The organism is Lacinutrix venerupis (assembly GCF_003663945.1).
Classification (GTDB): domain Bacteria; phylum Bacteroidota; class Bacteroidia; order Flavobacteriales; family Flavobacteriaceae; genus Lacinutrix; species Lacinutrix venerupis.
In genome coordinates, this window is the sequence record NZ_RCCH01000007.1 from 57,672 (window position 1) to 115,342 (window position 57,671).

General features: G+C 31.5%; 61 protein-coding genes (2 of these 61 cut by a window edge). 14 read left to right on the forward strand and 47 right to left on the reverse strand.

Annotation, left to right across the window (positions count from 1 at the left end):
* The 3 genes from CLV86_RS11315 to CLV86_RS11325 all read left to right on the forward strand — a co-directional run.
* On the forward strand, positions 1-184 hold the 3' portion of the coding sequence (locus CLV86_RS11315) for a FecR family protein (protein WP_121052479.1). The gene continues 716 nt to the left of window position 1, outside the view; only the last 184 of its 900 coding nucleotides appear in the window; the start codon falls outside the window, past its left edge; it ends in the stop codon at positions 182-184.
* Entirely contained in the window at positions 177-2,486 is a 2,310-nt protein-coding gene (locus tag CLV86_RS11320; protein ID WP_121052481.1) for a TonB-dependent receptor plug domain-containing protein, read from the forward strand. The genes CLV86_RS11315 and CLV86_RS11320 overlap by 8 nt, the downstream gene beginning before the upstream one ends.
* 187 nt (positions 2,487-2,673) lie before the next feature.
* The gene (locus CLV86_RS11325) at positions 2,674-3,237 is read left to right on the forward strand and encodes a helix-turn-helix domain-containing protein (protein WP_121052483.1); all 564 of its coding nucleotides are present in this window, start codon (positions 2,674-2,676) and stop codon (positions 3,235-3,237) included.
* 105 nt (positions 3,238-3,342) lie between these two features.
* Here CLV86_RS11325 and CLV86_RS11330 read toward each other — a convergent pair whose 3' ends face one another.
* From CLV86_RS11330 to rpsL, 38 genes are all read right to left on the reverse strand, one after another.
* Positions 3,343-4,257, reverse strand: a complete 915-nt coding sequence (locus tag CLV86_RS11330; protein ID WP_121052485.1) for a dimethylarginine dimethylaminohydrolase family protein — start codon at positions 4,255-4,257, stop codon at positions 3,343-3,345.
* Between the two features lie 63 nt (positions 4,258-4,320).
* The gene (locus CLV86_RS11335; protein WP_076732143.1) at positions 4,321-5,607 is read right to left on the reverse strand and encodes a citrate synthase; all 1,287 of its coding nucleotides are present in this window, start codon (positions 5,605-5,607) and stop codon (positions 4,321-4,323) included.
* Positions 5,608-5,783: 176 nt separating this feature from the next.
* Positions 5,784-7,076: a phosphopyruvate hydratase gene (gene eno / locus CLV86_RS11340; protein ID WP_121052487.1), complete on the reverse strand. Its 1,293-nt coding sequence runs from the start codon at positions 7,074-7,076 to the stop codon at positions 5,784-5,786.
* Positions 7,077-7,227: 151 nt separating this feature from the next.
* Positions 7,228-8,331 carry a glutamine-hydrolyzing carbamoyl-phosphate synthase small subunit gene (gene carA, locus CLV86_RS11345; RefSeq protein WP_121052489.1) on the reverse strand — a complete coding sequence of 368 codons (1,104 nt, stop codon included), beginning with the start codon at positions 8,329-8,331 and terminating at the stop codon, positions 7,228-7,230.
* Between the two features lie 97 nt (positions 8,332-8,428).
* Positions 8,429-9,193: a hypothetical protein gene (locus CLV86_RS11350; protein WP_121052491.1), complete on the reverse strand. Its 765-nt coding sequence runs from the start codon at positions 9,191-9,193 to the stop codon at positions 8,429-8,431.
* Positions 9,194-9,321: 128 nt separating this feature from the next.
* Positions 9,322-10,038, reverse strand: a complete 717-nt coding sequence (locus CLV86_RS11355; protein ID WP_121052493.1) for a hypothetical protein — start codon at positions 10,036-10,038, stop codon at positions 9,322-9,324.
* Positions 10,039-10,164: 126 nt separating this feature from the next.
* A complete protein-coding gene (gene rplQ, locus CLV86_RS11360) occupies positions 10,165-10,632 on the reverse strand; it encodes a 50S ribosomal protein L17 (protein ID WP_076732138.1) in 468 nt (155 codons plus the stop codon).
* Between the two features lie 70 nt (positions 10,633-10,702).
* On the reverse strand, positions 10,703-11,695 hold the full coding sequence (locus CLV86_RS11365) for a DNA-directed RNA polymerase subunit alpha (RefSeq protein ID WP_121052495.1): 993 nt from the start codon (positions 11,693-11,695) through the stop codon (positions 10,703-10,705).
* 95 nt (positions 11,696-11,790) lie between these two features.
* Positions 11,791-12,396 carry a 30S ribosomal protein S4 gene (gene rpsD / locus CLV86_RS11370; protein ID WP_076732136.1) on the reverse strand — a complete coding sequence of 202 codons (606 nt, stop codon included), beginning with the start codon at positions 12,394-12,396 and terminating at the stop codon, positions 11,791-11,793.
* Positions 12,397-12,581: 185 nt separating this feature from the next.
* The gene (gene rpsK / locus CLV86_RS11375) at positions 12,582-12,974 is read right to left on the reverse strand and encodes a 30S ribosomal protein S11 (protein ID WP_076732135.1); all 393 of its coding nucleotides are present in this window, start codon (positions 12,972-12,974) and stop codon (positions 12,582-12,584) included.
* 109 nt (positions 12,975-13,083) lie between these two features.
* The gene (gene rpsM / locus CLV86_RS11380; RefSeq protein ID WP_076732134.1) at positions 13,084-13,458 is read right to left on the reverse strand and encodes a 30S ribosomal protein S13; all 375 of its coding nucleotides are present in this window, start codon (positions 13,456-13,458) and stop codon (positions 13,084-13,086) included.
* 2 nt (positions 13,459-13,460) lie between these two features.
* The gene (gene ykgO / locus CLV86_RS11385; protein WP_076732133.1) at positions 13,461-13,577 is read right to left on the reverse strand and encodes a type B 50S ribosomal protein L36; all 117 of its coding nucleotides are present in this window, start codon (positions 13,575-13,577) and stop codon (positions 13,461-13,463) included.
* Positions 13,578-13,582: 5 nt separating this feature from the next.
* Positions 13,583-13,798 (reverse strand): translation initiation factor IF-1, encoded by a 216-nt coding sequence (gene infA / locus CLV86_RS11390; protein WP_007094967.1) that lies wholly within the window; start codon positions 13,796-13,798, stop codon positions 13,583-13,585.
* Positions 13,799-13,807: 9 nt separating this feature from the next.
* Positions 13,808-15,160 (reverse strand): preprotein translocase subunit SecY, encoded by a 1,353-nt coding sequence (gene secY, locus CLV86_RS11395; RefSeq protein WP_121052497.1) that lies wholly within the window; start codon positions 15,158-15,160, stop codon positions 13,808-13,810.
* A 15-nt stretch (positions 15,161-15,175) separates the two neighbouring features.
* The gene (gene rplO / locus CLV86_RS11400; protein ID WP_076732131.1) at positions 15,176-15,628 is read right to left on the reverse strand and encodes a 50S ribosomal protein L15; all 453 of its coding nucleotides are present in this window, start codon (positions 15,626-15,628) and stop codon (positions 15,176-15,178) included.
* A 14-nt stretch (positions 15,629-15,642) separates the two neighbouring features.
* Positions 15,643-15,825 (reverse strand): 50S ribosomal protein L30, encoded by a 183-nt coding sequence (gene rpmD, locus CLV86_RS11405; RefSeq protein ID WP_076732130.1) that lies wholly within the window; start codon positions 15,823-15,825, stop codon positions 15,643-15,645.
* Positions 15,826-15,836: 11 nt separating this feature from the next.
* Positions 15,837-16,361: a 30S ribosomal protein S5 gene (gene rpsE / locus CLV86_RS11410; RefSeq protein WP_076732129.1), complete on the reverse strand. Its 525-nt coding sequence runs from the start codon at positions 16,359-16,361 to the stop codon at positions 15,837-15,839.
* Positions 16,362-16,367: 6 nt separating this feature from the next.
* Positions 16,368-16,724 (reverse strand): 50S ribosomal protein L18, encoded by a 357-nt coding sequence (gene rplR, locus CLV86_RS11415; protein WP_076732128.1) that lies wholly within the window; start codon positions 16,722-16,724, stop codon positions 16,368-16,370.
* A 10-nt stretch (positions 16,725-16,734) separates the two neighbouring features.
* Positions 16,735-17,277, reverse strand: a complete 543-nt coding sequence (gene rplF / locus CLV86_RS11420; RefSeq protein ID WP_076732127.1) for a 50S ribosomal protein L6 — start codon at positions 17,275-17,277, stop codon at positions 16,735-16,737.
* A 19-nt stretch (positions 17,278-17,296) separates the two neighbouring features.
* The gene (gene rpsH, locus CLV86_RS11425; protein WP_076732126.1) at positions 17,297-17,695 is read right to left on the reverse strand and encodes a 30S ribosomal protein S8; all 399 of its coding nucleotides are present in this window, start codon (positions 17,693-17,695) and stop codon (positions 17,297-17,299) included.
* 60 nt (positions 17,696-17,755) lie between these two features.
* Entirely contained in the window at positions 17,756-18,025 is a 270-nt protein-coding gene (gene rpsN, locus CLV86_RS11430; RefSeq protein ID WP_040278732.1) for a 30S ribosomal protein S14, read from the reverse strand.
* A 3-nt stretch (positions 18,026-18,028) separates the two neighbouring features.
* Positions 18,029-18,580, reverse strand: a complete 552-nt coding sequence (rplE, locus tag CLV86_RS11435) for a 50S ribosomal protein L5 (protein WP_076732125.1) — start codon at positions 18,578-18,580, stop codon at positions 18,029-18,031.
* 2 nt (positions 18,581-18,582) lie between these two features.
* Positions 18,583-18,894: a 50S ribosomal protein L24 gene (rplX, locus tag CLV86_RS11440; RefSeq protein WP_121052499.1), complete on the reverse strand. Its 312-nt coding sequence runs from the start codon at positions 18,892-18,894 to the stop codon at positions 18,583-18,585.
* 13 nt (positions 18,895-18,907) lie between these two features.
* A complete protein-coding gene (gene rplN / locus CLV86_RS11445) occupies positions 18,908-19,276 on the reverse strand; it encodes a 50S ribosomal protein L14 (protein WP_013869034.1) in 369 nt (122 codons plus the stop codon).
* A gap of 2 nt (positions 19,277-19,278) precedes the next feature.
* The gene (gene rpsQ, locus CLV86_RS11450) at positions 19,279-19,536 is read right to left on the reverse strand and encodes a 30S ribosomal protein S17 (RefSeq protein ID WP_013869035.1); all 258 of its coding nucleotides are present in this window, start codon (positions 19,534-19,536) and stop codon (positions 19,279-19,281) included.
* Between the two features lie 12 nt (positions 19,537-19,548).
* Positions 19,549-19,740 carry a 50S ribosomal protein L29 gene (gene rpmC, locus CLV86_RS11455; protein ID WP_013869036.1) on the reverse strand — a complete coding sequence of 64 codons (192 nt, stop codon included), beginning with the start codon at positions 19,738-19,740 and terminating at the stop codon, positions 19,549-19,551.
* A gap of 13 nt (positions 19,741-19,753) precedes the next feature.
* Positions 19,754-20,173, reverse strand: a complete 420-nt coding sequence (gene rplP / locus CLV86_RS11460; RefSeq protein ID WP_055435711.1) for a 50S ribosomal protein L16 — start codon at positions 20,171-20,173, stop codon at positions 19,754-19,756.
* 21 nt (positions 20,174-20,194) lie between these two features.
* Positions 20,195-20,914 (reverse strand): 30S ribosomal protein S3, encoded by a 720-nt coding sequence (gene rpsC / locus CLV86_RS11465; RefSeq protein ID WP_076732123.1) that lies wholly within the window; start codon positions 20,912-20,914, stop codon positions 20,195-20,197.
* A 7-nt stretch (positions 20,915-20,921) separates the two neighbouring features.
* Positions 20,922-21,329 carry a 50S ribosomal protein L22 gene (gene rplV / locus CLV86_RS11470; RefSeq protein WP_076732122.1) on the reverse strand — a complete coding sequence of 136 codons (408 nt, stop codon included), beginning with the start codon at positions 21,327-21,329 and terminating at the stop codon, positions 20,922-20,924.
* 6 nt (positions 21,330-21,335) lie between these two features.
* The gene (gene rpsS / locus CLV86_RS11475) at positions 21,336-21,614 is read right to left on the reverse strand and encodes a 30S ribosomal protein S19 (RefSeq protein ID WP_013869040.1); all 279 of its coding nucleotides are present in this window, start codon (positions 21,612-21,614) and stop codon (positions 21,336-21,338) included.
* A gap of 3 nt (positions 21,615-21,617) precedes the next feature.
* Positions 21,618-22,442: a 50S ribosomal protein L2 gene (rplB, locus tag CLV86_RS11480; protein WP_121052501.1), complete on the reverse strand. Its 825-nt coding sequence runs from the start codon at positions 22,440-22,442 to the stop codon at positions 21,618-21,620.
* A 10-nt stretch (positions 22,443-22,452) separates the two neighbouring features.
* The gene (rplW, locus tag CLV86_RS11485; protein ID WP_076732120.1) at positions 22,453-22,743 is read right to left on the reverse strand and encodes a 50S ribosomal protein L23; all 291 of its coding nucleotides are present in this window, start codon (positions 22,741-22,743) and stop codon (positions 22,453-22,455) included.
* Positions 22,744-22,751: 8 nt separating this feature from the next.
* Positions 22,752-23,381, reverse strand: coding sequence for a 50S ribosomal protein L4 (gene rplD, locus CLV86_RS11490; protein WP_076732119.1), 630 nt, complete (start codon positions 23,379-23,381; stop codon positions 22,752-22,754).
* Positions 23,381-23,998 (reverse strand): 50S ribosomal protein L3, encoded by a 618-nt coding sequence (gene rplC, locus CLV86_RS11495; protein ID WP_121052503.1) that lies wholly within the window; start codon positions 23,996-23,998, stop codon positions 23,381-23,383. Before rplC ends, rplD begins: the two co-directional genes overlap by 1 nt.
* Positions 23,999-24,118: 120 nt before the next feature.
* Positions 24,119-24,424 (reverse strand): 30S ribosomal protein S10, encoded by a 306-nt coding sequence (gene rpsJ / locus CLV86_RS11500; protein WP_007650482.1) that lies wholly within the window; start codon positions 24,422-24,424, stop codon positions 24,119-24,121.
* A gap of 11 nt (positions 24,425-24,435) precedes the next feature.
* Complete coding sequence (fusA, locus tag CLV86_RS11505) at positions 24,436-26,562, reverse strand: elongation factor G (protein WP_121052505.1); 2,127 nt, start codon at positions 26,560-26,562, stop codon at positions 24,436-24,438.
* Between the two features lie 6 nt (positions 26,563-26,568).
* Positions 26,569-27,045, reverse strand: a complete 477-nt coding sequence (gene rpsG / locus CLV86_RS11510) for a 30S ribosomal protein S7 (protein WP_013869046.1) — start codon at positions 27,043-27,045, stop codon at positions 26,569-26,571.
* 23 nt (positions 27,046-27,068) lie between these two features.
* A complete protein-coding gene (gene rpsL / locus CLV86_RS11515; RefSeq protein ID WP_013869047.1) occupies positions 27,069-27,443 on the reverse strand; it encodes a 30S ribosomal protein S12 in 375 nt (124 codons plus the stop codon).
* 180 nt (positions 27,444-27,623) lie between these two features.
* Here rpsL and CLV86_RS11520 point away from each other — a divergent pair, with 180 nt between their 5' ends.
* The 6 genes from CLV86_RS11520 (at position 27,624) to rlmB (ending at position 36,758) form a co-directional block, all read left to right on the forward strand.
* Positions 27,624-29,318: a POTRA domain-containing protein gene (locus tag CLV86_RS11520; RefSeq protein WP_121052507.1), complete on the forward strand. Its 1,695-nt coding sequence runs from the start codon at positions 27,624-27,626 to the stop codon at positions 29,316-29,318.
* Positions 29,319-29,437: 119 nt separating this feature from the next.
* On the forward strand, positions 29,438-32,497 hold the full coding sequence (locus CLV86_RS11525) for a SusC/RagA family TonB-linked outer membrane protein (RefSeq protein ID WP_121052509.1): 3,060 nt from the start codon (positions 29,438-29,440) through the stop codon (positions 32,495-32,497).
* Positions 32,498-32,506: 9 nt separating this feature from the next.
* Positions 32,507-33,994 carry a SusD/RagB family nutrient-binding outer membrane lipoprotein gene (locus CLV86_RS11530; RefSeq protein WP_076732114.1) on the forward strand — a complete coding sequence of 496 codons (1,488 nt, stop codon included), beginning with the start codon at positions 32,507-32,509 and terminating at the stop codon, positions 33,992-33,994.
* Positions 33,995-34,019: 25 nt separating this feature from the next.
* Positions 34,020-34,922: a hypothetical protein gene (locus tag CLV86_RS11535; RefSeq protein WP_076732113.1), complete on the forward strand. Its 903-nt coding sequence runs from the start codon at positions 34,020-34,022 to the stop codon at positions 34,920-34,922.
* Positions 34,923-34,935: 13 nt separating this feature from the next.
* A complete protein-coding gene (locus CLV86_RS11540; protein ID WP_121052511.1) occupies positions 34,936-35,952 on the forward strand; it encodes a hypothetical protein in 1,017 nt (338 codons plus the stop codon).
* A 71-nt stretch (positions 35,953-36,023) separates the two neighbouring features.
* The gene (gene rlmB, locus CLV86_RS11545; RefSeq protein ID WP_121052513.1) at positions 36,024-36,758 is read left to right on the forward strand and encodes a 23S rRNA (guanosine(2251)-2'-O)-methyltransferase RlmB; all 735 of its coding nucleotides are present in this window, start codon (positions 36,024-36,026) and stop codon (positions 36,756-36,758) included.
* A gap of 2 nt (positions 36,759-36,760) precedes the next feature.
* On the opposite strand, the gene CLV86_RS11550 is transcribed toward rlmB, so the two are convergent.
* A complete protein-coding gene (locus CLV86_RS11550) occupies positions 36,761-37,513 on the reverse strand; it encodes a rhomboid family intramembrane serine protease (protein WP_121052515.1) in 753 nt (250 codons plus the stop codon).
* Between the two features lie 172 nt (positions 37,514-37,685).
* On the opposite strand from CLV86_RS11550, the gene CLV86_RS11555 reads away from it, so the two are divergent.
* Positions 37,686-38,963 carry a replication-associated recombination protein A gene (locus tag CLV86_RS11555; RefSeq protein WP_121052517.1) on the forward strand — a complete coding sequence of 426 codons (1,278 nt, stop codon included), beginning with the start codon at positions 37,686-37,688 and terminating at the stop codon, positions 38,961-38,963.
* Here CLV86_RS11555 and CLV86_RS11560 read toward each other — a convergent pair.
* The 4 genes from CLV86_RS11560 to radC all read right to left on the reverse strand — a co-directional run bounded on the left by CLV86_RS11560 (position 38,960) and on the right by radC (position 42,569).
* A complete protein-coding gene (locus CLV86_RS11560) occupies positions 38,960-39,766 on the reverse strand; it encodes a hypothetical protein (RefSeq protein ID WP_121052519.1) in 807 nt (268 codons plus the stop codon). The two genes, CLV86_RS11555 and CLV86_RS11560, sit on opposite strands and share 4 nt — an antisense overlap.
* Positions 39,767-39,774: 8 nt before the next feature.
* Complete coding sequence (locus CLV86_RS11565; protein WP_076732107.1) at positions 39,775-40,470, reverse strand: YjjG family noncanonical pyrimidine nucleotidase; 696 nt, start codon at positions 40,468-40,470, stop codon at positions 39,775-39,777.
* Complete coding sequence (locus CLV86_RS11570) at positions 40,451-41,752, reverse strand: polysaccharide deacetylase family protein (protein WP_121052521.1); 1,302 nt, start codon at positions 41,750-41,752, stop codon at positions 40,451-40,453. The genes CLV86_RS11565 and CLV86_RS11570 overlap by 20 nt, the downstream gene beginning before the upstream one ends.
* A gap of 118 nt (positions 41,753-41,870) precedes the next feature.
* Positions 41,871-42,569, reverse strand: a complete 699-nt coding sequence (gene radC, locus CLV86_RS11575) for a RadC family protein (RefSeq protein ID WP_076732105.1) — start codon at positions 42,567-42,569, stop codon at positions 41,871-41,873.
* Between the two features lie 89 nt (positions 42,570-42,658).
* Between radC and CLV86_RS11580 the strand changes: the two genes are divergently transcribed.
* Together CLV86_RS11580 and CLV86_RS11585 are read left to right on the forward strand one after the other, a co-directional pair.
* Positions 42,659-43,249, forward strand: coding sequence for an FMN-binding negative transcriptional regulator (locus CLV86_RS11580; RefSeq protein ID WP_121052523.1), 591 nt, complete (start codon positions 42,659-42,661; stop codon positions 43,247-43,249).
* A 78-nt stretch (positions 43,250-43,327) separates the two neighbouring features.
* Positions 43,328-44,308 carry a TolB-like translocation protein gene (locus tag CLV86_RS11585; RefSeq protein ID WP_121052525.1) on the forward strand — a complete coding sequence of 327 codons (981 nt, stop codon included), beginning with the start codon at positions 43,328-43,330 and terminating at the stop codon, positions 44,306-44,308.
* Between the two features lie 287 nt (positions 44,309-44,595).
* Here CLV86_RS11585 and CLV86_RS11590 read toward each other — a convergent pair whose 3' ends face one another.
* Complete coding sequence (locus CLV86_RS11590) at positions 44,596-45,951, reverse strand: UDP-N-acetylmuramate--L-alanine ligase (protein WP_121052527.1); 1,356 nt, start codon at positions 45,949-45,951, stop codon at positions 44,596-44,598.
* Between the two features lie 171 nt (positions 45,952-46,122).
* Positions 46,123-47,070 carry a tetratricopeptide repeat protein gene (locus tag CLV86_RS11595; protein ID WP_076732101.1) on the reverse strand — a complete coding sequence of 316 codons (948 nt, stop codon included), beginning with the start codon at positions 47,068-47,070 and terminating at the stop codon, positions 46,123-46,125.
* Positions 47,071-47,244: 174 nt separating this feature from the next.
* Here CLV86_RS11595 and CLV86_RS11600 point away from each other — a divergent pair, with 174 nt between their 5' ends.
* Positions 47,245-53,796 (forward strand): alpha-2-macroglobulin family protein, encoded by a 6,552-nt coding sequence (locus tag CLV86_RS11600; protein WP_121052529.1) that lies wholly within the window; start codon positions 47,245-47,247, stop codon positions 53,794-53,796.
* A gap of 94 nt (positions 53,797-53,890) precedes the next feature.
* Here CLV86_RS11600 and CLV86_RS11605 read toward each other — a convergent pair whose 3' ends face one another.
* Together CLV86_RS11605 and CLV86_RS11610 are read right to left on the reverse strand one after the other, a co-directional pair.
* Positions 53,891-54,571, reverse strand: a complete 681-nt coding sequence (locus CLV86_RS11605; protein WP_121052531.1) for a hypothetical protein — start codon at positions 54,569-54,571, stop codon at positions 53,891-53,893.
* A 232-nt stretch (positions 54,572-54,803) separates the two neighbouring features.
* Positions 54,804-57,440: a valine--tRNA ligase gene (locus CLV86_RS11610; RefSeq protein ID WP_121052533.1), complete on the reverse strand. Its 2,637-nt coding sequence runs from the start codon at positions 57,438-57,440 to the stop codon at positions 54,804-54,806.
* A gap of 187 nt (positions 57,441-57,627) precedes the next feature.
* Between CLV86_RS11610 and CLV86_RS11615 the strand changes: the two genes are divergently transcribed.
* Positions 57,628-57,671, forward strand: the 5' portion of a protein-coding gene (locus CLV86_RS11615; protein WP_076732097.1) for a DUF1573 domain-containing protein. The gene runs 385 nt beyond the window's last position; 44 of the gene's 429 nt are visible here — the first part of the coding sequence; its start codon is at positions 57,628-57,630; its stop codon lies off the right edge, out of view.

Genomic DNA, 57,671 nt, shown 5'->3' on the forward strand with positions numbered 1-57,671 from the left:
GGTGATTGCTGAATTTGAAAGACAATACAATGTTACATTTAGCGTTAAAGATATAGACACTAATAAAGTGTTTACTGGTAGTTTTGCGCATAATAATTTGGACATTGCATTGCAAGCCATTACATTACCGCTTAACTTAACCTATTCTAAAAATAACAATAAGATATCGCTTAAGCGTGAGTAAAAAAATTACGTTCGCACTATTAATTATCCTATTCTTTTTTAGTTCTATTAGTGTGAAATCTCAAACTTTTAAAACTGAAAGACTTCCGCTTACAACAATTTTAAAAGCTTTAGAAAAACGTTTTGATATTAGGTTTACCTATGCAGATAAAACCATAGAAGGTGTAGAAATTAATGAGCCATCTAAAATATTATCTTATAATGATGCTATAACTTACTTAAGAACAAATACTAATTTAAATTTTAAAATAATAAATAGTCGTTTTGTTGCTATTGCACCAAGTAGAAAAGTAACTAGACCAATTGAAGCTTTACAAGAAGTACAATTAAAAACCTATTTAACCACAGGTATTTTAAAAACTAAAACTGGAGAAGTTGTATTAAATACAGAAGAATTTGGCATACTTCCTGGTCTTATAGAGCCAGATGTTTTACAAACTGTACAAGCATTACCTAGTGTTTTAAGTATAGACGAATCGGTTTCTAATCTTAATATTCGTGGTGGCACTCATGACCAAAATTTAATTTTGTGGGATGGCATTAAAATGTATCAATCCGGACATTTTTTCGGACTTATTTCTGCATTTAATCCAAATTTAGTATCTAACGTTGTGATTTCTAAAAATGGAACAAGTGCATTATATGGAGATGGAGTTTCTAGTACAATTGACATGCGATTAGATACAGATTTAAATCAAAAAAACACTTCTGGGCTAGGTTTAAATTTAATTCAATTAGATGGATTTACTAAACTTAAACTACAAGATAATATGGAGCTACAAGTGTCTGCTAGACGCTCTAATACAGATATTGTTAACACACCAACATATACACAGTACTTTAATAAAATATTTCAAGATTTAGACGCAGACAATTCTTCAATAAGCAGTAAAAAATCTACTTCTAACGAAACTTTTTATTTCTACGATATAAGCGCAAAACTATTACACGACCTCTCCTATAAAGATAAATTAAGAATTAGTTTTACTACCATTTATAATTCTCTTGATTATATAGAGAGTAGCTTCAACAATAATACTACAACTGCTTTAAATAATGGTATTACGCAAAATAATCTTGCAGCAGGATTAAACTATAATAGACAATGGAGTAAATTTGTAAGTAGTGAATTGCAAATAAATGTTTCAGACTATAAATTAAAAGCGACAAACTTTAATAGCCAAAACAACCAAAGTTTACAGCAAAACAACGAAGTTTTAGACAAAGGCATTACTTTTCAGTTAAAATTAGATTTTAACGATCGGTTACGATGGATTAATGGTTATCAGTTTTCTCAAGTTGGTATTACCAATTTAGAAATACAAAATAATCCTGAATTTAGAAACAATACTGAACATGTAGTAAATACTCATTCTACTTTTAGTGAATTTACTTTTTCTTCTTATAACAATAAAACACATTTAAAAATTGGTACAAGAAGTAACTATTTTAAACCATTTAATGTATTATTATTAGAACCTAGAATTAGTGTAAATCATAAATTTTTTAAACATTTTAAAGTTGAATTATTAGGTGAAATAAAAAGTCAAGTTACATCTCAAGTTATAGAAAGACAAAACGATTTTTTAGGAATTGAAAAACGCCGCTGGATCTTAGCTAATAACACTACATTACCTATAATAGAAAGTAATCAAGCCTCACTTGGGTTACACTATAATAAAAACAAACTGTTAGTTAGCGCAGAAGCTTTTATAAAACATGTAGATGGTATTACTTCCCGAAGTCAAGGTTTTCAAAACCAATATCAAAACATCAATGCTATTGGAAATTACGAAACAAAAGGCATTGATTTTCTAGTAAATAAGCAATTTAAAACATTTAGCTCGTGGCTAAGCTACTCTATAAGTGATAATAACTATTCGTTTCCTACATTAAACAACGCCCAATCTTTTGCTAATAATACAGATATATCTCATGCATTAACCTTTGCAGGAACCTATACTTTAAATAGTTTAAAATTTGCTCTTGGTTTTAATTGGAGCTCTGGAAAACCTACTACTACTCCAAACAATGAGTTACCTGTATTTGATAATGCTATTAATTACGACACTGCAAACAACACCAATTTAGACGATTATTTTAGAACCGATTTCTCTGGTACTTATAATTTTAATTTGGCAAAAAAAACAAAAGCAGAGTTAGGTTTTTCTATTTGGAACATACTAAACCGAAAAAACACAATTAATAGATACTATATTTTAAATAACGATAATTCTATTTCTAAAATAGATAATAAATCGCTTGGTTTTACTCCTAATTTAAGTTTTAGAGTATTTTTTTAGCAATTGATTTTTTCATGTTTTTAAATTAGTTTTGTGTAAAAACTAATATTAAATAATATTATTAAACTTAAAAAACTCAATAAAATCAATAGATTGACAAGAATGTCGTAAAAATGTCGCAAACAAACCGTTATCAAACAAGTTGTTTCATAAGTAGTTTTGTTAAAACAATAAACCAAAATTAATTATGACTGAAATCGGAAAAAAAATAAAAGAGATAAGAAAGAAAAAAGGATTATCTCAAGAAGAATTAGCAGAATCTGCTAAAGTTAATTTAAGAACTATTCAACGAATTGAAAATAATGAGAGTGAACCGCGTGGCAAAACACTAAATTTAATTTGTAATGTTTTAAATATAAATGCAGAAGACGTTTTGGATTACGGAAAGAAAGAGGATAAAACTTATCTTATAATTTTTCATCTTTCTGTAATAACATTTTTAGCAATACCAGTAGGAAATATAATTCTTCCTTTAATTCTTTGGATGAATAAAAAAGATAAAATAACTGGTCTTAAAAAAATTGGTGAAAATTTATTGAATTTTCAAATTATATGGTCGATAATAGCATTCTTATCTATTTCAGGATACGCATTTTCTAAAATAATGCATTATGGATACTATCCTATATTACTTTACATATTTATTGGTCTTTATGCTCTAAATATAATATTACCAATATTTTTTGCCATTAAAACAAATAAAGGTAAAACAGACAGTTTATACCCAAATATTATAAAACTTATAAGATAATTTATAACTAATACATGTGCATGTATTTAATTTTTATGTACTAATTTAGTTTAAAACACACAATTAAATTAGCACATGTATTTGCTTAAATATTTATTATTTTAATTAGTCTCTAATTAAAGGCATTGTACTACAGCGTAATAATCCTTCTTGTTTAGAAATTTCGGCATAAGGCACTTCTTCAACTGTAAAACCTTGCTCTCTCAACCAAGTATTTAATCGTGTAAAGTTTTTTTCAGAAATAATTACGTTTTCAGAAATTGAAAAAATGTTACTATTCATGTTATACATTTCTTCTTTTGTTATAATAAAACAATTGTCTTTTCCGTAAAAATTTAAAAGCCACTCATACTCTTCTTCTTCAAGAAAACCTTCTTTATGTAAGATTGCTTTGTTCGTACCAATAGGTTGAAAACAACAGTCTAAATGCAATGCATTATCTCTTGGGTTGGTTTGCGACTTTCTTAAATTAAAAGATTTCACTTTTTTATGAGGAAATGTTTTTTCTAAAAATTCAACTCCTTGAATATTTGTTCTTGCTACAATATAATCTGAATAATCGCTTTCTCTATATGTACCAACAAAAATATAATCGTTCCAAGGCATAACGTCTCCTCCTTCAATATGCACTTCTTCCGGTGGACGTATAACCTTTTCTGGATTAATTTTATCTATAATATATTGTATAGCCTCTAGCTCATTTTCTCGGTCTGGTAATATATTTGCTTTTACAAAAACATCGTCAATTACAAAAGCTATATCTCTTGCAAAAATCTGATTGCAATTTTCTATTAATTCTGGTCTATAAACTGTTACATCGTATTTTTTAAACACACTAGCTACAGCTTCCATTTCTTTAACCATATCCTCTTCTACAGGATAAGTTCCTGCTTTAATATGCTCTGCAGATTTAGGGTCGTAAGCTTCTTCTAAACTTGGCGTAGGCCCATTACTTTTTGCTGTACCTAAAACAACAGCTCTAAGCCGTGATGTTTCGTTTTTTATATTAAGTTTTAACATGGTAGTAATATAAAAAAAAGCCTCATAATTTCTTATGAAGCTTTATATAAAATTTTAATTATTTTATCTATTTTCTATAGATTTAAAATCTCTTAAATTTTCTCCAATATAAATTTGTCTTGGGCGTCCTATTGGCTCTTTACGGTTTCTCATTTCTTTCCATTGCGCTATCCATCCTGGTAAACGACCTAAAGCAAACATAACTGTAAACATTTCTACAGGAATACCCATAGCTCTGTAAATAATTCCTGAGTAAAAATCTACATTTGGATATAATTTTCTTTTTACAAAGTACTCGTCACTTAATGCTTCTGCTGCTAAGCCTTTAGCAATATCTAATACTGGATCTTCAACACCTAAATCTCCTAGAACTTCGTCTGCAGCAACTTTTATAATTTTTGCACGAGGATCGAAGTTTTTGTATACTCTATGCCCGAATCCCATTAAACGGAAAGGATCGTTTTTGTCTTTAGCCTTAGCCATAAACTTTTTAGTATCTCCTCCGTCTTCTTTAATTGCTTCAAGCATTTCTAAAACTGCCTGGTTTGCACCACCGTGTAATGGTCCCCAAAGTGCAGAAATACCTGATGATAAAGATGCAAATAATCCTGTGTGTGCAGAACCAACTATTCTTACTGTTGAAGTAGAACAGTTTTGTTCATGGTCTGCATGTAGAATTAATAATTTATCTAATGCATTTACTAATATATCGCTTTGTTTATAAGTTTCGTTTGGTTTAGAGAACATCATATTTAAAATGTTTTCTACGTAACCTAAAGAGCTATCTCCATAACTTAATGGCATACCTTTTTTCTTACGCATTGTCCAAGCGACTAATACTGGAAATTTTCCCATTATCTTACATACGGTATTGTACATATCTTCTTCAGAATCTACATTTACCGATGAAGGATTAAAAGCTGTTAACGCACTTGTTAAAGATGATAACACTCCCATTGGGTGTGCTGACTTAGGAAAAGCATCTAATATTTTCTTTACATCGTCATCTACAACAGATTGCTCTTTAATATCTTCATTAAATTTATCTAATTGCTGCTGAGTTGGTAGCTCGCCAAAAATTAACAAATATGCAACTTCTAAAAAGTCTGCTTTTTCTGCTAGTTCTTCTATAGAGTAACCTCTATATCTTAATATACCTTCTTCTCCATTTAAAAAGGTAATGGCACTTTCGCAAGAACCTGTATTTTTATAACCAGGATCTATAGTAGTAACTCCACCAGTAACACTTCTAAGTGTTTTTATATCTATTGCGACTTCATTTTCTGTTCCTACAATTAAAGGAAACTCGTGCTTTTTTCCGTCTATTTCTAACGTAGCAGTTTTTGACATATTTTTATTTGTTTTTTTCTAGTTTATTGAGGACTGCTAATTTACAAAATAAGCTCCTATTTATAAAGTATATTTACAAGGATTTAACAATTTAAGTATTGATAAAAATTATGGTACAAAAAAGCCTTTCAAAAAATTAATGAAAGGCTTAAATTTTAATATCTTAATAAATGCTATTATACTATTTTAAAGGCATTCATTTTAGGGTAATATGCTACCTCTCCTAATTCTTCTTCAATACGTAATAACTGATTGTATTTTGCCATACGATCGCTACGTGATGCTGAACCTGTTTTTATTTGACCACAATTTAATGCTACAGCTAAATCTGCAATAGTATTATCTTCTGTTTCACCAGACCTATGTGACATTACAGACGTGTAACCTGCATTGTGTGCCATATTTACCGCTGCAATAGTTTCGGTTAAAGTTCCTATTTGGTTTACTTTAATTAAAATTGAATTAGCTATATCTTTTTTAATTCCTTTAGATAACCTTTCTACATTAGTTACATATAAATCGTCTCCAACTAATTGTACTTTATCTCCGATTTGCTCGGTAAGATATTTCCATCCATCCCAATCGTTTTCATCCATTCCATCTTCAATAGAAATAATTGGATATTTTTTTGAAAGTTCTGCAAGATAATCTGCTTGTTCTTTACTTGTTCTTACTTTTCCTGCTTCTCCTTCAAATTTAGTGTAATCGTATTTTCCATCTACATAAAACTCTGCTGCTGCACAGTCTAAAGCAATCATTACATCATCTCCTAAAGTATATCCTGCATTATCAACAGCTTTTTTTATAGTATCTAACGCATCTTCTGTTCCTCCTTCTAAATTTGGTGCAAAACCCCCTTCGTCTCCAACTGCTGTACTTAAACCTCTATCGTGTAATACCTTTTTTAAGTTATGAAAAATTTCTGTTCCCATTTGTAATGCATGAGAAAAGCTTTCTGCTTTTACAGGCATAACCATAAATTCTTGGAAAGCAATAGGAGCATCACTATGCGAACCTCCATTAATAATATTCATCATTGGTACTGGTAAAGTATTAGCACTTACTCCTCCAACATAACGATATAGTGGCATTCCTAATTCTGCTGCTGCGGCTTTTGCTACTGCTAAAGAAACTCCTAAAATAGCATTTGCTCCTAACTTAGCTTTATTTGATGTTCCATCTATTTCGCACATTAATGTGTCTATATAGTTTTGCTCGAATACGTTTACTCCTAAAAGTTCCTCGGCTAAAATAGTATTTACATTTTCTACGGCCTTTGTAACACCTTTTCCCATAAATTTATTTCCGCCGTCGCGCAACTCTACTGCTTCGTGTTCTCCTGTTGATGCTCCAGATGGTACTGCTGCTCTTCCTAAAAATCCGTTTTCGGTTTCTACATCTACTTCTACCGTTGGATTTCCTCTTGAATCGAAAATTTGTCTTGCGTGAACGTTGATTATTATACTCATAATTGGTGTTTTAAAATTTATTTAACCTTCAAATTTACTATTTAATTCTGTGTTTTTTAAAATTTCCATATAGAATTGAATATAAATTTTGCGATAACGTTTTAGTATAATAAAAAAAGCAACAGATTGAATTTCTATTGCTTTTTTTATATTATTTGTTTTTTAAAATATTTATAAATTCATCAAATAAATAAGATGAATCATTTGGTCCAGGACTTGCTTCTGGATGGTATTGTACTGAGAATACATTTTTAGATTTCATTTTTATACCTGCTACAGTATTATCGTTTAAATGTACATGTGTAATCTCTATATCATCATGTGCTTCGGTTTCTTCTCTATTAATTGCAAATCCATGGTTTTGAGATGTTATTTCTCCTTTTCCTGTTACTAGATTTTTTACAGGATGATTTATTCCTCTATGTCCATTGTGCATTTTGTATGTTGAAATACCATTAGCTAATGCTATTACTTGGTGTCCTAAGCAAATTCCAAATAAAGGCAAATCTCTTTTAATAATTTCTTTAGCAACTTCTTGAGCTTCTATTAATGGTTCTGGATCTCCTGGTCCATTTGATAAAAAATATCCATCCGGGTTCCAAGAACTTAAATCTTCGAAAGTTGAATTATAAGGAAATACTTTTATATAACTTCCTCTTTTTGCAAGGTTTCTAAGAATATTCTTTTTAATACCAATATCTAATGCTGCAATTTTTATTGGTGCATTTTCATCTCCTACAAAATAAGGTTCTTTTGTAGATACTTTTGAAGCTAACTCTAATCCATTCATATTTGGAATATTTGCTAACTCTTTTTTTAATTCTTCTATATTATCAGTTTCAGTAGATATTACTGCATTCATTGCTCCATTATCTCGAATATATGCAACTAATGCTCTTGTATCTACATCTGAAATTGTTAAGAGATTGTTTTCATTTAAAAAGTCTTCTAAAGATCCATCTGCAGCATCACGAGAAAAATTATAGCTAAAATTCTTGCAAATTAAGCCCGCTATTTTAATAGAGTCAGACTCTACTTCCTCATTATTAACACCATAGTTTCCTATGTGTGCGTTTGTTGTTACCATTAACTGGCCGTAGTATGAAGGATCTGTAAATATTTCTTGATAACCAGTCATTCCGGTATTAAAGCATACTTCACCAAATGCACTGCCTTCCCTACCTACTGCTTTACCATGAAAAATGGTACCATCGGCTAATAAGATTACTGCTTTCTTTAATTTTTGATATTTCATAATTTGTAGTAGTTGTGTCAAAAAGTTTTGCAAAATTGCATAAAAAAAAGGATAAACTAAAATAGTTTATCCTTTATATATTAAATGATTATTAACATTATAACGAATTATAATATTTCATAATCTTAATTACATCTTTTTCTTCTTTATAAGATAAATTATTTTTCTTTACATAGCTAACGATTTCTTTTTTAAAATCGGACATTATATCTAAAATCTGCTTCTTTTTTAATTTAATTTCTTGAACATTATAGTTGTCTTTTGAATAAAAATAGTCTTCTTTTATATAATATCTATCGTTTGTTTCTTTAAGTTTAGTCAGAACATTTACAGATCCTTTTAAAATTTCTCCTTGATAGCTTTTTGTAAAAGTTATTTTCTCTCCTTGAGATAAGAGAAAATGAAATCTAGACTTATTTGTTTCAATATTGTTCATCTTCTTTAATAGGATATTATCAAGTTTGGCATAATTTATATTACTGTCTCCAAACATGTAAATAGAATCCTTTTTATATTCGGTAACCAATTTATCTTCGTTCGAATTATAATTACCGTTTTCTATTTTATATACTTTTTTATCTTTAGTATAAATAGTTAACTCTCTATTGTTTTCTAAAACTAACGGAGTTCCTTTAACTAGTTCCTCTTTATTTACATACATCCACTGGCCTTTTGAGTTCACTGCGGCATAAGCTAAACGATCGTTATTATTTATTTGAGGCCCTTGCCACATGGCGTGACTATAAGTTTCTGGGTTAAGCGTTAAACTGCTTTCTCCTACTGCTCCAACGTTAGGTTGGTTAATTTGAGCATTACTGATAAAAAAAATAAAATTAATGGCAATAAAAACTACTTTTCTCATAATTAAAATATTTTTGGTTACTATAAAAAATATCAAAAATCACACCAAAAAATAAAAAATAAACAAACAAAAAAAAAAAAGGATAAACTGTTTAAGTTTATCCTTTTAAGTATTAATGTTAATTTAAATTATAGTGTATTATAATATTTTATAATTTTAACTACATCTTCTTCTTCTTTATAAGATAAGTCATTTCTCTTAACATAGTCTGTAATATCTTTTTTTGCATCGGACATTACATTTAATAAATGTTTTTTCTTAAGTCTTATCTCCTCAACTGTTGAATTATCTTTTGAAATGTAATAATCGTCATTAAGAATGTATTTGTCGCTTGTTTCTTTCAACTTTGTCATTACATTAATTGTACCTTCTTTTATGGTAGAAAAATAAGCTTTTGTTAATGTAAGTTTTTCTCCTTGACTTAATATAAAATGAAATCTACTTTTATTAGATTCTGTATCGTTAAATTTTCTTAAAACAACGTTATCAAGTTTTGCATGAGCGATATTTTTATCTCCAAATACATAAATTGAATCTTTAGTATACTCTGTTACTAATTTATCTAATTTAGCATTATAATTACCATTTTCAATTTTATAAACTTTATCATCTTTTGTAAAAATAACTAAATTGCAATTATCTTCTAAAGCTAATGGCGTCCCTTTTACTGTAGTTTTCCAAGAAGAAGTCATCCATTGTCCTCTGGAATTAACGGCATCAAAAGCGTTTCTAAAATCGTTAGATGCTGCCGGGCCACTTAAATTCTGCATGGGATTTGCGCTTCCTTGAGAATAAGAAGTTAAAGTTATTAAAAGAGTTAATGCAATAAACATTATTTTTTTCATAATTGTATTTTTATTAGTTATAATTAAGGTATCAAGAATTATACCTTTTGGGTGGTTAAACCAAAAATAAAAAAAAAGGATAAACTAAAATAGTTTATCCTTTTAAAATAATGTTAATTAACATTATTATTCTTCTTCGTTAGTTGCTTTAGTTTCAACTGGAGTAGCTGCAGCTTTTCCACCACGACGACTTCTACGCGTAGTTTTCTTAGCTTTCTTATCTGCATTGTAGATTTCATTATAATCTACAAGTTCAATCATTGCCATATCAGCATTATCACCTAAACGGTTTCCTAACTTAATTATTCTTGTATATCCACCTGGACGATCTCCAATTTTTGCGGCTACATCTCTAAATAATTCTGTAACTGCATCTTTTTGACGCAATTTAGAAAAAACTAAACGACGATTATGTGTCGTATCGTTTTTAGATTTTGTAATCATTGGCTCAACAAAACCTTTTAAAGCTTTAGCTTTTGCAACAGTTGTGTTAATACGTTTGTGCTCGATTAAAGAACAAGCCATGTTTGCTAACATTGCTTTTCTATGAGCGGTTTGTCTTCCTAAGTGATTTACTTTTTTTCCGTGTCTCATGACATTTGTGTTATCATCTTGCTACCAAACTCATTTTTTGAGGAGCAAAATATGATTAATAAAAAAATTGTTAGTCTTTATCTAACTTATATTTTGATAAGTCCATTCCGAAATTTAAACCTTTTACATTTACAAGCTCTTCAAGCTCTGTTAAAGATTTCTTACCGAAGTTACGGAACTTCATTAAATCGTTTTTATTGAAAGATACTAAGTCTCCTAATGTATCTACTTCAGCAGCTTTTAAACAATTAAGTGCACGTACAGATAAATCCATATCCACTAATTTAGTTTTAAGCAACTGTCTCATGTGAAGTGACTCTTCATCATAAGTTTCGGTTTGTGCTATTTCATCAGCTTCTAATGTAATACGCTCATCTGAGAATAACATGAAGTGGTGAATTAACGTTTTTGCAGCTTCTGTTAAAGCATCTTGAGGAGTTATTGATCCGTCAGATTGAATTTCGAAAACTAATTTTTCGTAATCTGTCTTTTGCTCTACACGGTAATTCTCAATGCTATACTTAACATTCTTTATTGGTGTATAAATTGAATCTGTAAAGATTGTTCCTATTGGTGCAGAAGCTTTCTTGTTTTCTTCTGCAGGAACATAACCTCTTCCTTTTTCAATAGTAATTTCCATAGAAACACTCACTTTACGATCTAAGTTACAGATTACTAAATCTGAATTTAATACTTGGAAACCTGAAATAAACTTTTGGAAATCACCTGCTGTAATTTTATCTTGACCAGAAATAGAGATAGAAACAGACTCGTTATCTACATCTTCTATTTGACGCTTAAAACGCATTTGTTTTAAGTTTAATATAATTTCTGTTACGTCTTCTACGACACCTGCTATTGCAGAAAATTCGTGATCAACACCTTCTATTCTTACCGATGTTATTGCAAATCCTTCTAAAGAAGATAATAAAACTCTTCTTAAAGCATTTCCTACTGTTAATCCATATCCTGGTTCTAGTGGTCTGAATTCGAATTTACCTTCGAAATCAGTAGAATCAATCATGATTACTTTATCGGGCTTTTGAAAATTAAATACTGCCATTTTTTTCTTCGTTTTAATTGTTATTTAGTTGCGCGGTTAATAAGTTTGAAGAACACAAATAAACCCTTTGGCTAAATACCAATATTAATAATTTATTATTTAGAGTATAATTCGACGATGAATTGCTCATTAATGTTTTCTGGAATTTGAATTCTAGCAGGAACAGAAACATATGTTCCTTCTTTAGTTGCAGAATTCCAAGTTATCCATTCGTAAACATTACTTGAATTTGATAATGATCTTTCGATAGCTTCTAAAGATTTAGATTTTTCTCTAACTGCTACAACATCACCTGCTTTTAATTGGTAAGAAGGTACATTTACCAACTCTCCATTTACCGTAATGTGTCTGTGTGATACTAATTGTCTTGCGGCACTTCTTGTTGGAGCGATTCCCATTCTAAATACTACGTTGTCTAATCTAGACTCACATAATTGTAATAAAACCTCACCTGTAATACCTGGAGCAGCTGTTGCTCTTTTAAACATATTTCTGAATTGCTTCTCTAATACACCGTAAGTATATTTAGCTTTTTGCTTTTCCATTAATTGGATTGCATATTCAGATTTCTTTCCACGACGACGTGCGTTACCATGTTGTCCTGGTGGGTAATTTCTTTTTTCGAAGGCTTTATCGTCTCCGAAGATAGCTTCGCCAAATTTACGAGCTATTTTAGTTTTAGGACCAGTATATCTTGCCATTTTAAATTGTTTTATGAGAGTGCTTGGTGAATTAAGGTCTTAATCTTATCCTTCGACTAGCGTTGGTCTCTCGTTAATACTTGTTAATATTATTTTTTCAGTTTGCAAATTTACACAAAAAAATTAACATCAGCTATATTAAATAACTGATATTAATTTTATCTATAAATGCAAATGCAATGTAATTAAACTCTTCTACGCTTAGGAGGACGACATCCATTGTGCGGTAAAGGTGTAACATCAATAATTTCTGTTACTTCAATACCAGCATTATGTATAGAACGAATAGCAGATTCTCTACCATTTCCTGGACCTTTAACGTAAACTTTTACTTTCTTTAATCCAGCTTCCTTTGCTACTCCTGCTGCATCTTCTGCACATAATTGTGCTGCGTAAGGTGTGTTCTTTTTAGAACCTCTAAATCCCATTTTTCCAGCAGATGACCATGAAATTACATCACCTTTCTTGTTTGTTAATGAGATAATAATGTTGTTAAAAGAAGCTGTTATGTGAGCTTCTCCAACAGCTTCAACTATAACTTTACGTTTTTTAGCTGATTTTGTATTTGTCTTTGCCATATTTCTATAGGGTTGAGTAATTAGTGTATAGTCGCTAGAATCCTAAACTATTATAATTTCAAACAGATTCTTTCCAACGCCTAAATACTAAAGACTAAATATTTAATTATTACTTAGTTGCTTTTTTCTTATTAGCAACAGTTTTTCTTCTACCTTTTCTAGTTCTAGAGTTGTTTTTAGTACGTTGACCTCTTAAAGGTAAACCAGCTCTATGACGAATACCTCTGTAACATCCGATATCCATTAATCGCTTAATGTTTAATTGTGTTTCAGAACGTAATTCTCCTTCGATAGTAAATGTTCCAACAGACTCACGAATAGCTGCTATTTGATCATCGTCCCAATCTTGAACTTTAATACTTTCATCTACTTTAGCTGTCGCTAAAATTTCTTGAGCTCTACTTCTACCTATTCCATAGATATAAGTTAAAGATATAACTCCTCTTTTGTTTTTTGGTATGTCTACACCTGCAATTCTAGCCATAATTATCCTTGTCTTTGTTTGAATCTAGGATTCTTTTTGTTAATGACGTAAAGTCTTCCTTTTCTACGTACGATTTTGCAATCTACGCTTCTTTTTTTAACTGATGCTCTTACTTTCATCTCTGTTAGTATCTATAAGTTATACGAGCCTTAGTTAAATCATAAGGACTCATTTCTAATTTCACCTTATCTCCAGGTAACAATTTAATGTAATGCATACGCATCTTACCCGAAATATGTGCCGTCACTATGTGACCATTTTCTAATTCTACACGAAACATAGCATTAGATAATGCTTCTATAATTGTTCCGTCTTGTTCTATTGCTGCTTGTTTTGCCATAGTATAATATTAAGCTACTGCTTTTCTATTTTTACCAGTTTTCATTAAGCCATCATAATGTCTATTCAACAAATAAGAATTTACTTGCTGCATAGTATCAATTGCAACTCCAACCATAATTAATAATGATGTTCCTCCAAAAAATAACGCCCAACCTGATTGTACTCCCATTAACTTAAATACAAATGCTGGAAAAACAGCAATTAAAGCTAAAAAAATTGAACCTGGTAATGTTATTTGAGACATGATCTTATCTAAATATTCTGATGTTTCAGATCCTGGTCTAATTCCTGGAATAAAACCTCCACTACGTTTAAGATCGTCTGCCATTTTATTAGTTGGTACTGTAATAGCTGTATAAAAATATGTGAATATTATAATTAACAATCCAAATACTATATTATACCATAAGCCAAACATATCTTGAAAATTAGCTTGTATCCAAATTCCTGTTGAAGTATCTTTTAATAAAGACGATCCTCCTATTAAACCAGGTACAAACATAATTGCTTGAGCAAAAATTATTGGCATTACTCCAGAAGCGTTAAGCTTTAACGGAATAAATTGTCTTGCTCCTCCAAATACATTTTTTTCGTATCCTCCTGTTGCAGATCGTCTAGCATATTGCACTGCTATTTTTCTAACTGCCATTACTAATAATACAGAAGCTGCTATAATTGCAAACCAAATTACAATTTCAAAAAGAATCATCATTGCTCCACTTCCAGAAGTTGTTCTAGCACTTACATTCTGTAAGAAAGATTTTGGTAATGTTGCAATAATACCTACCATAATTAATAATGAGATTCCATTACCAATACCCTTATCGGTAATTTTTTCTCCTAACCACATAGCAAAAATACAACCGGTAACTAAAATTACTATAGATGAAAAATAGAATACACCGCCTTGTCCTAATAGAAAAGCAGAGTTTGGAATACCAAACATTGGCTGTAAACTAGCTAAATAACCTGGAGCTTGTACTAAACAAATTCCAATAGTTAACCATCTAGTAATTTGAGTTATTTTCTTTTGTCCGCTAGCACCTTCTTTTTGAAGCTTTTGCAAATAAGGAATAGCTATTCCCATTAACTGAACTACAATAGAAGCCGAAATGTATGGCATAATACCTAAAGCAAAAACTGATGCATTTGCAAAAGCTCCACCTGTGAAGGCATTTAACACTCCTAATATACCGTCTTGAGTACTATTCTGTAAATTTGTTAACTGAGTAGCATCAATTCCTGGTAATACAATTTGTGCACCAAAACGATAAACTAATAATAAACCTAAAGTAAATATGATTCGGTTTCTTAGTTCCTCGATCTTCCAGACATTCTTAATCGTTTCTATAAATTTCATATTCTTTAGTAGGTCTTATAAAGTTTCTGCTTTTCCACCAGCAGCTTCTATAGCAGCTTTAGCGGTAGCAGTAAATTTATGTGCAGTTACATTTAATTTTGCTTTTAACTCTCCTCTTCCTAAGATTTTTACAAGCTCGTTTTTACCAGCTAATCCTAAAGAAACGATAGTTTCAAAATCTAATGTATCATTAATTTTCTTATCATCAACTAATTGTTGTAAAGTATCCAAATTAATTCCTTGGTGCTCTATACGATTGATGTTAGTAAAACCAAATTTAGGCACACGTCTTTGAAGTGGCATTTGACCTCCTTCAAAACCAACCTTTTTAGAATATCCTGAACGAGATTTTGCTCCTTTGTGACCACGAGTAGCAGTACCACCTTTTCCAGAACCTTGTCCTCTTCCTATTCTTTTTCCTTGGTTTTTTACTGAACCTTCTGCAGGTTTTAAATTACTTAAATTCATTTTTCAGTATATTGTTATTTAGCTTCCTCTACAGAAACTAAGTGATTAACTTTTCTAATCATTCCTAAAATATTAGGAGTGTCTTCGTGCTCAATAGTTTGTCCAACTTTTTTTAAACCTAAAGCTAATAATGTAAGCTTTTGTCTTTTAGTACGGTTGATTGCGCTCTTAACTTTTGTTACTTTTATTTTTGCCATTTCTGTAAATATTAACCGTTAAAAACTTTCTCTAATGATATCCCTCTTTCACGAGCAATAGCTTGTGCACTTCTTAATTGTAATAAAGCATCAAAAGTTGCTTTTACTACATTATGAGGATTTGATGAGCCCTGAGATTTAGAAAGTACATCATGTACTCCTACTGCTTCAAGAACTGTTCTTACAGCTCCACCAGCAATTACTCCTGTACCAGGAGCTGCAGGAATGATGTTTACTCTTGCTCCACCAAATTTACCTTTTTGTTCATGAGGTAAAGTTCCTTTAATAATAGGAATACGAACAAGGTTCTTTTTAGCGTCTTCAATAGCCTTTGCAATAGCACTTGCTACATCTTTTGATTTTCCTAAACCGTGTCCTACTACACCTGCTTCATCACCAACCACAACGATTGCTGAAAAACCAAATGCTCTACCACCTTTTGTTACTTTTGTAACCCTTTGTACACCAACCAAACGATCTTTAAGATCTAATCCACTTGGTTTTACTAACTCTGCACTTTTGTATTTTTGATACATAATTTCTTAGAATTTAAGTCCTGCTTCTCTAGCTCCTTCAGCTAATGATTTGATTCTTCCATGATATAAATACCCACCTCTATCAAAAGCGATAGTATTTATCCCTGCTTTAATTGCTTTTTCGGCAACAGACTTCCCTACTAATGTAGCGATTTCACTTTTATTACCTTTTGCAGAACTAATGTCTTTATCTCTTGAAGAAGATGCTACTATAGTTTTACCTGAAACATCATCAACTACTTGAGCATAAATTTCTTTATTACTTCTAAAAACAGCTAATCTAGGTCTTGCTTCTGTTCCAGAAACAACCTTACGGATTCTGCTTTTTATTCTTAGTCTTCTTTCGTTTTTTGTTAACGCCATAACTTAATTATTATGCTGATTTACCAGCTTTTCTTCTTAGTAATTCACCTACAAATTTAACACCTTTTCCTTTGTAAGGTTCTGGTGGTCTAAAACCACGAATTTTCGCAGCTACTTGTCCTACAAGTTGTTTGTCGTGTGATGTTAACTTAATGATTGGATTCTTACCTTTATCTGAAACTGTTTCCACTTTCACCTCTGGTGCAATACTCATAATAATATTATGAGAAAAACCTAAGGCTAACTCTAATTTGTTACCTTGGTTACTTGCTCTATATCCTACTCCTACTAGCTCAAGCTCTTTTGTCCATCCTTTTGATACACCTTCAATCATATTATTGATTAATGATCTGTATAAACCGTGCTTAGCTTTATTTTCTTTATTGTCTGATGAACGTGTAACTAAAACATTTTCATCTTCAACTTTTACTTCAACTGTATCATAAGTTTGAGACAATTCTCCTAACTTACCTTTTACAGTGATTACGCTATCTTTTACCTCTATAGTAACTCCTTCTGGAATTGCCACTGGATTATTTCCTATTCTTGACATCTCTTTCTTGTTTTATAGATTAGTAAACGTAACATAAAACTTCACCACCAACATTCTCACGTTGTGCTTGCTTTCCTGTCATTACTCCATGAGAAGTTGAAACGATAGCAATACCTAATCCGTTAAGAATTCTTGGTAATTCAGCTGAACTAGAATATTTACGTAAACCAGGCTTACTGATTCTTTGTAACTTTCTAATTACTGGTTCTTTTGTTTCTTTATTGTACTTAAGAGCAATTTTAATTGTTCCTTGTACAGAAGAATCATCGAATTTATAACTTAAAATATATCCTTGATCGAATAAAATTTTAGTTATATCCTTTTTTAAATTTGATGCAGGTATCTCAACAACTCTATGGTTAGCACGCACTGCGTTTCTAACTCTTGTAAGATAATCTGCAATTGGATCTGTATACATATGTATTAATTTGCGGACTGGGTTTTCGCACTATTGCGAACCTTAGACCAATTTATAATTTTACCAACTTGCTTTTCTAACTCCTGGTATTAATCCTTGGTTAGCCATTTCTCTAAATGTAACACGAGAAATACCAAATGTACGCATGTAACCTTTTGGTCTTCCTGTTAATTTACATCTATTGTGCTGACGAATTGGAGATGCATTTTTTGGTAGTTTTTGTAATGCTTCGTAATCACCAGCTTCTTTTAAAGCTTTGCGTTTCTCTGCATATTTTGCTACTGTTTTAGCTCTCTTCACCTCGCGGGCTTTCATTGATTCTTTAGCCATAACTTAGTTTTTTTGAAAAGGTAAACCTAATTCTGTTAATAATGATTTTGCTTCTTTATCAGTTTCAGCAGAAGTTACAAATGTAATATCCATTCCTGAAATTTTATTGATTTTATCAATATCAATTTCTGGAAAAATAATTTGTTCAGTAATTCCTAAATTGTAATTACCTCTTCCATCAAAACCTTTTGCTTTAATACCACTAAAGTCTCTTACTCGTGGTAAAGCAGAAGTTACTAAACGATCTAAAAATTCGTACATTCTTTCTCCTCTTAACGTAACCATAGCACCAATAGGCATACCTTTACGTAATTTGAAACTTGCAACATCCTTTTTAGACAATGTAGCGATAGCTTTTTGTCCTGTTATAGTTGTTAACTCATCTAAAGCGTAGTCAACTAATTTCTTATCTGCAACTGCTGCACCAACACCTCTAGATACTACTATCTTTTTAAGTTTAGGTACTTGCATTACATTACTATAACCAAATTCTTCTGTAAGAGCTGCAATTACTTTGCTTTTATACTCTTCTTTAAGTCTAGGTGAATATGCCATAACTATATTACTTCGTTTGATTTTTTTGAAAATCTTACTTTCTTTCCATCTTCCATTCTATAACCTACTCTTGTTGTTTCTCCTTTAGAAGTTAACAATGATAAGTTTGAAATTTGAATAGGAGCTTCTTTTTCAACGATTCCTCCTTGTGGACTTTGTGCACTTGGCTTAGTATGTTTCTTTACCATGTTCACGCCCTCAACGATCGCTTTGTTCTTATCGGCTAATACTTTTTGTACTTTCCCTTCTGATCCTTTATGATCTCCAGCAATTACTTTTACAGTATCTCCAGATTTTATTTTAAGCTTTGTCATCTTATTAAATGTCTTAAAGCACTTCTGGTGCTAATGATACAATTTTCATGAATTGTTTATCACGAAGTTCTCTAGCAACAGGTCCAAATACACGTGTTCCTCTCATTTCACCCGTTGGGTTTAAAAGTACACAAGCATTATCATCAAATCTTATATAAGATCCATCTGGACGTCTTACTTCTTTTTTAGTACGAACAACTACTGCTGTAGATACTGCTTTTTTCTTAATGTTTCCATTAGGAGTTGCATCTTTAACAGAAACAACAACTTTATCACCTACAGAAGCATATCTTCTTTTAGTACCTCCTAAAACACGGATTACTAAAACTTCTTTAGCTCCTGTGTTATCTGCTACTTTTATTCTTGATTCTTGTTGTACCATAATTACTTCGCTCTTTCAATTATTTCAACTAATCTCCAACATTTAGATTTAGATAAAGGTCTTGTTTCCATGATCTTTACTGTATCTCCAATGTTACAGTCGTTTGTTTCGTCGTGTGCTACGTATTTTTTCGTTTTTAAAACGAATTTTCCGTACATAGGATGTTTTACTTTTTTTACTTCGGCAACAACAATTGATTTCATCATTTTGTTACTAGTAACTACTCCTATACGTTCTTTTCTTAAGTTTCTTTTTTCCATCTTTCAGCAGAATTATTGTAATTCTCTTTTAGTTAATTCCGTTGCCAATCTAGCTACATCTCTTCTTACAGAACGTAATTGAATTGGGTTATCTAAAGGAGATATTGCATGTGCCATTTTTAGGTCTGAATAACTCTTTTTTGTCTCACTAAGTTTCTCTTGTAACTCAGCTACAGATAATTCTTTAATTTCTGATTGTTTCATAATATCAAATAAATTATGCTTCGTAATCTCTAGCGATTAAAAACTTTGTTTTTACCGGTAATTTTTGTGCTGCTAAACGTAATGCTTCTTTTGCAACGTCTAATGGCACACCTCCTATTTCAAAAAGGACTCTACCTGGCTTTACTACTGCTGCCCAATATTCTACTGCACCTTTACCTTTACCCATACGTACTTCAAGAGGTTTTTTAGTAATTGGCTTATCTGGAAATATTTTAATCCAAAGTTGCCCTTCTCTTTTCATGTGACGAGTTGCTGCAATACGTGCTGCTTCTATTTGACGCGAAGTTAAAAAGTTCGAGTCTAGTGATTTTATTCCAAAAGTTCCGTTAGATAGTTGATGCCCTCTTCCGGCATTACCTTTCATACGTCCTTTTTGTTGTTTACGAAATTTTGTTCTTTTAGGCTGTAACATTTTTGTCTTTTCTTTAAAAAATTACTTTCTACGACGTGATTTGTTGTCTCTGTTTCCTCCACGTCCACCTTTTCCTTGCTTCTTAGATAACCCAACAAGAGGAGAAAGTTCTCTTTTACCATATACTTCACCTTTCATGATCCATACTTTAACACCTAATCTACCATAAGTAGTATGTGCCTCAACTAAAGCATAATCAATATCGGCTCTAAAAGTTGATAAAGGAATACGTCCTTCTTTGTAGTGTTCTGAACGTGCCATTTCAGCTCCATTTAAACGACCACTAATTTGGATTTTTATTCCTTCAGCATTCATACGCATAGTAGCAGCAATAGCCATCTTAATTGCACGTCTGTAAGAAATTCTATTTTCTATCTGACGAGCGATACTTGTTCCTACTAAAAATGCATCTAATTCAGGTCTTTTAATCTCAAAGATATTGATCTGAACTTCTTTACCAGTAATTTTCTTAAGTTCTTCTTTTAACTTGTCTACTTCTTGCCCACCTTTACCAATAATGATTCCAGGTCTTGCAGTAGTAATAGTAACGGTTACAAGCTTTAAAGTTCTTTCAATTATTACTCTACTTACACTAGCTTTAGATAAACGCGCGTGAACGTATTTTCTAATCTTATCGTCTTCGGCAAGTTTGTCACCATAATCGTTTCCTCCGTACCAGTTAGACTCCCATCCTCTGATAATTCCTAAGCGATTCCCGATTGGATTTGTCTTTTGTCCCATATCTATCTTAGCTTTGTGTATTATTGTTAGCTCCAACTACGATTGTTACGTGGTTAGAACGTTTTCTTATTCTGTGTGCACGTCCTTGAGGTGCTGGACGTAATCTCTTTAACATAGATCCTCCGTCAACTCTAATTTCTTTAACAAAAAGTTCTGCTTCTTCTATAGATGCATCTTCATTTTTAGCTTGCCAGTTTGCAATAGCAGATACTAACAAAGTTTCTAAACGGTTTGATGCTTCTTTAGAGCTAAACTTAAGAATATTAAGTGCTTTTTCCACGCGTTCACCTCTTACTAAATCGGCTACTAAACGCATTTTTCTCGGTGATGTAGGACAGTTATTAAGTTTTGCAAAAGCAATTTGCTTTTTACTTTCCTTAATAGCGTCTGCCATTTGTTTTTTACGACTTCCCATAGCTTACTACTTTTTACCTTTATTTTTAGCACCAGCGTGACCTCTAAAAGATCTTGTTGGTGAAAATTCTCCTAATTTATGTCCTACCATATTCTCAGTAACATATACTGGAACAAATTGACGCCCATTGTGTACTGCTATTGTTTGTCCAACAAAATCTGGAGTTATCATACTAGCTCTAGACCAAGTTTTGATAACTGTTTTTTTATTAGCCTCTACATTAGCCGCCACTTTTCTTTCTAATTTATAATGAACGTAAGGTCCTTTTTTTAATGATCTTGCCATGTCTTATTTTTTTCTACGTTCTACAATATATTTATTACTTGCTTTAGTTTTAGAACGAGTTCTAAATCCTTTAGCTGGTATACCGTTTCTAGAACGTGGATGTCCACCAGATGATTTTCCTTCACCACCACCCATTGGATGATCGACAGGGTTCATTACTACTGGTCTTGTTCTTGGTCTTCTACCTAACCATCTTGATCTACCTGCTTTACCTGAAACTAATAATTGGTGATCTGAATTAGATACTACTCCAATTGTAGCCATACATGTAACTAAGATTAATCTTGTTTCACCTGAAGGTAACTTTACTGTTGCAAACTTTCCATCTCTTGCCATTAACTGAGCAAAAGCACCAGCACTACGAGCCATAACAGCTCCTTGACCTGGACGTAATTCTATACAAGAAATTATTGTCCCTAATGGTATATTTGCTAAAGGCATTGCATTTCCGATTTCTGGAGCTACATTTTCACCTGAAACAACAGTTTGTCCAACTTGTAATCCATTTTGAGCAATTACATAAGTTTTCTCACCATCTTGGTAATTTAATAATGCGATAAACGCTGTACGGTTAGGATCGTATTGAATTGAAGCAACTTCTGCAGGAATTCCCGCCTTAGTTCTTTTAAAATCAATTATACGATACCTTCTTTTATGACCACCACCTTTATAACGGCTTGTCATACGACCTTGACTGTTTCTACCACCTGAACGTTTTTTCGGAGCTAATAAACTTTTCTCCGGCTTATCAGTTGTAATGGCGTCAAATCCATTAACAACTCTAAATCGCTGTCCTGGTGTGATTGGTTTTAATTTTCTTACTGACATTTGTCTTTAATTACATGTTAGTGTATAAATCAATTATCTCACCTTCCGCCAGTTGTACTATCGCTTTTTTCTTTGCGTTAGTTTTACCATGTTGAATACCAGTTTTTGTATACTTGGTACTTCTATCTGGACGGACATTTATAGTACGAACTTTTTCTACAGAAACTCCATAAGCAGCTTCAACTGCTTTTTTTATTTCTACCTTGTTCGCCTTAGTGTTCACGAAGAAGCTGAAACAGTTGTTTAATTCGCTGTTTGCAGTTGCTTTTTCTGTGATTATAGGTTTAATTAAGATACTCATTTTGTTTCTTATTTACTTAAATTCGTTACAATTCCTTCTAAAGCTCCTTCTAAAAGCACTACTTGATTTGCATTTAAAATCTTATAAGTACTTAATTCTGAAGCGGTTACAACTTCAGAGCCTTTTAAATTGCGTGACGACAAATATACATTTTTATTTGACGCACCCAACACGAAGAGTGATTTTTTATTTTGTAAGTCTAAAGCATTCAAAATATTAGTGAAATTTTTAGTCTTTGGAGAATCAAAATTGAAGTCTTCTAAAACTACAATTGCCTTCTCATTTGCCTTGATACTAAAAGCTGATTTACGAGCTAATCTCTTTAAGCTTTTATTAAGTTTAAAACTATAGTTTCTTGGTCTTGGCCCAAACATACGTCCTCCACCTCTAAAAACTCCAGATTTAATTGAACCTGCACGAGCTGTACCTGTTCCTTTTTGCTTTTTAATCTTACGTGTAGATCCAGTAATCTCAGCTCTTTCTTTAGATTTGTGAGTACCTTGTCTTTGGTTTGCTAAATATTGTTTAACATCCAAATACACAGCATGATTATTAGGCTCAATAGCAAAAACATCGCTAGAAAGGTCTGCCTTTCTACCTGTTTCTTTTCCGTTTATATCTAAAACTGCTACTTTCATTATTTTCTAATAATTACATAAGCGTTTTTGTGACCAGGAACACATCCTTTAACCACAAGTAGATTCTTTTCAGCAACTACTTTTAAAACTCTTAAATTTTGAACTTTAATTGTCTCTCCACCCATTCTTCCTGCCATTTTCATTCCTTTGAAAACTCTTGCAGGATAAGATGCAGCTCCAATAGATCCTGGCGCTCTTAAACGGTTATGTTGACCGTGAGTAGCTTGACCTACACCACCGAAACCATGACGTTTTACAACACCTTGAAATCCTTTACCTTTTGATGTTCCTGAAACATCTACAAATTCGCCTTCTGCGAAGTGATCCACGGTGATAGCATCACCTAATTTGTACTCCTCCTCAAAACCTTGAAATTCGGCGATTTTGCGTTTTACAGAAGTTCCTGCTTTTTTAGCGTGACCTAAGTCTGCTTTTGTAGCACTTTTTTCTGTCGCGTCATCGAAACCTAATTGAACAGCTTCATAACCGTCAACTTCTTCAGTTCTGACTTGGGTAACGATACATGGTCCAGCTTCGATTACTGTACATGGAATATTTTTTCCATTTTCGTCGAAAATGCTGGTCATACCGATTTTTTTTCCAATTAACCCAGACATAATTATTATTTATTTATTATTATTTATTAAAAACATTCAAGGCCGAAAATACGTTTCAGCCTTGAATTGTATTTTTTTCCGTTTTTCCTCAACCATCGTTAAGGACATGTAAGTTTATACTTAAACTTTGATTTCTACTTCTACTCCACTTGGTAACTCTAATTTCATAAGAGCATCAATTGTTTTTGAAGATGAAGAGTAAATATCTAATAATCTCTTGTAAGAGCTTAATTGAAATTGTTCTCTTGACTTCTTATTTACGTGTGGCGAACGTAGTACAGTAAAAATTTTCTTGTGTGTTGGTAATGGAATTGGTCCAGTTACAACAGCTCCAGTACTTTTAACTGTTTTTACAATCTTATCAGCAGACTTATCTACTAAGTTGTGATCGTAAGATTTTAATTTTATTCTGATTTTTTGACTCATTTTCTTAAGATTTACGATTCAACTCCTTTAGCTGCTTTGATTACTTCTTCTGATATATTAGAAGGTGTTTCAGCATAGTGAGAAAATTCCATTGTTGATGTTGCACGACCTGAAGATAATGTTCTTAATGTTGTTACATATCCAAACATTTCAGATAATGGTACAGTAGCTTTAACTGTTTTTGCTCCAGCTCTGTCACCCATATCACTTACTTGACCACGACGACGATTTAAGTCACCTACAATATCACCCATATTTTCTTCTGGAGTAATAACTTCAAGCTTCATGATTGGCTCCATAATTACCGCTTTTGCTGCTTTAGCTGAATTTTTAAATCCAAGCTTCGCTGCTAATTCGAACGATAATTGATCAGAATCCACATCATGGTAAGACCCATCTGTTAATGTTACTTTCATAGCATCAACTTCGTAACCAGCTAATGGTCCGTTAATCATTGCCATTTTAAATCCTTTTTCAATTGAAGGGATAAATTCTTTAGGAACGTTACCACCTTTAATTTCAGAAACGAATTCTAAACCAACTTTTCCTTCTTCAGCAGGTTCTAATGTAAATACAATATCTGCGAATTTACCACGTCCACCAGATTGTTTTTTGTAAACTTCTCTGTGTTCTGCACGTTGTGTAATTGCTTCTTTGTACTCTACTTGTGGCTGACCTTGATTTACTTCAACCTTAAACTCACGCTTAAGACGATCTACAATAATATCTAAGTGAAGCTCACCCATACCAGATATAATTGTCTGTCCAGAAGCCTCATCTGTTCTTGCTGTAAATGTTGGATCTTCTTCAGATAGCTTAGCTAATGCCATACCTAATTTATCAACATCTGCTTTAGTTTTAGGCTCAACAGCAATACCAATTACTGGATCTGGGAAATCCATAGATTCTAACACTATTGGATGCTTTTCGTCAGACATCGTATCTCCAGTCTTAATATCTTTAAATCCTACTGCTGCTCCAATATCTCCTGCTTCAATAAAATCGATAGCATTTTGCTTATTAGAGTGCATTTGGTAAATACGAGAAATACGCTCTTTTTTACCTGAACGGTTATTTAAGATGTAAGAACCCGCATCTAATCGTCCTGAATACGCTCTAAAAAATGCTAAACGTCCTACAAAAGGATCTGTTGCAATTTTAAATGCTAAAGCAGCAAATGGCTCCTTTACATCAGGCTTACGTAGCTCTTCTTTTTCTGTATCTGGATTAATTCCTCTAATACCTTCTTTATCTGTTGGAGACGGTAAATAACGACATACTGCATCTAACAAGAACTGTACACCTTTATTTTTAAATGCTGAACCACAAATCATTGGAATAATAGCCATATCCATTACAGCAGCTCTAAGTGCAGCGTGCACCTCTTCTTCTGTAATAGAATCTTCATCTTCCATGAATTTTTCTAATAAGTTCTCATCATAAGTCGCAACTTCTTCAATTAAAAGTGCACGGTACTTACGAGCTTCAGATTTCATATCCTCAGGAATATCGATAACATCGAAAGTTGCTCCTTGAGTTTCATCGTGCCATACAATAGCACGGTTTTTTACTAAATCTATAATACCTTTAAAATCTGCTTCGTCTCCAATGTTTAAAACGATTGGCACCGCGTTAGATTTTAACATATCTTTTACTTGTTGACAAACACCTAAAAAGTTAGATCCTTGACGGTCCATTTTATTAACGAAACCAATTCTTGGAACTTTATAGTTATCTGCTAATCTCCAGTTAGTTTCAGATTGCGGTTCAACACCATCAACTGCACTAAATAAAAATACTAAACCATCTAATACACGTAAAGATCTATTTACTTCAACTGTAAAATCTACGTGACCAGGAGTATCAATAATATTAAAGTGATACCCTTTTGTTTCTGGAGTAGGCTGTGCGTTTTCTAAAGGAAACTGCCATGTACAAGTTGTAGCCGCAGAGGTAATAGTAATACCACGCTCCTGCTCTTGCTCCATCCAGTCCATTGTTGCAGCACCATCATGTACTTCACCAATTTTATGTGAAACTCCAGTATAATATAGAATACGCTCTGTTGTTGTTGTTTTACCAGCATCAATATGAGCTGCAATTCCTATGTTTCTTGTGAATTTTAAATCTCTTGCCATTTTTTCTTAAAATCTAAAGTGAGAGAATGCTTTATTTGCTTCAGCCATTTTATGAGTATCTACTCTTTTCTTAACCGCTGCACCTTCTTCTTTAGCCGCTGCTAAAACTTCTGCTGCTAAACGTTGTGCCATAGATTTTTCGTTTCTTTTTCTAGAAAAGCTAATAAGCCATTTCATAGCTGTAGAAACCTTACGGTCTGCACGTATTGGGTTAGGAATTTGAAATGTAGCTCCACCAACTCTACGACTACGCACTTCTACGTGAGGCATAACGTTAGACAAAGCATCCTTCCATACTTCTAATGCTGTTTTTTCTTCGTCTGTTTTCTTAGACTCTACAATGTCAATCGCATCGTAAAATACCTTAAAAGCTACTGACTTCTTTCCATCCCACATCATCATGTTAACAAAACGAGTTACTAACTGATCGTTAAAACGCGGATCTGGTAAAAGCGGTCTTTTTTTCGCTGCTCTTTTTCTCATGTCTTCTTCTTAAAGTTTTAAAATTACTTCTTAGGGCGTTTTGCACCATACTTAGATCTACGTTGCGTACGACCATCAACACCTGCGGTATCTAATGCTCCACGTACAATGTGGTACCTAACTCCTGGCAAATCTTTTACCCTTCCACCTCTAACCAATACTATCGAGTGCTCTTGTAGATTATGACCTTCTCCACCGATGTATGCGTTTACTTCGTTACCATTTGTTAAACGAACCCTTGCTACCTTACGCATTGCTGAGTTTGGTTTTTTAGGTGTCGTTGTATACACACGAGTACACACACCACGTCTCTGTGGACAAGAATCTAAAGCAGCCGATTTACTCTTCTTGGTTATTTTGGCTCTTCCTTTTCTTACTAATTGTGAAATTGTTGGCATATATATTTATATATAAATTTAATTGACCTCTTCTAAGAGGGCTGCAAAGGTAGAAATTAATTTTTGAAATTCAAACCTTAAAAGATTAATTTTCAATACTTTTTTAAATTTCCATTTCAGTCTATATTATATCCAATGTTTTTCCGTTAGATTTACAATCATATATAATAAATTAATTCTGTGTCAAAACACACCTACATAATACTAATCTTTTTTTTATTCTCTCTCTCGAATCTACTTGCTCAAGACTTAAACTTAATTATTTCTGGATCGAACAATCAAGAGAACACCATAATTAATAGTTTAGAGTATAAAAAAAAACATCCCAACTACAACTCTATTATAAATGAAGTAGACACTGTTGCTCAAAAATTGATTAAAACAGGTTATATTGATTACGAACAATCACCAATAAAAAAACTTAATGACACTGTATTTAAAATTAAACTTAAGCTAAACACAAAATACAATCTCATAAAAATAAATTACAACAACTCTGTTATAGACAAAAAAATAATAGACGAAATCTCAAAGAATAGTTTCGAACATTATTTTATTATTCCATTTAAAAATATTGAAAAAACATTAGAAACAATAAATAATAAAATTTCAAACAATGGATTTCCTTTTTCAAAAATCAAACTTTCAAACCTAAAAAAAGAGAGTAAAAATTCTCTAACCGCAAATTTAATTATTCTAAAAGGTGGCAATAAAAGAAGTTTAGATAAGATTACAATTAAAGGATATGAAAAATTCCCAAAATCATACCTAAAAAGATTCCTTAAAATTAAAACTCAAAAAAAATTCAATATAGAAGAGATAAACAGAAAAATGACAACATTAAAGAGCTTAGGTTTTGCTGAACAAACGAAAAATCCTGAAGCTTTATTTACAAAAGATTCCACAACGTTATACATATATCTTAAAAAATTACAAAATAATGCTTTTGATGGCTTCTTAGGTTTTAATACTAATGAAGAAACAAATAAAATAGACTTTAACGGATATATTAATTTAAAGCTAAATAACAATCTTAACTATGGAGAGTCTTTTAATTTAATTTACAAAAGTGATGAAAGTCAACAAAAGAATTTTGAAATAAATTTAAATTTACCATATTTATTCTCAACTCCTATTGGCACAGAATTATCTTTACAAATCTTAAAGAGAGATTCCTCTTTTACATCTGTAAGTCAAAAAGCAAATTTATTTTATCAGCTAACACCTAAAAGCAAAATATTTTTAGGCATTGAAAATGTAGAGTCTAACAATTTATTAAATAACGAATTAAATTTAGACATAGAAGATTACAATAGCAACAATATTAATCTCAAATATATTTTTGAAAACGCAAACAACACCAGTAATCTTTTTAGATTAAACAGCAAAATAAACCTAGAATTGAGTTTTGGAAAACGAAAAACAGAAAATCTAATTGAAGAACAGGAAAAATATAGTATTGACGCGTTTTATACATTTAAAATTAACAAAAAAAACAGTTTTTACACAAGAATACAAGCTGCTACAAAAAACTCTGAAACTTATTTTGAAAACGAATTATTTAGGTTTGGAGGAATAAATTCCATAAGAGGTTTTCAAGAAAATAGTATTTTAGCAAATAAGTTCTATGTTTTTAATACAGAATACAGATACGAACTAAACAAAAACTTATACAGCTACACAATAATTGACTTTTCAAACTACGAAAATAAAATTTCAAATACGAAAGAAAACCTATATGGTTTTGGACTAGGATTTGGACTTTTAACAAGGGCAGGATTGTTAAAATTTAACTTTGCAAACGGAAAATCTGAAAATCAAAACTTCGTGTTTTCAAATAGTAAGATTCACATAAGTTTAGTCTCATTTTTTTAAACTTCTTTAACTAAAAAAATTTTTTTTTTGAAAAAAAATCAAAAATTTAACCAATAAATATTGTTTTATTAACTTTTTATTATGATTTTTGGCACAGACTAATTCAAATAAAATATAAAATGAAAACAAAGTTTAGTGGAATTTTAACGCTATTGCTAGCGTTTGTTGTGCAACTCACGTTCGCACAGGGAAAAACAATTTCAGGTACCATCTCCGATGGAGATAATTTACCGTTACCTGGAGTAAATGTTCTTGTTAAAGGTACTAGTAATGGTACTACAACAGATTTTGACGGTAAGTATTCAATTTCAGCAAACACAGGAGATGTTCTTGTATTCTCTTATGTTGGTAATACAGTAGAAAAAACTGTAGGAGCAAGTAACGACATAAGTTTTGTTATGAATGAAAATGCTTTAGAAGAAGTTGTAATTACTGTTTTAGGTGTTGAAAGAAAGGCGGATGAGCTTACATCTTCTACACAAATAGTAAAAGCTGAAACTTTAACACAAGCATCTAACCCTAACGTAATACAGAGTTTAGCTGGTAAAGTTTCTGGTTTAAAAATTAATACAACTAACAACGGAGTTAATCAATCAACTCGTATTGTATTAAGAGGTAACAGATCTTTAACAGGAAGCAACGAGGCTTTAATAGTTATTGATGGAGCTATTTCATCTGCTAACACTTTAGCAAATTTAGCACCAGAAATTATTGAGTCTACAAATGTAATTAAAGGAGCTGGTGGTAGTGCACTATATGGTTCTCAAGGAGCAAACGGTGTAATTATCGTTACTACAAAAAGAGGTACTGCTGATGAAAAAATTAACATTGCTGTTAATACATCAATCTCTTTTGAAGACATATCTTTTCTTCCACAACGTCAAACTAAGTACGGTCAAGGTTGGAACGGAGGTCATGTAACTTATGAAAATGGTGGATGGGGACCAGAATTTGATGGTTCTATTCAGCCTGTAGGTTTAGCTCAAGCAGATGGTTCATACATTATGGCACCATACTCTCCTATTGAAGATAACATTGAGCAATTTTTCCAAACTGGTACTATTGCACAAACAGGTGTATCTATCTCTGGAGGTGATACAAATTCTTATGCATTATTATCTGTTAACCGCCAAAACACAGAGTTTGTGGTGCAAGATGATAAATTAGGTAGAACAAACGTTTTATTTAAGGCTGGTAAGAAAATTGGAAAATGGGATATCGGTGGAAACATTAACTATGTAAATTCAAAAACAGAAACTACAACTTCTAGTTTATTTACAGAGTTATTACAGACAGCTACAAACGTTCCTGTTGAGCAATTTGCTAATTCTGGAAACGAAGGACACTGGACATCTTATTACAGAAGTCCATATTGGATGAGAGATAATATTAGAAATACTACAGAGTCTGACCGTTTTAACGGTATCATAAACTTAAAATATGAAATAAACGATAACATTAGTTTAAGCTCATTAACAAGTTTAAGAACTTTTAGCAGTAATTTTGTTGGGTATACTAATGAATACACTGATACTTCAGGTGTTGGTGGAGGAGATCACTCTACTGTTTCTCAATTCGCTACTAACAATCAAGAGTCTAAGAATTTTTATAACGATATTTTCGTGAACTTTAACTACATGTTAACTGATGATTTATCATTCAAAGCAACATTAGGAAATAACGTTCAAGATAACTGGTCTTCTTTAACTTCTGTAAATGGTAGTAATGTAACAATTCCTAACTTTTACAACATTAGTAACATAACTGGTATACCAGGTGTTAGCAATAGTTCTTTTAGAAGTAGAAGTTATGCATTATTTGGAAGTTTCGATTTTGGATTTAAAGATTATTTATTTTTAACTTTAACAGGAAGAAATGATTGGACTTCAAGATTAGCTGCAGATAGAAACTCATTCTTCTATCCAAGTGTAGGTGTATCTTTTGTACCAACAACTGCTTTTCCTAGCTTAAAAGAAGGTGGTGTTTTAAATTATGCTAAAATATCTGCTAACTTAGCACGTGTAGGTAACGACAGAGTAGGAACTTACGAAACAAATAGTACACTTAATCAAGTTGCTGGATATCCTTATGGAGGTTTAAATTCATTTGCAATAGATGCAACAGTTGCAGATCCTTTATTAGTAAACGAGTTTATTGACTCTAAAGAAGTTTCTTTAAACTTAGCATTTTTCAAAGGAGATAGAATTACTTTAGGAGCATCTTACTATATTACTAACAACAAAGACTTAGTAACTAATGTAAGTACTTCTACAGCTTCTGGTTTAACAAACTCAACAATTAATATTGGTGAAACAGAAACTAAAGGATATGAAATTGATTTAGGAATTACTCCTATTAGAACTGCAGATTTTAGATGGGATATTAACATGAGTTTATCTTCTGATGAAACAATTGTTAAAAAAGTATCTGATAACACAGACGAAGTTTCATTAGGAAATGGTAATGCAGATGTTGGTATTTTTGCAACAGTAGGTGAGCCATTCCCATTAATTAAAGGTACAGGATACCAAAGAGATCCTCAAGGAAGAGTATTAATTGACCCAAGTACAGGAAACCCATTAAAAACATCAGAATTTATTAATTTAGGTGTTGCTAACCCTGATTACATTGTTGGTCTTAATACAAGCTTAACATATAAAGGTTTTAGATTAGCTGGTGTTTTTGATTACAGAACTGGTCACCAATTCTGGGCTGGAACTAAAGATTGGTTATCATGGAGTGGACACTTAGTAGAGTCTGCAGAAAACGGTAGACGTGGATTTATTTTCCCTAACTCTGCTATAGAAACTTCTCCAGGTGTATATCAAGCTAACACAAATGTTGTAACAGGTGGTACAACTTATGCTAACTACTTAGATTATTTCTCTAATGAGTATAGAGATGTTTCTGAAAACTTTGTACTTGATGCTACAGCTTTTAAAGTAAGAGAACTTTCTTTAAGCTATGCTTTCAATAAAGATGTACTTAATGCTCTAGGGTTTAGTGATTTTAGAATCGGTATTAACGCAAGAAATCCATTTGTTGTTCTTCCAAAAGAAAACAGAGGTTATGCAGATCCAGAATTTTCAAACACTACAGGTAATGCACAAGGTTTAAGTGTTACAGGACAATATCCTGCAACAAGAACTTACGGTATGACTGTTAATTTAACTTTTTAATTAATAAATATGAAAACGAAATATAAATTTTTACTACTAGTAATTCTCGCAATTACTACATCATGTAGCGACTACTTAGATATCAACGAAAGTCCAAATAGTCCTTCTTCAGAACTTGTTTCTCCAGATTTAATCTTGGCAGGAGCTTTAACTCAAACGTATAGAACTCAATCGAGAACTATGAATATTTTGGGTAATGTTATGATGAATAGATGGGGAGCCAACGTAAATGCTTTTACAGGTGGTTTTTCAGAAGAATTCTCATTAGCAATAGATAACAATTTTTATTCTGGTATTTTTACAGGATTATATTTATCAACAGCAAATTTCCAAGAGATTATTGATAATCCAGGTGATGAATATGCTAACCATAAGGCAATTGCTAAAATCATGAAATCATTCTATTTTCAATATTTAGTTGATTTATATGGAGACATTCCTTATTCTCAAGCACACCAAGGAATAGAGAATTTAACTCCTGCTTATGATGATGATAAAGCAGTTTACAGACAGTTAGTTGCAGAGATTGATGAGGCTATTAGTCTTATTCAAAATCAAGGTACTTCAGCAGTAGCTGTTGGTGCTGAAGATGTTGTTTACAACGGAAGTATGACAAATTGGATTGCATTAGCAAATACAATTAAATTAAGAATCTTATTAAGAGAGTCTACAAAAGCTTACGATTTAAATGATGCTGAATCTGCAACCTATTTAGATGCTCAATTTGCAGCTTTAGATGGTGCTACATTTATCGGGTCAGACGCAACAATAAATCCTGGTTATTCTGATGGTGAAGTTGCTCAGCAAAATCCTTTTTACGCAATAATGTTTTCTAATGACGAGTCAACATCTGTTAACTATAACTTTTACAGAGGTTCTGATTACGCAATAGAATACTTAAAAGGTAATGCTTCAGGAGCTGTACCAGATGCAAGATTAACTGCTATCTATGGAGAAGACGATGACGGTGGATATACTGGACACGTACAAGGTGCTGATGGAGATAACTCTCCAGCAACTTTATCTCCAATAGGTCCTGGTTTAGTTATTAACTCTGCACAAGATGGTTACATTATGTTAGCTGCAGAAAGTTTATTATTACAAGCTGAAGCTCAATTAAGAGGAAAAATCTCAGGAGATCCTCAAGCAAGTTTCCAAGCTGCTATCGATGCTTCATTTAATCTTTACGGATTATCATCTGCATCATACAACCCAACAGCTCCAGGAATTGCATGGGCTGGTAGTGATGATGATAAGTTAGAAGCAATAATGAGACAAAAGTGGACTGCTCTTAACGGTATAAATGGTATTGAATCTTATATTGAGTTTACTAGAACTGGATATCCTACAGGAATTCCATTAGCTTTAACAGCACAGTCTACTACAAGACCTAAGAGATTATTATACCCTTCTTCTGAGCTTACGTCTAATGCATCAAATGTACCAAATGTAACAAGTACAGATGCATTTGCAACAGGTCCATTTTGGGCACAATAAAAAAAAACTATAAAAAGAGAAAATTATGAAAAATTTAAAAATTTATTTTGCAGCTGCAATCTGCTGCTTATTATCTGTTTCTTGTCTAGTTGACGATGAAATAGATCAAAATGATCAAACATACAACGGACCTCTAGTTGTTGGTTTTAAAGGAGCTGAAACTTTAGGTAATTTTGTTGAAGAGCCTGGAGCTGTATTTCCATTCGATATTCCTGTTCACCTAATTGGTGGTGCTTCAGGGCAACCTTCGAATGCTACTATTACTATGTCTTATGAAATCGGTGATTTCTCAGACTTAAAAATAGATAGTGAGGAATTAGCTGAACTTAACACAATGTTAGATGTTAATAATACACCTAATGATCCTTCTGATGATGAAAGAAAATATCCTATCGCAGAAGAAGGAACTCATTTTGATTGGGTAGATACAACTTTAGAAACTACAATTCCTGCAAATTCAACTTTTGATTTAATTCCAATTGCAGTAAACAATGATGCTTTAGATAATGCAAAAACAACTGTATTTGTTGTAAATTTAAAGACGTTAGTAACAGTTGATAATGTTGTTATTTCTGAGCAATTAGAGTCTACATTAGTTAAATTACAATTATGTCGTACTGACTTAGCAGGAACTTACACTTTATCATCAGATGTATTAGGACCTGGAACTTACACAATTTCACACTTAGGTGCAGGAAATTATGAGTTAAGTAGTATGTTTGGATGGTCAACTAGTGGTTACACATCTTACTTCTATGCTTGTGCTGGTCAGTTAATATTTACAGAATGGGTATTCTCTAACGAAATCATTCAAGGTTCTCCTGGTTTTGTTAACGCTTCTGGTCAATTAGTTTTCCCAGAATTTGGAATAGGTGGTTCAGCTGGACCAATATATTCAGGAGCTACAATTACATTAACATTACAATAAAAACTTATAAAAAATGAAATTTAACTATATAAAAAGTATTCTACTTTCTTTTTCACTTGTAGCTTTAAGCTCTTGTGTAGATGATGATGCAAATTATACAACATCTGTAAAGCCAGTAGTTTCAAAAACTAGTCAATCTGCCACTTCTGTTATGGAAGGTGAAACAATAACTGTTTCTTTAGAAACGAATATGACTTATAAAGAAAGAATGGATTTTAAACTAGAGCTTGTATCTGGTGGACAAAATGCAGATTATTTTGTTAGTGATGCCGACGGTGCAGAAGTTGGAGCAACATCTGTAGATGATGGTTTTGGAGCTTTTGGTTATAAAATTGAATTCCCAGCTTACGCTACTACACACTCATTTAACATTACAGCTACAAGAGACGTACTTGCTGAAGCAACTGAGAATTTAGTTTTTAAATTAACAAGTACAGATAATGGTAATGGATTACCTGCTAACGGTGCTATAATGATTAATCTTGAAGTTACTAACCTTGTTAGTGATGAAGTAGTTGTAGTTCTAGATTTTGATAAAACTGTAACTTATAATACCATCGAAAGAAATATTATAGAAACAGATTTAGATGATGAAACTGTAGGTCATACTACTAGCTTATGTAATTTAGCTGATTTTGATTTATATGTTGGAAGTTTCTATTCTTGGGCTAGTTGTCCTGAAGAAGTTAGTGCAGAAAACGCTGCTGCTAACCCTGGAAATACAACTGCTCCTTCTGGTCCTTTAGCTGATGGTGATTATCCAATTGTAGCTGATTTATGGGGATTTGATTTAGATTTAGATGCTGATACTAACGAAGTATTAGATGGTGACTTTGCTTTACCTTTTACTCTTTATGTTAACCATTTTGGTACATTTAATGCTAGTCTTGATTTCCCATCTACTTATTTTAGTAATAATACACCTTCTGATAGTGGAGGAAATGGTGAAACTTTATTAGGATTCTTAAGAGTTGTTGGTGGAGATTATTCATTATTAAACGCTAATGGAGAAGTTGTTGCTGCTGAGTAATAACTCCTAAATAATTAAATTTATAAAAGAGTCTGATTTATATCAGACTCTTTTTTTATACCTTTACACCAATGAAAGAAAACACTCAAATATTTGGTTTAAGATCAGTAATAGAAGCTATAAACGCAAATGAAACAATAGATAAAGTATTTTTACAAAAAGGTCTTAAAGGAGAATTATTTGTTGAATTAGAAAGTTTAATAAAACAAAATGGTATAAACTCTTCTTATGTACCTGTGGAAAAGTTAAACCGTCTTACTAAAAATAATCATCAAGGCGCAGTTGCACAAATATCTCCTATCGAGTTTCATGATTTAGATACTTTAGTAGAAAAAACATTAGAAAGTGGTGCTACTCCTCTATTCCTTTTATTAGATCAATTAAGTGATGTTAGAAATTTTGGTGCTATTATAAGAACGGCAGAATGTACAGGTGTTCATGGAATAATAGTACAAAAGAAAGGTGGTGCCCCAGTTAATGGTGATACCATAAAAACTAGTGCTGGAGCTGTATTTAAAGTTCCTATATGTAAAGTAGACCATATTAAAGATGCTATGTTTCATATGCAGGCCTGTGGTATAAAAGTAATAGCAGCTACCGAAAAAACAGAAAACACAATTTTTGATGTTTCTTTTAAAGAACCTTGTGCAATAATAATGGGTAGTGAGGGACGTGGAATTAATCCTTCTGTATTAAAACTAGTAGATGCCAAAGCCAAGTTACCTTTACTTGGAGAAATAGAATCGTTAAATGTTTCTGTTGCTTGTGGTGCCTTTTTATATGAAGCTGTAAGACAACGTTTGTAATTTTAATCTTTATTTTCTTTAAAAATATAATTGATTTTTGATATTTCTGAAGAAATTTCATCTGTTTCAGCAAACCATTCGGTTTCTGGAGGCAATTCTATAAAGTTTCCATTTTCATCAAAATATTTTAAAAATTCATCATCCTCTTCATTGTAATCTGGTTGTTCCCAAACGTAACGTTTTGGTTTTGCTATTTCTTTTCTAAATATTAAAGCGAATATAAAACCAACTAATAAACCTGCACTATGTCCTTCCCAAGAAATTTTCTCATCTATTGGAAAAGCGTACATAAACATACTACCATAAATAAAAACAACCACTAAGGATAATGCAATTAACCTATAGTTTTTGGCAAAAATTCCTTTAAAAAAATTAAAGCTAAATAACACATAAATTAAACCACTAGCTCCTATATGATAGGATGGTCTTCCTATTATCCAAGTAAGTAATCCAGAAAATAATATACCGAAAACAACTACTTTAAATGCAATTGGCCTATAAAAATAGAATAACGCAGAAGACAATACAAATAATGAAATAGTATTAGAATATAAATGTTTTATTCCAGAATGAATAAATGGACTAAATATTATACCTCGTAAACCTTTTAAAGTTTGTGGATAAACACCATATTTATTAAAACGTAAACCAAAACGAATTTCTACAGCAAAAACTAACCAAATTAATAGCACAAATAGTATTGGATACAAAATGGTATCTATACTAAAAGTAAAAGGCTGTATTTGTTTTTTCATATAAAATTAAATATAGCAATTTGCAATCCAAATTTTAAAAAATGTTACAATGTCAGTCCCACTTAAATAAAACCTTTATTTATTTTTTAAAATACTAAATAGACACTAGCTTGTTTCTTTATTTATGAATTACATAACATTATTTTAAATCAAAAAAGTTTAATTTTACTATATGAATACTCCTCTTGCCGAAAGATTAAGACCAAAAACACTAGTAGATTATGTTAGTCAAGCTCATTTAGTGGGTGAAAATGGAACATTAACTAAGCAAATAAATTTAGGCATGATTGCTTCCATGATTTTTTGGGGACCGCCTGGTATTGGTAAAACAACATTAGCCAATATAATTGCAGAAACTTCAGGAAGGCCTTTTTATACTTTAAGCGCTATTAGCTCTGGAGTAAAAGATGTACGTGACGTTATTGAAAAAGCAAAACAAAGTGGTGGTTTATTTACAACAAAAAATCCTATTTTGTTTATAGATGAAATTCACAGATTTAGTAAATCTCAACAAGATTCTCTATTACAAGCAGTAGAAAAAGGTTGGGTTACATTAATTGGAGCAACTACTGAAAACCCGAGTTTTGAAGTTATTCCAGCATTATTGTCACGCTGTCAGGTTTATATTCTTAAACCTTTTGAAAAAAAAGATTTAGAAGTGCTTTTAAAGCGTGCAATAGAAACTGATGAGGAAATATCTAAAAAAAAGATAAACCTTAAAGAAACTGAAGCGCTTTTGCGTCTTTCTGGAGGTGATGCTAGAAAATTACTTAACATTTTTGAACTTATTGTAAATTCTGAAGATTCTAATGATATAACAATAACAAATGATTTAGTATTAGAAAAGGTACAAAACAATACAGTGCGATATGATAAAACTGGCGAACAGCATTATGATATTGTTTCGGCTTTTATAAAATCTATACGTGGTAGCGATCCTAATGCTGCAGTATACTATCTAGCTAGAATGGTTGAAGGTGGTGAAGATGTAAAATTTATTGCACGTCGTCTTCTTATTTTAGCTAGCGAAGATATTGGTAACGCAAACCCAACTGCTTTAGTAATAGCAAATACAACTTTTCAAGCTGTATCTACTATAGGTTATCCAGAATCTAGAATTATTTTAAGTCAATGCGCAACATATTTAGCTTGCTCTCCAAAAAGTAATGCCGCTTATATGGCCATAGGTAATGCTCAACAATTAGTTAAACAAACAGGAGATTTATCTGTACCATTAAATATCCGTAATGCACCTACAAAATTAATGAAAGAAATAGGTTATGGTGAAAATTATAAATATTCACATAATTACGAAAACAACTTTGCTTCGCAAGAATTCTTACCAAAAGAAATAGCCAACACTAAACTTTATGAGCCAGGAAATAATAGTAGAGAAAAAGCACAACGCGATTTTTTAAAAGCACGTTGGAAAGAAAAATATGGATACTAAAATTTAATATCTATAGATTTAACTTGTAAGTCTTTGCCTTTAGCTTCTGCTATTACCCACTTATTATTTAGCTTATAAATTACGGCATCTCTATTTTTAACTATATACAAATCTTCTTTCCCTGAAAAGAAAATTGTGTATACCTTATCGTTATTACTATTCACAAGATTATAGCCCATAAATCCACCATCAATAGCTTCGGCTTTAAACTTAGCATTTTCTACTAGCGGCTTTTCTATTAATTCTGGTTTTTCTGTTATAGTTTCTTTAGCTTTAGCTTCTTTTAAAACCTTTATTTCTTCTTTTAATTTTACTATTTCATCTTGTTGCTCTCCTACTTCTTCAACAGTATTATTAACTAATGCATTATCTGGGTTGTACTTATAGTTTGCCGCTTCAATACTTTTAAAAGCATTTCTTAATGCTTGGTTATGAGCTACATTATATTTTTTCTCTCTAGATTCTCCTTGCGTACTGGTAAATATAATTTGATCTTGACAGTTTTTTAATTGTACTGTTAGTTTAGTTTTAAAAATAGTAGACTCTTTTAAAACATCTGCTTTTAAAGCTAAACAGTTATTTTTCCCATAATCACTTGGAAATGTTTCACCTTCCATTAAAGCATCAAAATTGTACTTTTCAAAAAGAAATTTTGTTAACGAATTAAGCATATACTCATCCGGCTTATTTGCAAAATCATAATGTTTTGGTACAATTACATATTTATAATCGTTTAAACTAGTTTGTGCTGAAACTGAAGTTAATGCAATAAAAGCAAGTAAAATTAAAATTGTTCTTTTCATAATAATATTTATAAGTATTTTTTTAAATCTAGTAAATGTTTAATTTCTTTTATTTCTTTTTCTAAAATTACATTATGGTAATTGTAACATATAGCATCTAAACCTATGTTTAATGCTCCAAGAATATCGGCTTCATAATTATCACCAATCATTATACCATTTTCTTTTGTAATATTAGCTATTTTTAAAGCGTGATTAAACACTTTAGGATTAGGTTTTTTTACACCAACAGCTTCAGAACTTGTAACTGTGCTAAAATAGTGTGCAATATTAGATTTTTCTAATTTTGTTTGCTGTACTTCTTTAAAACCGTTAGTAATTATGTGTAACTTATACTTTGGTTTTAAGTACTCTAAAATTTCAATAGTACCTTCAAAAACATAATTGTATTCTGTTAAATAATTTATATAATCTATTGATAACTGATTAATTACACGGTCTTCAACCTTAATTTTTAAAGCATCAAAAGTTTCTTTCAACCTTCCGTATCTTAATTTACTTTTAGATACTTTCTCATCTCTATATAATTTCCAGTACTTAAGGTTTATAGGTTTATATATTTCTGAAAAACGTTCTAAATCCAAGTCGACGTTATTCTTTTTAAAAATTATGTCGAAGGTCAAAGCAGAGTTTTTATCAAAATCCCATAGTGTATGATCTAGATCAAAAAATATATCGGTTATTTTATTTTTTATTTGCGGCATCTAAAATAATATTAAAAAGCTCTTTATAATTTTTCCAAGTTTCTGAAGCACTAAATGTATAGTTATGAAAAACTGAAACAAATTCTCCATTTACATTTTTTACTGCGCTAATAATTTGATTTAGGTGCATTTTTTTATCTAATAACGATTGGTATTTTAATAACGCATAATCTAAAACGTGATAAGTATTAATACGAAGTGGTGTTTGTACTTCGTAATCTAAATCGTAAAAGAAAAAAGGTGTACACGTTCCGGCTCGAAATCCTATATGGTTTATATAACCCATAGTATAATCTTCGGTTATTTCTAATTCCACAAGATTTCTATAAGATTCTGGTAAATTTAATTTAGAATAAGATTGCCTTGATGCTTTTAAATCTTGATTAATAATAGATTCCATTCTTAGTTTTTCGGTTTTAAGAATTGAAATATTATTTAAAGCAAAAAAAGAGGCTTTCAAACCAATTTTAGAGTAGTCTCCTACTTGCTTTATTAACGATACAAATTTACTTTTTTGTACATTAATATTTTTGTCGTAAGTAGAAAAATCACCTACTAAAAAAAAGAAAATAAATTTAAATTTAACTTGCTTTTGTTTGTTTATAATATACTTAAAAGTATCAAAAGGATCATGTTTTAAACCAAATAGAACAGAGTACCGTTTGTAAACGTTTTTTAACCTTAATCGAAAAAAATCACTTAATGTACCACCAATAGTTCTCATTATTCCATTTAATTTATAACTATAAGCTTTTGGAACATCTATAATAGGTGTTACTTTAAAATCTCTTTCTTCAAATGTAAAATCTGGATATTGTTCTTGTAAAGCTTTTTTAAATTTATAAGCCCAAATATCTACAACTGGCTGTCTTAAAAATCCATTGTTAAAAGCTAAACTTTCTTCGGCAGTAAATCGTCCAAATTCATCTTTAACGTGTGGTAAATATTCTTCGTAGCGGCTTAATAAATAAAAAGAAGCGGCAAAAATATCGAAAGGTAAAGCGCTTTGCTCTCCATTAGAAAAAAAACATTTTGTGTCTTTCCAATCACTTACTTTTGTTTCTATATCGCTTAAGCCTTGTTCGAAAAGTAACTCGTTAGAACGTATAAAAAACTCTTTTCCTAAAGGCTGTCTTGTATAAGACATTTTTAAGCTATCGTGTGCAATAAACTCTTCGATTGTGGTAGTAAAACTAACTGGTATATCTAAAATTCGGGTACAAACCTGCTTAAAGATATAACGCAATCTAGGTGTAATTTTATGTGTATAAACTAATAGCATATTTAATTGCAATATTCTAGAACGGTTAGCTTTTTTAAAACAATAGTCTCAAAAGTAATAAAAGCATCTTAATTGTTACTTATATTTATAATATAGTCGTAATAACTACACTATATCTTTAAAGAATATTTTCATCGGCAAAACTAAAATATGCGTTTTCTGTTACTATTAAATGGTCTAAAACTTTAATATCTAAACTTTCTGCTGCTGTTTTTAATTTTTGGGTAAGTTGTTTATCGGCTTCACTTGGTTTTAAGTTTCCAGAAGGATGATTATGAGCCAATACAAGACCTACTGCTCCAACCTCTAAAGCTGTTTTTAAAACCAAACGCACATCTACCAAAGTGCCAGTTATACCACCTTTACTTAATTGGTTTTTTTGTATTACTTTATTAGAATTATTTAAGTAAACAATCCAAAACTCCTCATGTGGTAACTCACCAATTACTGGTTGTAAGAATTCAAAAACCGATTTACTAGACGTAATTTTTTTACGTTCTAAAGCCTCTACGCCTCTTCTACGTCTACCTAATTCTAATGCTGCGATTATAGAAATGGCTTTCGCTTCACCAATACCTTTAAATTGCGTAAGCTGTTTTATAGATAGCTTACCAAGTTCGCTTAAATTATTTTCTGTACTTGCTAAAATACGTTTGCATAATGCTACTGCACTCTCCTCTCTATTTCCAGAACCTATTAATATAGCCACCAACTCGGCATCGCTTAAACTTGCTTTACCTTTATCTCGTAGTTTTTCTCGAGGCTGGTCGTCTTGCGACCAGTTTTTTATAGAAAACGAAGCGTCTTTTTCTGTCATGTAGTAAATATAATTATTGTAAATTTAAGTCCATTAAAATTTTATAATTAATTAAAAGGTAACTAGCCTTTACAATAATAAAACTAGTATTGAAATATCCACCGAAACATCATCAAGACAACAATAGAACTCACATAGTAGAAGTGATTAAAACCTATCCTTTAGCAACTATTATTTCGGTAAAAGATAACGAGCCTTTAATTACACACTTACCTTTAATTTTTAAAGACGATAAATTAGTTGGACATATAGATATTTACAATCCGCAAACCGACTTACTAAAAGACAATAATGATATTACAGTGCTCTTTAATGGTCCGCAATGTTACATCTCACCAAGTATTTATACTACTACGCAATTACCAACATGGAATTATATAAGAGTACACATAAAAGGAAAAGTAAATGCTATTGAAAATACTAACGCTTTAAAAGAATCCTTAATTACAATGACAGAGTTTCTTGAGTCTCCAGACCATAAATATGTGTTAGAACCAGAAAACCCAAGATTAGATGCTAACCTTAAATACATAAAATTATTTGAGATAGAAATTAACAGTTGGGAAGGCAAATTTAAACTGTCTCAAGACAAACATCCAAAGGATATTAAAAATGCAAGAGCAGAATTGATTCGTGCAAACCAAGAAAGTATTAAGCAATTTTTAAATAGTGTTTTTTAATTAGTGTTATATTTTGCTTAATATGGAAAAAAGGCGAAATTCGGCTAACATTTAATCTATAATAAACCATCCAAAATAGTGTTTAAAACAAAATACATAGTAATTTTTATATTTCCAATCGTTCTGTTTAATTGTAAAACAAAATCTAAAAAACAGGAAAAATTAATTACAAATACAATAAATATTAAAACAACTGCAAAGCAATTAACATTGTTTGCAGAACATGTAATTTCTACACCTCTATATGAAAGAGATATGGCTATTTCTCCTCAAGGTAATGAACTTATTTATACCTTAGGTGATTATAAACAGAATAGAAGATGTCTTGTTTACTTATCACAAAATAGTGACGAGTGGACTGAACCACAAATATTAAACATATCAGGAAAATATCAAGATATAGAACCATTTTATAGTAACAATGGAAACCGATTATATTTTGCATCTAACAGGCCAATCTATAATGACACTTTAAGGACCGATTATAATATTTGGTATAGCGACCGTATAAACAATAAATGGTCTAATCCTGTTGCTTTAGATTCTATTATAAATACTAAAAACGATGAATTTTATCCATCTTTAAGCAATAATGGAAATTTATATTTTACAGCTACAAAAGCTTCTGGTGTGGGAAGAGAAGATATTTTTATTTCTGAATTTAAAGAAAATAAATTTCAGTCTCCTAAACCATTACCTACAGAAATAAACACAACTGCGTTTGAATTTAATGCCTATATAAACCCTGAAGAAAACATACTTATTTTTAGTTCATTTGGTAGAGCAGATGGTTTTGGAGGTGGAGATTTGTACATTAGTCGTAAAGACAGTTTGGGTAAATGGACGGCATCTAAAAACTTAGGGAAAACTATAAATTCAGATAAATTAGATTATTGTCCGTTTGTAGATTGGAACTCACGAAACTTTTATTTTACAAGTGAAAGAAAACCGATTAATGATAAAAAAATAGAAAGTGTAGAAGAATTAAAATCACTTTCTAATAGTCCATTAAATAGTTATGGAAATATTTATAAAATAGGATTTGACCAATTAGAATAACAAATACTAACACTTTAAAATACAGCGTAAAACTGATTGTTACTTACTATTATAGAGCTTGACTTTAAAAAAAGTTTTAAACAAAACAATTGTTCAAGAAATATATAATAAATTAAGCGACGGATTTGAGCAAGTTGTGAAAATGATTGAATAAAAAACTGCTTACAACAATGTATTAAAACAATTGCAGTTTAGTACTAAAACAAAGGTAGTTGCGTATTTGCTGCATCTGATTTTCCTTTCGAAATTCCTCACACACTAAACCGTTAAACTTACCTTTCAAAAACTTACCCAACCAACGCCTTTAAAGCCTCAAAATCTAATCCTCCATAATTTCCAGAACTCATTAATAATAATGCTTTCTCATTAAAATTTTGAGAAAATAAAAAGTCTTTAAACTCCTCTGGATTGGTATAAATAATTAAATCGTCGCGCTCGAAAGCACTAGCTATCTGCTCGTGTGTTACCTCTTCTAGCTTTTTAATTTCTACCGCATGCGGAGAGTAAAAAACAACAGCAACATCTGCTGCATCTAGTGCACCTTTATACTCTTTTAAAAATTCGGCATTTAAGCTACTATAAGTATGTAACTCTAAACAAGCTACTAGAGTTCTATTTTGGTATTGCTCTTTAACAGCATTAGTAGTCGCTTGAACCTTACTTGGCGAGTGTGCAAAATCTTTATAAACAACACTGGTTTTACTTTCGGCAATTTTTTCTAAACGTTTACTTGCTCCTTTAAAGGTTGAAATGGCTTCGTAAAAATCGTCTTCGTCGATGCCCATGTGTTGGCATATCCATTTTGCGCCAGCAAGGTTGTTTAAATTATGTTTTCCAAAAACTTCTATTGGCAAAGGTCCTTCTGGCGTTTCTAATAATGTTTCACCATTTTCAACTGTATATTCTGGTGTTTGGTAAGCTATTTTTCTAATTGGGTTTTCGCTAGCTTCTACTACTCTTTTAACCTCAGCGTCTTCTTCGTTATAATTTATACTTCCGCCTTGTACAATAGAGTCTACAAAAATACTAAACTGTTCTACGTAGTTTTGGTATGTAGGAAACACATTAATATGGTCCCAAGCAATACCGCTTAGTAATGCAATATTGGGTTTGTAGAGATGGAATTTTGGTCGTCTGTCTATTGGTGAGCTTAAATACTCATCGCCTTCAAGTACAATAAAATCGTTGTCTTCGGTTAGTTTTACCATAACATCGAAACCTTCTAATTGTGCACCAACCATGTAATCGACATCGCGATCGTGATAGTGCATAACATGCAAAATCATAGAGGTTATGGTTGTTTTACCATGACTTCCTCCAATTACTACTCGGGTTTTATGTTTAGATTGCTCGTATAGAAACTCTGGATAACTGTATATTTTTAAGCCTAATTCTTGTGCTTTTAATAGCTCAGGATTATCTTCTTTTGCATGCATACCTAAAACAATAGCATCTAAAGTAGGTGTTATTTTTTCTGGAAACCACCCAAAAGTTTCTGGTAATAAACCTTTACTTTTTAATCGAGATTTTGATGGTTCGAAAATAGTATCGTCACTTCCTGTTACTTGGTATCCTTTGTTATGTAATGCTAATGCAAGGTTATGCATAGCACTGCCTCCTATGGCTATAAAATGTACGTTCATAGAGTTTTTTAATGGACTGTAAAGATATGAATTGTAATACTAAATTTTAATAAAGTGCAAGGATTTCTGCGTTAGGGATTGAACGGTATGTTTGAGCTCTTTTTTGTTTTTCTCAAAAAAAGCGAGTAGTGAAAGCCCGACCTTTAGGTAACGCCCAAATTTTAAAAATTATTAAATAGAGGCTTTAAATGTTTTAAAAACTTCAATTTTTGGAAGGTCTGTAATTGCTTTATCAATCCATTTAAGTGCTTCGCTTTTATCGTTTTTATGTTTATTAATTTGTGCCAACCTGTAATAAGCCCATGCTTTTGGCACACCGTCTTTAGCAGTATAATTTTCGATATAAACTTTAAGGCAAAATTCTCCTTTTTCTAATTGTACGTTATAATCTGCACACACTTTCCCTATTTGGTAGTGCATAGCGTTACGTTTGTGTTTTACATGCGCTGCTTCAAGGTTAGAAATGGCTTCGGTAGATTTACCTTCCTTTTCGTAGAGTTTTGTTAGCTTATCGTAACAGGTAATAGAACCTCCTTCTTTTATTGCTTTTTTATAGAATTCTTCGGCTAGTTCTGGTTCATTATCATACTCATAAATATAACCTTTGGCTAAATAACCATCGACTTTAGAAAGGTTTTCAAGCTCATTCGCATATTTTAAACTTTTATTTTTACTACCACCAACAATGCCTGGTAATTGCATATACAATTCTACTAAAGCCCAACGTGTGTCTATATGTTGTGAATCTAACTCTGCTGCTTTTAAGAAAGAACTTTTTACATCTCCTATAATACCTAAAGCTCTAATTTTACTAACGCTTAAAGCTTTCATACCTAAAGCGCCTCCATATTTATAATGAAAATTTGCTTCGCTAGGTTTAGCTTCAACTAACTGCTTATAATATATTATGGCATCATCCCATTTTTTTTGATGACCGTAAGCATCTCCTAATAATTCGGTTGCTTTTAAATTGGTAGGATTCGTGTTTAAATAATTAATTAAAACGGTTTCTGCTTTAGAGAAATTTTTATCTTTAATAAATGCTTCTGCATCGGTTAAACTTGATTGTCCTATTAACAATAAGGGACTTAATATTAAAATAAATAGTATTTTTTTCATAGTTTATAAATCAAAGCTAAAATAATCATCTATTGGTATTGTTTTTGATTTTTAGAAAGAAAATAAAAGCTTTACTTTTAAAATCGCTTAGTTTACTCATTCAAACGCTTGTGTTACACATTTAGTGTTTTATAAATTTAGCTTTCCAATTATATTGCTTCAAAAATGTATAAAATGAACAAAATAGTTTCCATATTAATGATTATTCTTTTTGCTAATACGTCCTTTTCTCAAGACAACAACTATTCCAAATTATGGAATGATGTTGAAAATTTTGAAATTGAAGGCTTGCCTAAATCGGCATTAAAAGCTTTAGAAGTTATTGAAGACAAAGCGAAAGCCGAAAACAATGCGTCGCAGCTTGTTAAAATTATGTTGTTTAAAAGTAAATTCATGCTTACGCTTGAAGAAGATGCACAACTTAATATTATTGAAGCTTTTAAAGCTGAAATTAAAAAAAGCAATGCGCCAACTAAAAACGTTCTAGAGAATATTTTAGCAACATTATATTGGCAATATTTCCAGCAAAACCGTTGGAAATTTTATAACAGAACAAAAACAAATGACAAAGTCGATTCTAACGATTTTAGAACTTGGGATTTAGAGACACTTTTTGCAGAAGTACACTTGCACTATAAAAACTCGCTTAATAACGGTTTAATTTTACAACAAACCAATTTAGATAATTTTGATGCCATAATACATAAGCAAAAAGATTCTAGAATTTACAGACCTACATTATTCGATTTTTTAGCGCACAATGCACTTATTTTCTACAAACATCAAGAAACACATATTACAAAACCTGCTTATAAATTTATAATAGATAACCCACAATATCTATCTGCCTCAAGTGCGTTTGCTGCCTCAAAAATTGAGACTAAAGACACCAGCTCTTTAGAGTTTAATGCTTTAAAATTATACCAAGAACTTATAAAATTTCATTTAAAAGATAAAGAGCCTTATGCTTTAGCAACTGTTAATATAGAACGCTTAAATTTTGTAAAACAGTATGCTACATTTAATAATAAAGATGCTATTTATATAAGCGCGCTTAAAGCTGAAATTGAAAAACATAAAACACACGAGGTTTCTGCTTTATATAGTTTTCAATTAGCTTCAATTTATAACGCTCATGCTTTAGCTTATAATGCCAAAACCAATCCAGATGCACGTTGGAAAATTAAGGAGGCAATTGCTATTTGTGATGCTGCTATTTCAAAATTTCCAAAAAGTAAAGGTGCAGAACAGTGTAATGTTTTAAAACAAAACATGCAAAATCCAAGTTTACAAATACTAACAGAAACAATACTTCCCATTCAAACCGAAGCAAAACTTTTAGTCACTTATAAAGCACTGGACGTCATTAACCTTAAAGCTCACAAACTAACAGAAAAACAGTATAACACTTTTTCTAAAATTTATAGAAACGATGAAAAAAAAGAGTTTATAGCTGGACTAAACACTTATAAAACATGGGATGCTTCACTTAAAAATGAAAAAGATTACCTGGTACATTCTACAGAAATTTTAATGCCTAAGTTAGATAATGGTCGCTACCTTATAACTGCTAACACTTCAGCATTAAAAGAAAATTTCTCAGCGCATACTTTAGTACAAGTTACTAATATTGCAATGTTAGAGTACGACGATTCTACAAAAAAACACTTGCAATTTATAGATAGAAATAATGGAATTCCTATTGCAAATGCAAAAGTTAAATTAGATTATACTTATGGAAATGAAAAAGTAGAAACTATAAATAAAACTACAGATTCTAATGGAAAATTAAGTATTAGCAAATCGAAAAAAAATCGAAATAACATACAAGTAAAAATTTCGACCTCTAGTGATGTTGCCTATTACTCTAACCTATATATCAACAATTATTACAGAGATAGAAACAGAGACGAAAAACCAAGATATAACACCTTTGTATTTACAGACAGAAGTATTTACAGACCAGAACAAACGGTTTATTTTAAAGGTATTTCTATAAAAACTCATGATAATAAATCTGAAGTTGTTACCAACCAAAACATAACAGCAAAGCTATTTAATGTAAATGGTGAAACTGTAAAAGAGCTCGATTTAAAAACTAACGATTATGGTTCTGTTACTGGAGAATTTATTTTACCAGAAGGCGGATTAACTGGTAATTTTTCTATTCGCTTACAAGGTAATAACTACAATAGTGGCTACACTAATATTTTGGTTGAAGAATACAAACGACCAAAATTCGAAACCAATTTTAAACCTATTACCGAAACTATAAAAGTTAACGACAGTGTAAAAGTTACAGGCGAAGCTTTAGCTTTTGCTGGCTCAACTATTAGCAATGCAAAAGTAGTGTATCGTGTAAAACGAAATATACAATTTCCACGTTGGTATTATTGGAGAGGACCAAACAATACTGTAGATCAAGGTCAAGAAATTACACAAGGTGAAACCACGACTGATGCTTCTGGAAATTATGAGATTACTTTTAAAGCCATTCCAGATGAAAGTGTAGACAAAAAAAGCTTACCAATTTTTAATTACGAGATTACCGCTGATGTTACAGATATTAATGGCGAAACAAGAAACACAAAAACTATTGTAAATGTTGGCTACCATGCTTTAACCGCAACTATTTCAATTAATAATACTTTAGACAAAACTAATAAAGACCATAAAGTAGAAATAGATACACGTAACTTAAATGGAGAATTTGTACCTGCAAAAGGAACATTAAAAATTTATAAACTAAAAGCTCCAGAACATGTGCTACGTCCAAGACCTTGGAATGCTCCAGACTATCAAAATTTTACCGAAACCGAATTTAAAAAACATTTTCCTCACGAGGCTTATACAAACGAGCACCAAACTGAAAACTGGGAAAAAGGTGAGTTAGTTTACGAGAAAAAATTTGACACCGAAAAATCTGCAGCATTAGATTTAGGAAACATTAAAAAATGGCAATCTGGAGAATATATTGTCATTCTAGAAACCAAAGACAAATTTGGTCAAGATGTAAAAGACGAAGCTAAAACGAGAGTGTATAGCGATAAAGATGAAGTATTAGCAGACAATCAATTATTTCGTGTTACAACAGATAAAGAGCAATATGCAACTAACGAAACTGTGGAACTAACATTTGCCACAGCCGCTAATGATATTTGGGTAACTGTGGATATTGAAAAAGACCACCACATTGTTAAAACTGAAATAATAAAACTTAATAGAAACAGTAAAACCATAAAAATTCCTGTAACCTCAAAAGATCTTGGTGGTTTTGTTGTACATTATAGTTTTGCGGCTTTTAATAGTTTTCACAGCAATTCGGTTAAAATAAATGTGCCTTATCCTAAAACCGATTTAGAAATTGAAACATTAACCTTTAGAGAGAAACTTCAACCAGGAACAGACGAGACTTGGAAATTTAAAATTAAAGGACCAAAAGGAGATAAAGTAGCTGCTGAACTTTTAGCAAGTATGTACGATTCGTCTTTAGACGAGTTTAAATCTCATAACTGGAGTTTTAATCCTATTTATCGTTATAACTACTACTCTAGCTTTAGACGTCATGCTTATAAAAGTTTTGGGAATACTAATTTTAATGTGCAGCGTAATACATCGTATAAAAACTATCCTCAAACACAACAATATGACCAGTTAAATTGGTATGGTTTTAATTTGAATAATAAATGGCAATACCAACAGTATTTAAAATCACTTCAAAAAACTGTTTCTACTTACGATAAGGATTTAAAAGCAGGAACAGTAACAGGTTTAGTTTTCGATGGTGGAAATCAACCAATTGCTGGAGTTAATGTTATTGTTAATGAAAAAAGAAAAGGAACAACAACAGACAGTAATGGTGCATTCACTATTAATGCAAAAACTGGCGACAAATTAACATTAAGCTACGTTGGCAACCAGAAAACAATAACAATAGGTAAAGAAAATACTTTTAAAATCTATTTTAATGATAATTCTTTAGGTCAAGTGGTTGTTACTTTGGGATCAGAAAAAAAAGAAGCAGAACTAACATCATCAACAAAAAGGATAACTGCTGATGAATTAACACAAGCATCTAATCCATCAGTCATGGAGCAGGAAGAAGATTTTGCTTATTATAGAGGGAATATGTACTCAAAGAAAGTAACTCTTCGTGGTAATAGCTCTATTTCAGGAAATGAAAAAGCTTTAGTTGTAATTGATGGAGAAATTTCTACAAATGAAATTCTTCAGTCTTTAAACCCAAAAAATATTGTTTCAATAAATGTATTAAAAGGAGCTGAAGGTACCGCTTTGTATGGATCTAAAGCAGCAAATGGCGTTATAATTGTTACCACATCTAAAAATTCTAACGCAAATTTCGATAACGTAAAAATCCGTAAAAATCTTCAAGAAACGGCATTTTTCTTTCCGCAATTACAAACAAACGAAAAAGGCGAAGTAAGTTTTAGCTTTACAACACCAGAAGCATTAACTAAATGGAAATTACAATTATTAGCACACACTAAAACTTTAGAACACGCTACAACATCACTTACAGCAGTTACCCAAAAAGAATTAATGGTGTTACCAAACGTACCACGTTTTTTACGAGAAGGCGATCAAATTAGTATATCTACTAAAATATCTAATCTTACTAAAAAGGAATTAAATGGTGTTGCTGTGCTTCAGCTGTTCGATGCTTTAACTGGAAAATCTATAGATAACCAATTAGCGAATGCTAACAATAATAAAAGTTTTACTGTAGATGCTAAAGGTAGTACAAGCGTCACTTGGAATTTAAATGTATCAGATAATGTACAAGCTATTCAATATAAAATAATAGCAAAATCTGGTAACTATAGCGATGGTGAGCAAAATGCATTACCTGTTTTAACAAACAGAATGTTAGTAACAGAGAGTTTACCAATGTGGATTAGAAGTAACCAAACCAAAACATTCACTTTAGATAAACTTAAAAACAATACCTCAACAACACTTAAAAACCATAAGTTAACGTTGGAAATGACAAGTAATCCTGCATGGTACGCAGTGCAAGCTCTACCTTATTTAATGGAATATCCTTACGAGTGTAACGAGCAAACGTTCTCTCGTTTTTATGCCAACGCTTTAGCAAGCCATATTGCAAACTCGAATCCTAGAATTCAAGAGGTCTTTAACCAATGGAAAAATACAGATGCTTTATTAAGTAATTTAGAAAAGAATCAAGAATTGAAATCTATTTTAATTCAAGAAACACCTTGGTTACGTGATGCGCAAAGTGAAACCGAACAGAAAAAACGTATTGCGTTGTTATTCGATTTAAATAAAATGAATAACGAACTATCTAAAGCAAAAAACAAATTAAAACAAAACCAAATGTCTTCTGGTGCTTGGTCTTGGTTTGGAGATTATCGCGAAAACCGTTACATCACACAGCATATTATTACCGGTTTTGGACATCTTGATAAATTAAATGTCACGTCGAGCGCAGGCGACACGTCTCAAATGATTGATAAAGCGCTAAATTATCTTGATTCAGAATTCGTGCAAGAATATAAAGACATTAGAAAATACGATAAAGATGCCGATTTAAATATTGATAGATTAAGCTACACACAATTACATTACTTATACATGCGAAGCTTCTTTCCAAATAATAAACCTAGTGAAGAAGTTCGTGAGATTATGGAATATTACCATTCTCAAATTAAAAACTATTGGTTAAAAAGACCTTTATATGCAAAAGGTATGATGGCATTAATCACTTATAGAATGAAAGATGAAGTAACTTCTGCTAAAATTTTAAAATCTCTAAAAGAAACAAGTATTACTAGCGAAGAATTAGGCATGTATTGGAAAGCAAATACTAGTTCATGGCATTGGTATCAAGCACCTATTGAAACTCAAGCGTTAATGATTGAAGCATTCTCTGAAGCAGGAACTATTATTCAGAGCGAAGCTAAAAATCTAGAAACCATAGACGAACTTAAAATTTGGTTACTTAAAAATAAGCAAACTAACCGTTGGAAAACTACTAAAGCCACAACCGAAGCGGTTTATGCTCTATTGCTTCAAGGTAGCGATTGGTTAAGTGTTACAGATATGGTAGAGGTTGTTATTGGGGGACAAAGTATTAATCCTTCAAAATTAGAAGCTGTAAAAATAGAAGCAGGAACCGGTTATTATAAAACGTCTTGGAATGGTGAAGAAATTAAACCAGAAATGGCCGAAGTAAAAATTACTAAAAAAGGAAATGGTATTGCTTGGGGAAGTATGTACTGGCAATATTTCGAAGATTTAGACAAAATTACCTCAGCTGAAACACCTTTAAAACTGAAGAAAAAACTCTTTAAAAAAACGAATACAGATAAAGGTGAAGTAATAACAGATATTACAAAAGACACCAAACTTGAAGTTGGAGATTTAGTTCGTATTCGTATAGAATTACGTAGCGATCGTGCTATGGAATTTGTACACATGAAAGATATGCGAGCTGCAGGTTTAGAACCTGTAAATGTGTTATCTCAATACAAATACCAAGATGGTTTAGGCTATTATGAAGCTACAAAAGACGCATCAACAAATTTCTTTTTCGATTATTTGCCAAAAGGCATTTATGTTTTTGAATACGATTTACGAGTAAGTAATGCTGGAAATATGAGTAATGGTATTACAACCATACAAAGTATGTATGCTCCTGAATTTAGTAGCCATAGTGAAGGCAGTAGAATTACGGTTGAATAATTTCATAAACATTATTATTTTTATAAAAAATAGCCCAATAAAAAAACCTCGCAAATGCGAGGTTTTTTTTGTGTTAAACTAATATAGATAATTATTATTTTTTATCGTCTGCTACTTCGTTTAATTTGTTGATTTCCTTATTATATTTTTCTCTAGCATTATCAACATTCTTATTTAGCTTCTCATTAGCCTTACGGTTTATTTTAACGTAAGTATCAAATGTTTCGTTTATTTCCTCTACTAAATCATCATACGCTTCATTAACCTCTTCTAGATCTCTTTTATACTTTTTCTCATTAGTATTATCTGAACTCATAAGAGCTTTATATTCCTTTTGCAAATCTTCAATATCTTCACTTATCTCTTCGGTCATCATCCATTCTGGTCTAGTTGTACTTAAAGACGCAATGGTACTTTCAAAATTTGGTAATGCAGTTTGCATTGTATTTAAATCTGCATCCTCTAATTTCTTCATTTCGATAGATAATTCATTAAATCCGTCCCAACCACTAATTTGTAAAGCCTTTACATCATTATTTATTGAACGCTCAACAACTTCTCCATCTACAGATGTTACTTTATTATAAGCCATCATTTGTTCTGTATCAGAATTAGAAGTATTCTCTTTAAGCATATCTTCTTTCTCAGAATTCATTTCAACCTTATTTTCTTCGTCCATATCTTTCATGTCTTTAGATTTATTTTCGTCCATACAAGACGTAAAAATTAATCCGGACATTGCTAATACCGATATTGATGTTTTTAAATTTTTCATAATATTTAGTTTTTTGGTTCGGTACAAAGTTAAAACCATGACATGCTTTAATAAAGAAAAGAATTGTAAAATCGTCTTAAATTTTTGATAATAATTAACAAAATCACAATTTTATTTAACAAATGTTGAAATAAAACATAATATTTTATTAAAAAAATAAGATTACCTCAAGAGTGTAAACAAAAAAAGCCTTTTCAAAATGAAAAGGCTTTAAGGTTTTAATATGTCTGTTCTATTTTAAACTGGCTAAACTTGTATTTAATGTTTCAATTTTAGCTAAAGCATCTGCTTCTTTTTTCTTCTCTGCTGCAACTACTTGTTCTGGTGCGCCTGCAACAAAACGTTCGTTTGATAATTTCTTTTGCACAGATTTAAGGAATCCTTCGGTGTATTTTAATTCTTCCGTTAATTTAATAATTTCTGCTTCAACGTCTATTGCACCTTCCATAGGTATAAAATACTCGTTAGATTTTACTCTAAAGGTTAATGCTCCTTCTACGGCTTCATTAACGTAATCTATACTTTCAAGATTTCCTAATTTAGAAATAACCTCGTCGAAAACAGTATTTGCTTTTTCATTATTTATTACAGAAAAACCAATAGCATCTTTAAAAGCTATATTTTTTTCTTTTCTAACGGTTCTTATTCCTGAAATAACTTCTGAGGCAAAATCGAATTGAGATATAAGCTCTTTATTAATAGGTTTTGCTTCTGGCCATTTTGCAATTATTAAAGCTTCTTCTGGTGTACGTTCTGAAATATATTGCCAAATATCTTCGGTTAAAAATGGCATAAAAGGATGAAGTATTTTTAAGTTGTCCTCAAAAATAGCCATTACATTATTGTAAGTTTTAGCATCTATAGGTTGTTGGTAAGCAGGTTTTACAATCTCTAATAACCAACCACAAAAATCATCGTAAATTAATTTGTATGTTGCCATTAAAGCATCGCTTAAACGGTATTTACTAAAATGGTCTTCTATTTCTACTAATGCTGTTTGAAACTTAGCTTCGTACCATTTTAAAGCTATTTCACTAGATTTTGGTTGTGCAATTGCATCACTAACTTCCCATAAGTTTGTTAAATTGAAGGCATTCCATATTTTATTTCCAAACTTTTTACCTTGGTCGCAAAGTGCTTCGTCAAACATTAAATCGTTTCCTGCTGCACTACTTAACAGTAAACCAACTCGAACTCCACCAGCTCCATAATCGTCAATTAACTTTAGAGCATCTGGAGAATTTCCTAAAGATTTAGACATTTTACGACGTTGTTTATCGCGAACTAAACCTGTTAAATATACATTATTAAAAGGTTTTTGGTCTTTATATTCGTAACCAGCAATTATCATACGTGCTACCCAAAAGAATAAAATATCTGGACCTGTTACTAAATCGTTAGTTGGGTAATAATATTTTATTTCTTCGTTTTCTGGATTACGAATACCATCGAAAACACTCATTGGCCATAACCAAGAGCTAAACCAAGTGTCTAAGGCATCGGTATCTTGTTTTAAATCTTCCGCTTTTAAATCTGTTTTACCAGTTACTTTTTGCGCTTTTTCAACTGCTTTTTCTATATTCTCTGCAACTACAAAATCTTCTTTTCCTTCACCATAGAAATAGGCAGGAATTTGTTGTCCCCAAAGTAACTGTCTAGAAATATTCCAATCGCGAATGTTCTCCATCCAATGACGGTAGGTGTTTTCGAATTTCTTTGGAAATAATTTAATTTCAGGATCTTCGCCTAAAACGGCTTCTATAGCTGGTTTTACTAATTCTTCCATTTTTAAGAACCACTGGTCGCTTAATCTTGGCTCGATTACAGCTTTTGTTCTTTCACTAGTTCCAACTTTGTTAATATGTGTTTCGGTTTTAACTAAAGCACCTGTTTCTTCTAATAATTTTGAAACGGCTTTTCTAGCAACAAAACGATCTTGGCCTTCAAATTGTAAACCAAAGCTATTTAATGTAGCATCTTCATTAAAAATATCTATTACTTCTAAATTATGTTTATCTCCTAAAACTTTATCGTTTTCATCATGAGCAGGTGTTACTTTTAAACAACCTGTACCGAATTCTAAATCTACGTATTCGTCTTCTATAATAGGAATAACCCTTCCGCAAATAGGAACAATTGCTTTTTTTCCTTTTAAATGAGTAAAACGCTCATCTTCTGGATTTATACAAATTGCAGTATCTCCAAAAATAGTTTCAGGACGTGTTGTAGCAATGGTTAAAGTATTATCACTTCCTTCAATTTTATAATTGATATAGTATAAGTTACCTTGGCGTTCTTCGTGTATTACCTCTTCATCAGACAAAGTAGTTTTGGCTTCAGGATCCCAGTTTACCATACGGTAACCTCTATAAATAAGACCTTTTTCGTGTAAATCTACAAAGACTTTAATTACAGCTTCAGACATGTCGTTGTCCATTGTAAATTTTGTGCGTTCCCAATCGCAAGAACATCCTAATTTTTTAAGTTGCTCTAAAATAACGCCACCATATTCTTCGGTCCAATCCCAAGCATGTTTTAAAAACTCGTCTCTTGTAAGGTTGTTTTTATCTATACCTTGCTCTTTTAAACGCGCTACAACTTTTGCTTCTGTTGCAATAGATGCATGATCTGTTCCTGGCACCCAACAAGCGTTTTTACCTTGTAATCGTGCACGACGTATTAAAACATCTTGAATTGTATTATTTAGCATGTGTCCCATATGCAATACACCTGTAACATTAGGAGGCGGAATTACAATGGTGTAAGGTTCTCTCTCGTCTGGTGTAGAATGAAAATAATTATGTTTCATCCAGTAGTTATACCACTTGTTTTCTACGGTTTTTGCATCATATTTAGATGGAATGCTCATACTTTGGAATAGTTTTTGAATATTGATTAGCAAAAATACTTATATTTCTGTTTCTGCGAAATATTAAAGAGTATTAATGTATAGTTAAATAAGTTGAATGTACTTGTGAGATTGCATTACATCTAATATTTTTGCAGATAGAGGAAAAAGGAGTTAAATTTACAAAACCATTATAAATCAAAATAAAATGAAAAATTTAATAACATTATTATTTGTCGGATTAATTACATT

Excerpts from the sequence above, each read along its gene's own strand:
- rpmC (WP_013869036.1), bottom strand. The coding sequence starts at position 19,740 with ATGAAACAATCAGAAATTAAAGAATTATCTGTAGCTGAGTTACAAGAG.
- rpsD (WP_076732136.1), bottom strand. The coding sequence starts at position 12,396 with ATGGCAAGATATACTGGTCCTAAAACTAAAATAGCTCGTAAATTTGGC.
- CLV86_RS11550 (WP_121052515.1), bottom strand. The coding sequence starts at position 37,513 with ATGAAAAAACAAATACAGCCTTTTACTTTTAGTATAGATACCATTTTG.
- CLV86_RS11330 (WP_121052485.1), bottom strand. The coding sequence starts at position 4,257 with ATGTTAAAACTTAATATAAAAAACGAAACATCACGGCTTAGAGCTGTT.
- rpsG (WP_013869046.1), bottom strand. The coding sequence starts at position 27,045 with ATGAGAAAAAGAGCAGCGAAAAAAAGACCGCTTTTACCAGATCCGCGT.
- rpsM (WP_076732134.1), bottom strand. The coding sequence starts at position 13,458 with ATGGCTAGAATTGCAGGTGTAGACATACCAAAAAACAAAAGAGGAGTT.
- rpsE (WP_076732129.1), bottom strand. The coding sequence starts at position 16,361 with ATGTATCAAAAATACAAAAGTGCAGAGTTAGTAAAACCAAGTGGATTA.
- rpsJ (WP_007650482.1), bottom strand. The coding sequence starts at position 24,424 with ATGAGTCAAAAAATCAGAATAAAATTAAAATCTTACGATCACAACTTA.
- rplN (WP_013869034.1), bottom strand. The coding sequence starts at position 19,276 with ATGGTACAACAAGAATCAAGAATAAAAGTAGCAGATAACACAGGAGCT.
- rplP (WP_055435711.1), bottom strand. The coding sequence starts at position 20,173 with ATGTTACAGCCTAAAAGAACAAAATTTCGTAAACAACAAAAAGGACGT.
- CLV86_RS11525 (WP_121052509.1), top strand. The coding sequence starts at position 29,438 with ATGAAAACAAAGTTTAGTGGAATTTTAACGCTATTGCTAGCGTTTGTT.
- rplQ (WP_076732138.1), bottom strand. The coding sequence starts at position 10,632 with ATGAGACACGGAAAAAAAGTAAATCACTTAGGAAGACAAACCGCTCAT.
- fusA (WP_121052505.1), bottom strand. The coding sequence starts at position 26,562 with ATGGCAAGAGATTTAAAATTCACAAGAAACATAGGAATTGCAGCTCAT.
- infA (WP_007094967.1), bottom strand. The coding sequence starts at position 13,798 with ATGGCAAAACAAGCAGCAATAGAACAAGACGGAACAATTATAGAAGCA.
- rlmB (WP_121052513.1), top strand. The coding sequence starts at position 36,024 with ATGAAAGAAAACACTCAAATATTTGGTTTAAGATCAGTAATAGAAGCT.
- CLV86_RS11600 (WP_121052529.1), top strand. The coding sequence starts at position 47,245 with ATGAACAAAATAGTTTCCATATTAATGATTATTCTTTTTGCTAATACG.
- rpsH (WP_076732126.1), bottom strand. The coding sequence starts at position 17,695 with ATGTATACAGATCCAATTGCAGATTATCTTACAAGAGTTAGAAACGCA.
- CLV86_RS11560 (WP_121052519.1), bottom strand. The coding sequence starts at position 39,766 with ATGAAAAGAACAATTTTAATTTTACTTGCTTTTATTGCATTAACTTCA.
- rplF (WP_076732127.1), bottom strand. The coding sequence starts at position 17,277 with ATGTCAAGAATAGGAAATAATCCAGTGGCAATTCCAGAAGGAGTTACT.
- secY (WP_121052497.1), bottom strand. The coding sequence starts at position 15,160 with ATGAAATTTATAGAAACGATTAAGAATGTCTGGAAGATCGAGGAACTA.
- rpsS (WP_013869040.1), bottom strand. The coding sequence starts at position 21,614 with ATGGCAAGATCATTAAAAAAAGGACCTTACGTTCATTATAAATTAGAA.
- carA (WP_121052489.1), bottom strand. The coding sequence starts at position 8,331 with ATGAAATATCAAAAATTAAAGAAAGCAGTAATCTTATTAGCCGATGGT.
- rpsK (WP_076732135.1), bottom strand. The coding sequence starts at position 12,974 with ATGGCAAAGACAAATACAAAATCAGCTAAAAAACGTAAAGTTATAGTT.
- CLV86_RS11605 (WP_121052531.1), bottom strand. The coding sequence starts at position 54,571 with ATGAAAAATTTAAAAACATCAATATCGGTATTAGCAATGTCCGGATTA.
- CLV86_RS11555 (WP_121052517.1), top strand. The coding sequence starts at position 37,686 with ATGAATACTCCTCTTGCCGAAAGATTAAGACCAAAAACACTAGTAGAT.
- rplW (WP_076732120.1), bottom strand. The coding sequence starts at position 22,743 with ATGAGTATCTTAATTAAACCTATAATCACAGAAAAAGCAACTGCAAAC.
- CLV86_RS11335 (WP_076732143.1), bottom strand. The coding sequence starts at position 5,607 with ATGTCAAAAACTGCTACGTTAGAAATAGACGGAAAAAAGCACGAGTTT.
- CLV86_RS11540 (WP_121052511.1), top strand. The coding sequence starts at position 34,936 with ATGAAATTTAACTATATAAAAAGTATTCTACTTTCTTTTTCACTTGTA.
- CLV86_RS11355 (WP_121052493.1), bottom strand. The coding sequence starts at position 10,038 with ATGAAAAAAATAATGTTTATTGCATTAACTCTTTTAATAACTTTAACT.
- rpmD (WP_076732130.1), bottom strand. The coding sequence starts at position 15,825 with ATGGCAAAAATAAAAGTAACAAAAGTTAAGAGCGCAATCAACCGTACT.
- CLV86_RS11350 (WP_121052491.1), bottom strand. The coding sequence starts at position 9,193 with ATGAGAAAAGTAGTTTTTATTGCCATTAATTTTATTTTTTTTATCAGT.
- ykgO (WP_076732133.1), bottom strand. The coding sequence starts at position 13,577 with ATGAAAGTAAGAGCATCAGTTAAAAAAAGAAGCGTAGATTGCAAAATC.
- CLV86_RS11590 (WP_121052527.1), bottom strand. The coding sequence starts at position 45,951 with ATGAACGTACATTTTATAGCCATAGGAGGCAGTGCTATGCATAACCTT.
- CLV86_RS11325 (WP_121052483.1), top strand. The coding sequence starts at position 2,674 with ATGACTGAAATCGGAAAAAAAATAAAAGAGATAAGAAAGAAAAAAGGA.
- rplR (WP_076732128.1), bottom strand. The coding sequence starts at position 16,724 with ATGGCGTTAACAAAAAACGAAAGAAGACTAAGAATAAAAAGCAGAATC.
- rpsL (WP_013869047.1), bottom strand. The coding sequence starts at position 27,443 with ATGCCAACAATTTCACAATTAGTAAGAAAAGGAAGAGCCAAAATAACC.
- rplE (WP_076732125.1), bottom strand. The coding sequence starts at position 18,580 with ATGGCATATTCACCTAGACTTAAAGAAGAGTATAAAAGCAAAGTAATT.
- CLV86_RS11535 (WP_076732113.1), top strand. The coding sequence starts at position 34,020 with ATGAAAAATTTAAAAATTTATTTTGCAGCTGCAATCTGCTGCTTATTA.
- rplB (WP_121052501.1), bottom strand. The coding sequence starts at position 22,442 with ATGTCAGTAAGAAAATTAAAACCAATCACACCAGGACAGCGATTTAGA.
- CLV86_RS11610 (WP_121052533.1), bottom strand. The coding sequence starts at position 57,440 with ATGAGCATTCCATCTAAATATGATGCAAAAACCGTAGAAAACAAGTGG.
- CLV86_RS11565 (WP_076732107.1), bottom strand. The coding sequence starts at position 40,470 with ATGCCGCAAATAAAAAATAAAATAACCGATATATTTTTTGATCTAGAT.
- rpsN (WP_040278732.1), bottom strand. The coding sequence starts at position 18,025 with ATGGCTAAAGAATCAATGAAAGCCCGCGAGGTGAAGAGAGCTAAAACA.
- rplC (WP_121052503.1), bottom strand. The coding sequence starts at position 23,998 with ATGTCTGGGTTAATTGGAAAAAAAATCGGTATGACCAGCATTTTCGAC.
- rplV (WP_076732122.1), bottom strand. The coding sequence starts at position 21,329 with ATGGGAAGTCGTAAAAAACAAATGGCAGACGCTATTAAGGAAAGTAAA.
- CLV86_RS11595 (WP_076732101.1), bottom strand. The coding sequence starts at position 47,070 with ATGAAAAAAATACTATTTATTTTAATATTAAGTCCCTTATTGTTAATA.
- rplO (WP_076732131.1), bottom strand. The coding sequence starts at position 15,628 with ATGAATTTAAGTAATTTAAAACCTGCAGAAGGTTCAGTAAAAAACCAA.
- radC (WP_076732105.1), bottom strand. The coding sequence starts at position 42,569 with ATGACAGAAAAAGACGCTTCGTTTTCTATAAAAAACTGGTCGCAAGAC.
- CLV86_RS11570 (WP_121052521.1), bottom strand. The coding sequence starts at position 41,752 with ATGCTATTAGTTTATACACATAAAATTACACCTAGATTGCGTTATATC.
- rpsC (WP_076732123.1), bottom strand. The coding sequence starts at position 20,914 with ATGGGACAAAAGACAAATCCAATCGGGAATCGCTTAGGAATTATCAGA.
- CLV86_RS11365 (WP_121052495.1), bottom strand. The coding sequence starts at position 11,695 with ATGGCAGTATTTAATTTTCAAAAGCCCGATAAAGTAATCATGATTGAT.
- rplD (WP_076732119.1), bottom strand. The coding sequence starts at position 23,381 with ATGAAAGTAGCAGTTTTAGATATAAACGGAAAAGAAACAGGTAGAAAG.
- CLV86_RS11530 (WP_076732114.1), top strand. The coding sequence starts at position 32,507 with ATGAAAACGAAATATAAATTTTTACTACTAGTAATTCTCGCAATTACT.
- eno (WP_121052487.1), bottom strand. The coding sequence starts at position 7,076 with ATGAGTATAATAATCAACGTTCACGCAAGACAAATTTTCGATTCAAGA.
- rplX (WP_121052499.1), bottom strand. The coding sequence starts at position 18,894 with ATGACAAAGCTTAAAATAAAATCTGGAGATACTGTAAAAGTAATTGCT.
- rpsQ (WP_013869035.1), bottom strand. The coding sequence starts at position 19,536 with ATGGAAAAAAGAAACTTAAGAAAAGAACGTATAGGAGTAGTTACTAGT.